A 57,671-nucleotide genomic window follows, 5' to 3' on the forward strand; every position below is an offset into this window, starting at 1 on the left:
ACCTGCTGCCAGCCGGGTGCATCCTTGAGTCCGTCCGAGATCCCCACGGGGACCCCGGCGGCCAGGGAACCGCCAGCGGAGAACGGCATGTCCTTTGCGGCCACCGCTTCTGCGTCATGGCCCGGGGTGATGGTAGGGGTGGCCAGGGCGGTGACGGTTGGCGCCACTTTCGGGGCGGCCGGATCGGGAACGTCTACACTGCAGCCTCCCATTGCTGTCACGCCGAGCAGCGCCCCCGCCACGAGTACAGCCGCCTGCGCCTTCACGTCCACCCCAATATGTTCGCCCGGACGGCCCGCCTGCCGTCATCCTCAAAGAGTCTAGACGCCGGGCCGCGGGAACCACTGAGGCGTGCGCAGACGTTGTGTGGGCAGGCCGTAAACTGGGGCCCACCGGGCTGCATGCCGTGGACTGGCCAGCGAAGAAAAGGGATGAGTGCTTGACCGAGAGCAGCAACTCCTACTACGAGGTGCTCCGTGTCGCCGTGACGGCCACCGACAAGGAGATCAAGGTGGCCTACCGCCGGGCCGCGCGGAAGGCCCATCCTGACCATGGCGGGGACGCCGCTGCTTTCCGGCGAGTGACGGCAGCATACGAAACCCTCATAGACCCCACGCGCCGGAAGGCCTACGACCGCTCGTACGCCGCGGGAACCGCCCGCAACACCGACGATTCCGCCGCAGGGCCGCACTTTGATGCGCCGGCGGCGGGCAGCCATGCCTCGGCCACAGTGCACAGAACCACCACGCCGCGGAACACCGCAGGCGACCCGCCCCTTTATGTCCCGCCCTACGATGCCGCGGCTTTCGAGGCGTCCGGCACGGTGCCGCTCATCCCGTTCGCCCAGGCCAGCCAGCAGGTCCACGGGATGCCGCGCAAACGGGGTATTTTTGGCGCCGAGGCCCGAATCCAGCGCGAACTGCGCACGGTGCAGCTCATCACCCGCCAGGTTCTGCCTGCGATTCCTGCGGCCCGGCTGGTCAACGGCCTGCAGTCCCCGGCCGATAACAGCCACATCGACCACGCACTCCTGTCCGGCTACCGGCTGGCGCTGATCGGGTCCATGCTGCTGCCAAAGGGCGCCTACGCCTGGGACGGGCAAACCCTGAGGCACGGCGGACGTTCCATCGCGCCGCCGCAACTGGCCCACGTTGTCCGGGCCATGCAGGACATCTTCCCGGAACTGAACGTCACCGGCTGGACAGTCATCCACAGCGCCGACGGCAACCTCCACGAACCCGTCATCGACCGCCACCGGCGAACAGCCGGCACCTCCGAAACCATCCAGGTGGTGAACGCGGCAGGCCTGGTCCGCGGCCTCAAGCACTTCCTCTCCTCCGGCCCCACACCCAACACCGTCAATGTGTCCGTGCTGGCCAGGCTGCTTCGCGGCATGCACTGAACCGTTGCATGCGCTGGGAAGCGGGCACTGAACCGTTGACCCGGATTGGTTGACTAGGATTGGACCGTGTTCCGAATCCTCTTCCATGCCCCCGAAATCCCCGGCAACACCGGCAATGCGATCAGGCTGGCAGCCATAACCGGCGCCCAACTGCACCTGGTGGAACCCCTCGGCTTTGATTTCTCCGATGCCAAGCTCCGGCGCGCCGGCCTGGACTACCACGACCTCGCCGTCGTCACCGTCCACAAAAGCATCGAGGACGCCTGGCGCGAACTGCAGCCGGAGCGTGTGTACGCCTTCACCTCGGACGGCACCGCCAGCTACGCGGACATCGCCTACCGCCCCGGCGATGTGCTGATGTTCGGCCAGGAATCGGTAGGCCTGCCTGAGCACCTTAAGAGCGATCCGCATGTCACGTCCACGGTGCGGCTCCCCATGCTTCCGTCCCTGCGTTCCCTGAACCTGGCCAACGCAGCGTCCATTGCCGTCTACGAGGCCTGGCGCCAACAGGGATTTTCCGGCGCCCAGATCTGAGCGCCCGCTGCCCATCCGGACGGCTGCCGGCACCGAATAACTCCTGACAGCAATTCCAGGGCGAGGAAGGAGCGGGCAGGTGACACGGCTAGCGACGAGGCGGGCGGCGCCGTCGGCTCTCCCCTTTCCCCGGGGCAGCACCGGCCGCGATGCTCAGGTTTCACCGCCGGGCGACTTATGCTGGGTAGTGATGGAAACTCCCAACGCGCCAAACTCCGAGGCCCCGGCCGCAGTTACAAACTCACCGGCGGATCTCGGCAAGCGCTTGGCCGGGCTGCTCGCCCGCATAGCCGGCGGCGACCAGGCCGCGTTTGCCGAGTTCTACCAACTGACATCGCGCAGGGTGTTCGGCATGGCGCGGCGGGTCCTCATCGATCCCGAACTCAGCGAAGACACCACGCAGGAGGTTTTCCTCCAGGTATGGCAGAACGCCGCAAAGTTCAACCCGGAAGCAGGAAGCCCGCTCTCGTGGCTGATGACCATTTCGCACCGCCGGGCCGTGGACAAGGTCCGTTCCTCGCAGTCGGCCACCGACCGTGAGGCCAAGTACGGCGCCAGCAGCCAGGACGTGGACCACGACTCCGTCTCCACCGAGGTGGACAGCAGGCTGGAGGCCGAGGCGGTGGTCCGGTGCCTGGAAACGCTGACCGATACACAACAGGAATCCGTGCGGCTGGCCTACTACGGCGGCCTCACGTACCGCGAAGTCGCGGAGAAGCTAAACGCAGCAGTACCCACTATCAAGTCCCGCATCCGCGACGGACTGATCCGCTTGAAGACCTGTCTGGGGGTGAGTTGAGATGACAGAAATGAATAGTCAGGGAGGCACCCGCCGTCCCGGCTCGTTCGGAACTGAGATCGCCGCCGACCTGGAATCCGGGCGGGCCGTGGATCTCGCCGAGCTCTATGCCCTGGACGCGATCAGCGATGCTGAACGCGCCACCATTGACCGCTACATCTCCGCCGCCCCCGACGCCGAGCGCAGCGCCTTCCTTGAGCGTGTCCGCCAGGACAGGGAGACCCTCGCGGCGTCCTTTACGGCTGAGGCGGAACCTCCCGCGGATCTTTTCGCACGAATCGTGTCCCAGTTGCCGTCCCTCGCGCAGCTGCCTGCCGATGGGCCAATAACAGTCGTGGCTCCCGCCACCACGGCCATGCCGGCCGAGCAGTCGTCTGCAGAAGCCCTGGATGAGCTCGCCGCCGCCAGGGTCCGCCGGGAAGAACGGCGCCGGCCTGCCGGCGCCCGCCGCTGGCTCACCGCGGTGGCAGCCGCCGCCGTGATCGCCCTCGGTGGAGTGGGCGTGGGTGCCTACATTGCTGACCAGAACGATCCCCTGAACCAGGTGGTCCGGGCTGGCGACGTGCGCGAAGCATCCGTACCTGTCTCCGCCGGCGGCACCGCCACGGTGCTGATTTCGTCGTCGAAGGATGCCGTGGTGGTCAAGATGAACGGTGTGCCCGCGCCGCCTGCCGGCAAGGTCTACCAGATGTGGCTGATCCCGAAGGACGGCTCGGCACCGGTTTCCCAGGGCCTGATGGACGAAGCAGCCCTGTCGAAGCCTGCTGTAGTGAAGGGCATTGCATCCGCCGCAGCGCTTGGCATCACCGTGGAGCCCGTGGGTGGTTCGGCCACGCCGACGTTCCCCACCGTGGCTGCCGCACCGCTGGGCGCCTGAGCCCGGGGGCGGCTGCGCCAGAGGCCGGCCGCCCCAGCCGCCGGCGGTCCTAGAAGCCGGCGATGGTCCCCGGGCCGTTGACGGCGACCACATGGAAGGCTTCGGCGCTGCGGCCCTCGGCAAACCCCGCACGCCGGGCAGTCACGTGCATGCCATTCCGCACCGCAGATTCCATGGCGCCGACGTCGGGATGCTGGCTCACATGCACGTGGATCGCCTCAAGCTTGGCGGCCACATGGTCGGTGACGTCCACAAAATGGTTATCCCGCTCGTCCGGCCCGGCGTAGAGCCACAGCCACGGCAGCTTGTACGCGGCGAGGCCTGCCTCAGCCAGTTCCGGATAGGCGAACGGGTTTTCGACTGCAGGGTAGACGGCCCGGGTCACGGCCTCACCCACGGCAAGGTGGTCCGGGTGGCTCTTCTGCAGGCGGCTCCAGTTCCGTTCCGGATGCATGGCAAGCACGACGTCGGGACGGATTTCCCGGATCAGCTTCACCACACCTTTCATCACCTCGTGCGTCGGTTCGAGGTAGCCGTCGCGCTCATGGAGGTAGCGGAGGTCAGTCACGCCCACGAGTTCGGCGGCCCGGCGCTGCTCGGCCGCCCTGAGGGCGATGATCTCCGCCCGGTGCGCCGGGTCGAAGCCGCCGGCGTCGCCGTCGGTCATGATGCAGTAGCTGACCTGGATGCCGGCGGCCGTCCAGGCGGCGATGGTGCCGGCCGCACCGAAGTCAATGTCGTCCGGGTGGGCGGCGAAACAGAGCACCCGCCCAACCCGGTGGATGTCCGGGTTGAACGGGCTCTGTGCTGAGGCAGCGGAGTGGGCCAAGGGTCAGCCTTTTCGCTTCTTGATTTCTTCGGTGGCCTGCGGAAGGACGTCGAAGAGGTCCCCGATGATGCCAAAATCGGCGATTTCGAAGATTGGTGACTCGGCGTCTTTGTTCACGGCCACGATGACCTTTGCTGTCTGCATCCCGGCTTTCTGCTGGATGGCACCGGAAATTCCTGCCGAGATGTAGAGCTGGGGCGACACGGTTTTGCCGGTCTGGCCTACCTGGGCGTCGTGGCTGATCCAGCCGGCGTCCGTGGCCGCACGGGAGGCGCCGACGGCAGCTCCGAGGGCGTCGGCAAGCTGCTCCACCGGGCCGAAGTCGCCGTCCACTCCGCGTCCGCCGGCCACCACGATGCGGGCGTCCGACAGATCCGGGCGTCCACTGGCCGCCTTCTGTTCGCGGGCGGTGATGCGGGCTGCCGTGGCCGTGCCGTCCGCCGGCACTTCGACGGTGGACGTCTCCGGGGCGGAAGCCACGGAGGCCGGCTCCGGCGTGACGTTGTTGGCCTTCACCGTCAGCACGGAAACCGCCGTGGTGGCCCTGGCAGAAGTGGTGTAGGACCCCGCGAGGACCGACTTGTGGGCTGTACCGTCGGCGTCGACCGCCACAACATCGGTGATGACGCCGGCGTTGAGCCGGATGCCGAGCCGCGCCGCGATCTCTTTGCCTTCGGGCGAGTTGTCCAGGAGGACCGTGCCGGCACTGGCGGCACCCGCGGCGGCCGCGAGATAGGCTGCCTTCGCCGAGACAAGGTAGTCATCCAGGTCCTGGGCGGAGGGCCGGAAAACGGCGGTGACGCCGTATTCGGCGAGCGTGGCCGAAACATCCTGGTGCAGATCGCCGTTCACGGCAACAGCGGTCTCTCCCAGGGAACGTCCCAGGGTGAGCAGTTCGAGGGTGCTCTTCTTCAGGGCATCGCCGGGGTTGTCAATGAATACGAGTACGTTTGCCATGTCTGTGATCCCTCTTAGAGCAGCTTCTGGGCGGCCAGGAAGTCGACGAGCTTGATGCCGGCGTCGCCTTCGTCGGTGATGATGGTTCCGGCGGTGCGCGGCGGGCGTTCCTCGGCAGCGGTCACTGTGGTCCACGATCCGGCGTGGCCCACGTGCGCGGGATCGACTCCGATGTCGGCCAGCGACAGCGTGGTGATGCTCTTGCGCTTGGCCGCGATGATGCCCTTGAAGTTGGGGTAGCGCGGCTCGTTGATCTGGTCCGTCACGGAGACCACTGCGGGCAGCGAAGCTTCGACGGTCTCCGAGTAGGTGTCGGCGTCGCGGCGCGCGGTGAGCCGGCCGCCGTCGACCGTCAGCGAGGACGCGAAGGTGACCTGCGGCAGACCGAGGCGCTCGGCGAGCTGGGCCGGGACCAGGGACGTTTCGCCGTCGGTGGACGCCATGCCCGTGAGGACAAGGTCCACCGGAGCGCCGGTGCCAATATGGCGGATGGCGGCCGCGAGCGCGAGCGAAGTGGCGGCGGCGTCTGAGCCCGCCAGGGCACTGTCCGTGAGGTGCACACCTTCGGTGGCGCCCATCTGGAGTGACTTCTTCACCGCGTTCACGGCACCGGACGCGCCCATGCTCAGCGCAATGACCTGGTTGCCGGCCTTGGCGCCACCGCGGGCCTCAGCCAGCTGCAAAGCCGCCTCCAGCGCGTATTCGTCCAGCTCGGAAAGGATGCTTTCGTTACGGTCCGTAGTGTAGCCCTCGCCGGTGAGGTGTCGGTCGAACTGTGCGTCCGGTACATGCTTGACCAGGACGATGATCTTCAATGTCTCTTCCACTGTATTTACAGCAGCCTTCCATGCTTGTGGACAGCCAGCCGGATGGGGTCATGGCCTCGGAACGCCCGGGGTACGGGTAGATCCTAGCTAACCATATAGCCGTCCCCCGTTGCCGTCCCGTTAACGCCTGTGTCACGGCCCTGCCCGGGCGCACGGGAACGCGGACGACGGCGGCGGCGGTCACCTTTGGTGACCTCCGCCGTCGTCGTGGATTGTTTGCCGTGCGCTCTGCTGTTCAGGCCCTACTGGTCCGCCGCGGTGCCGAGCGTGACGTCCAGCGTCTGCTCCTGGCCGTTGCGCAGGACGGTGAGCTTGACGGTGGAGCCGCCGGCCTGCTCACGGACGGCCGCTGTGAGCTGGTTAGGCTCGCTGATGACCAGGTCGTTGAACTTGATCACCACATCGCCCACCTTTATACCGGCCTTTGCGGCAGCTGAATTCGGCTCTACCGTTGCCACGTCGGCACCTACGGAGAAGCCCGAGGACGAGCTGCTGGACGACTTTTCCTTGACGCTGACACCCAACTGGCCGTGGGAGGCCTTGCCGGTATCAATGATCTCCTGTGCCACCCGTTTTGCGTGGTTGATGGGGATGCTGAAGCCCACTCCGATATTTCCGCCGGTGGTCGAAGAATCGGAGCCGGCGGACGCGATGGCGACGTTGACGCCGATGATCTCTCCCTTGCTGTTGACCAGCGCTCCGCCGGAGTTGCCGGGGTTGATGGCGGCATCAGTCTGGATCACGTTGATGGAGATGGAACCCTGGTTGGCGGTGCTTTGGCCTTGGCCACCGTTTGGCGGGGCGAACTGGAAGCCCTGATCGCCGCCCTGGGAAGTGTCGCCTTCCTTCGGTGCCGCCGAGGACGCAACACTGATGGTCCGGTTCAGGGTTGAGACGATGCCGTCAGTGACTGTTCCGGTCAGGCCAAGTGGGGAGCCGATGGCGATGGCCGTGTCGCCGACGTTGAGCTTGCCCGAGTCACCGAGCGTGGCTGCGGTCAGCCCGGACGCGTCGTCCACCTTGATGACGGCAAGGTCAGAGAGGGGGTCAGTGCCCACCAGTGTGGCCTTGAGGACCTTGCCCGCGCTGGTCCGGACCTCCAGGGCTGCGTTGGCGCTCTGGCCATCGAGCGTCACCACGTGGGTGTTGGTCAGGATGTGCCCTTCGTTGTCCATAACGATGCCGGAGCCTGTGCCGCCCGAACTGCCGCTCGTGGCACTGATGGTCACCACGCTGGGCGACGCCTTGAGCGCCGCGGCCGTGATGGCGTTGACGTCGTCCTTGTTGTTAACAATCACGGTCTCAGACTGGCTGCCGCTGCTCGCGGCCGACGGCGAGCCATTGTTGAATAGGTTGCCCGAACCGACCGTGGCCACGCCACCACCCACAAGGCCTGCGGCCAGGATGCTTGCCACCAGGGTCCCGACGCCGAAGGAGGCTTTCCTGCGGGGCGCGTCGGCCGGGTTCGGGGCAGCGTTGTACTGGCCCGGGGAGTACTGGCCTGTTCCGTACTGACCCGGGTTGTGCTGACCCGGGTTGTGCTGACCCGCAGAGCCGCCGGGCGCTGCCGAATGCGCCCCGTGCTGGGCGTACTCGTGGCCGGGAGCCTGCTGGCCCGGCGTTTGCTGGCCGTATAAGGGCTCGCGGGGAGGAAAAACCGGACGGGGTGCACCCGGCAGCGGCTGGGTGGGGTTGTCGGGTGCCCCGGATCGGTCCAGCTGCTCGGTCGTATTAGCCTGACCGACAGCGTCACTGCGGACCTCCGCAGGGTTCTGGTCCGCATTCCGGTTCTCATCCGGATTGCGGTTCTCCGGCGCTGCACCCTGGGTTGGGTTCTCAGTCATTGGACTTCCTTTCATCCTCGTCTGCATTAACTATGTACCGTCTGGCTGGAACTGGGACGAACGTTGGCTGGGAGGTTGCTGGGAGACCGAATTCCGCTGCCAACAGGCACTTCCAAGGGTTTCGCTGGTGGCATATTCGCCGCTGTGGACGCACCAAGAGGTGCACCATAGAATCAAAAGGAAATGCCACAGCGACCTGCGGCTTTACACCACGCGTGGGGGCGCTGCTGCATTCTGAGACGCTTATTCGTCCCGAATCGGTGTCAGGCGTGCTGAAGGGTTGCACATGCGGTCAAAGTTCAAACGTATCCTCGCCGTGATCGGCCTGACCGGGCTGCTAGCGGTTCCTGCCGGCGCGGCCTGGGCTGAAGACCCGGTGACCATCCCACCCGGAACCAACATTGTGGACAACGCCAAGGTTCTCGGCGGACGCAGTGGCGAGGTCCAGGAAGCCATCCAGAAGCTCCTGAAGGACCACAAGTACAACCTCTATGTGGTGACCGTGGACACGTTCACCAACCCAACCGTTCCAGCTGACTGGGCCGCGGCCGTTGCGACGAACAAGGGCATGGGCAGGTCCGACGCCGTCCTGGCGATAGCCAAGGATGACGGCAAATTCAGCTTCGTCCTGAACTCTGCCAGCCCTATCAAGTCCAAACAGGGAGCCATCAGCCAGAACGCCGTCACAGCCAACCTGGCTGGCGGCAAGAGGGACTTCGCCCAGGCTGCCATTGACACCGCTGGAGCCATCGGGGATGCGGCAGGCGGCGGCAGCGGCAATGTCCCCTCGGGTGATGGCGCCGGGGCTGCGGTCCTGGTAGGAACGGGTATTGCAGTTGCCGGTGGGGCCGGCGCGTACCTTTACTTCCGCAACAAGCGCAAAAAGGCAGCCTTGGCATCCAGCGCCAGCTACGGTCCCCAGGGTGCCGAGCTCGATCCGCTGGCTTCGCTCAGCATCGAGGAACTCCGGCGCAAGAGCGGTTCCCTCATCATCGAGGCCGACGACGCTATCAAGTCCAGCGAACAGGAACTCGGCTTCGCGGAGGCCCAGTATGGCGATGCCGCGGTGGGGAACTTCACCAAGGCCCTGGCCGAGGCCAAAGCCCACATGTCCGAATCCTTCAAGCTCCAGCAGCAGCTTGACGACCACATCCCGGACACCGAAGAACAGCAGCGCAGCTGGCTCGGCGAGATCATCCGCCGTTCAGAGGCAGCGCTCGGCTCGCTCCAGGAGCAGAAGGCCGACTTCGACTCGCTCCGGGAGCTCGAGAAGAACGCCCCGCAGGCACTGGCAGCCATCAGCGCCGGAGCCCACGAAGCCGATGCCAAGATCGCCAGCGCCGAACAGTCACTGACGGCCTTGCGCGCCAAGTACGCGGACAGCGCTCTGGTGCAGGTCGCTGACAACATCACCCAGGCCAAGGAACGGCTGGCTTTTGTGCAGAATGCCACGGCCACCGCCCAGGAGAAGCTCACCGCAGGCGAGGGTAGCCTCGCCGCGGTCGCCGTGCGGGCATCTGAAGAGAGCCTGCACCAGACCAACGTTCTGCTGGACGCCATCGCCAAGGTGTCCACCAGCCTGGACGAGGCCCGCAATGGGCTGGAGGCGGCCGTCGTTGAAACCTCCCAGGACCTCGCGCAGGCGAAGGCCATGATCCAGTCCGGCGAACACCCCGAACTGGCTGGCCCGGTTGCCGGTGTTGAAGCCGCTCTGGGCCAGGTCAAGGCCGAAATCCAGGGCGGAAAGATCGATCCCATCGCCACCCTGCAGCGCGTTGAAACAGCGCACCAGGCCCTGGACCAGTCCCTCACCGGCATCCGGAACCAGCAGGACCAGGCCCGCCGTGCCCAGGCGTCGCTGCAGCAGACCATCATGTCGGCGCAGGCGCAGATCAGTGCCACGTCGGACTACATCACCGCCCGCCGCGGCGGCGTAGGCACCGAGGCCCGCACGCGGCTCGCCGAGTCCCAGCGCAACCTCGACTACGCGCTGTCCATCTCCCGCAACGATCCGGTTACTGCCCTCACATACGCCCAGCAGGCCCACGCCCTCGCGGCCCAGGCAGCGCAGCTGGCCCAGGCAGACGTCGACAACTTTGGTGGCTACGCCAACCAGGGGTTCGGCGGCGGTGGCATGTTCGGCGGGCGCGGCGGAGGCGGTGGCGGCCTCGGTGGCGCCATCCTTGGCGGTATCCTCATCAACTCCATCCTCAACGGCGGCAGCGGCGGAGGCTGGGGCGGAGGCCACAGCGATGGTGGCGGCTGGGGCGGTGACTCCGGGGGAGGGGACTTCGGCGGAGGAGATTTCGGCGGCGGAGACTCGGGAAGTTTCTGATCCGACAAAGCTAGGCGCCAACAGGAACCAACCTGCAGGCGAAAAGAAGCGGTACAACAACTGTTCACTGATCTCAGTGGCCACCATTGAGCAGGACGAAAGGTAACACCATGGTTAAGCAGTCCATTTTCGGCCGGATCGCACAGCTGGCAAAGGCAAACATCAACACTTTGCTGGACAACGCTGAGGATCCGCAGAAGATGCTGGACCAGATGGTCCGGGACTACACCAACAACATTGCGGAGGCTGAATCCGCAGTCGCCCAGACCATCGGTAACCTCCGTATGCTCCAGGATGACTACCGCGAGGACATCAAGAATGCCCAGGACTGGGGCAACAAGGCCCTCGCCGCGTCTCGCAAGGCTGACGAATACCGCAGCGCCGGCGACAGCGTAGACGCCGAGAAGTTCGACAACCTCGCGAAGGTAGCGCTGCAGCGCCAGATGTCCGCGGAAAGCGAAGCCAAGGGTGCTGAGCCGAGCATCGCCTCGCAGACCGAGGTAGTGGACAAGCTCAAGTCGGGCCTGGACCAGATGAAGGGCAAGCTCAACGAACTCACCAGCAAGCGCAACGAGCTGGTTGCGCGCTCCAAGACGGCCGCGGCACAGTCCCAGGTGCATGATGCCATTAAGAGCATCGACTTCATGGATCCCACCAGCGAAGTTGGCCGCTTCGAAGAGAAAATCCGCCGCGAAGAGGCCAAGGTCCGCGGACAGCAGGAGCTTGCCGCGTCGAGCCTGGACGCCCAGTTCAACCAGCTGGAAGACCTCGGCGAGCAGGTGGAAATCGAAGCACGCCTGGCAGCCCTGAAGTCCGGCGGGGCCAAGCCGGCCATCGGCGCTTCCGGCACCCGGTCCGAGTCCACAGTCGACGAGGCCGACTTCGACAAGCTGTAGCCAGCCGCGTCCGCCGCTGAGCGGGCAGCAGGGGCCGGGGTTCATCACGAACCCCGGCCCCTGCCATGCCCGGACAGAAACCTGCAAACGACCGTGCGGCTCCTGACTCGGGTGTGTAGCGTGGAGGCCATGGTCTCCCCCGTTGCGTCCTCCATCGTCTGGCTCCGTGATGACCTTCGACTGGACGATAACCCCGCTCTTTCCCACGCCGTCGAACTCGGCCTGCCGCTTACAGTGGTCTACATTCTCGACGAGGAATCCCCCGGAATCCGTCCCCTGGGAGGCGCGGCCCGCTGGTGGCTGCACCACTCGCTGACTTCGTTGGCGGGGGCGCTTGCTGAGGCCGGTTCCGCACTCATCCTCAGGCGCGGACCTGCCAGCTGTGTGATCCGGGACCTGGCCGAGGAGACCGGCGCAAAGCACGTGCTGTGGAACCGCCGCTACGGCGGTCCCGAGCGGTCCCTGGACGCGGACATCAAGGCCTGGGCGGCGGAGAACGGCATCGAAGCGGCCAGCTTCCAGGCCAACCTGCTGTTCGAGCCGTGGACCATCACCACCGGCAGCGGCGGTCCCTACAAGGTGTTCACGCCCTACTGGCGGGCCTGCACAGCGTCCGGCGAGCCCCGTCCGCCGCTGGATGCGCCGGCCCGCCTGCCCTCCCCCGCCGTCGCCGGTTCGATGAAGCAGGCCTCCAGCGACGCGCTGACAGAGTGGTCGCTGCTGCCCGTGTCCCCGGACTGGAGCGGCGGACTGGCTGAGACCTGGCAGCCCGGGGAATCCGGAGCGCACAGCAGGCTTGAGGACTTCCTGGACGGGCCCGCACAGGACTACGGCACTGGGCGGGACATTCCCGGTGTGGAAGGCACTTCCAGGCTGTCCCCGCACCTCCGTTTTGGTGAAATCAGCCCGTTCCGGGTCTGGCACGAGCTCCGCCGCCACTTCCCCCGCGAGGCGACGCCCGACGTCGGGATCTTCCGGTCCGAGCTGGGCTGGCGGGAGTTCTGCTGGCAACTGCTTTACGCCAATCCCCAGCTGGCTACCCGAAACTACCGGCCCGACTTCGACCGCTTCGAATGGCAGCAGCCCACCGCCGCGGAACTGGAGGCGTGGGAACAGGGCCGGACCGGGTATCCGCTGGTGGATGCGGGGATGCGGCAGCTCTGGCAGACCGGTTGGATGCATAACCGGGTCCGGATGGCGGCGGCGTCATTCCTCGTCAAGAATCTCCTGGCCGACTGGCGTCTGGGCGAGGCATGGTTCTGGGACACCCTAGTGGATGCCGATGCAGCCAGCAACCCCGCCAACTGGCAATGGGTTGCAGGCTCGGGCGCCGACGCGTCCCCGTACTTCCGGATCTTCAATCCCGTCACGCAGAGCAAGAAGTTCGACGCCGACGGCCGGTACCTTCGCGAGTTCATTCCGGAACTCGCCCACATGGACCGCAGAGCCATCCACGAACCGTGGAAGCAGCCCGATGTCCAGGGCTACCCCGCGCCCGTGGTGGGACTCCCCGAGTCCAGGGAGCGTGCGCTGGCCACCTACCAGAGGCTTCGGGAGGACCGGCAAGGCCTGGACAACGTCACCGGCCCGGAAATTAGCGGCTGACTTTGCCCATCAGGGAGGCGATGGGGCGAAGGAAGAGGGGACGCGCCAGAAACCAGGCTGCCACCATGGCTGCCACCGAGGCGACGAAGACCCAGAAGCCGAACCAGCCGGCGTCGTCGCTGCCGCCGTACATGTGGTTCAGGTTCCGCAATGCACCGGTGGCGAGCACCAGGAAGACATGCACCACGATGAACGCCACGAAATAGATCATGACCGAGAAGTGGATGGCCCGCGCGAGCTCAATGGGGTAGGCCTTATTGAGAGCGGTGGCCTTCTTGGGCCAGGCGGAGGACGTCCGAATACCGGAGATGAAGGCAAGCGGTGCGGCGATGAAGACCGTGGCGAAATACGTCAGCAGCTGCAGCGCGTTGTAGTTGACCCAGCCGTTGTCGGTGGGCCAGTTCAACGAGGCGTACTGAAGCGCTGCGGAGAGGGCATTGGGGATAACGTCCCAGCTCGTGGGCACGATCCGCATCCATTGGCCGGTGGCGAACAGCAGGATGGCGAACACCAGGCCGTTGAGGATCCAGAGCGCGTCCAGCGTCAGGTGCAGCCAAAGCTCCAAGGTGATCTTGGTGGGCGCATTCCTGGTCTTGATCAGGCCCTTGTTGTTGCGCGTCCAGTGGCCGCTGGGCCGCGTGGTGGTCCGCACCTGCCAGCCGGTCCTGATGATGAGCAGCAGGAAGAAGCCGTTCAGGAAGTGCTGCCAGGCCAGCCACGCCGGGAATCCCACAGGCGCGCCGTCAGGCAGTTCCGAATGGCCCGGATAGTCAGCCAGGAACGAGGCCACCGCAGGAAGGCCGGTCATCCACTTGGCCAGCAGCACCACGAGCACCAGCACTACGAGCGCGGCAGGAACACCCCAGTAGAGTCTTGACCGCTTGCTCGTGGAGGAGCCGGGCTTCTTCGTGGGTGTGGACATCGAACAACATTCCTCTCGAGAATGACTGACCAGGTGCTCAAATCGCTTTGCGAACGAGAATACTAGGAACCAGCTGTAATCGGGCAAAAAAAGACCCCGGCCGGCGTTATGCCGGTCGGGGTCTTCTGCATGGTTGCGGGGACAGGATTTGAACCTGTGACCTCTGGGTTATGAGCCCAGCGAGCTACCGAACTGCTCCACCCCGCGTCGCAAGGTCAACACTACCGTACTTTGGAGTAGGTAAAAACCAATCGTGATTGAGGGTCCCCACGACGCCGAGGTTGCCTGCCTGGGACGGGTCCACTTAAACCAAAAAGTCCGGATTCTGTTTCCAGAATCCGGACTTTTCGCCAGTTGCGGGGACAGGATTTGAACCTGTGACCTCTGGGTTATGAGCCCAGCGAGCTACCGAACTGCTCCACCCCGCGTCGCAAGATCAACTCTACCGTCCGGTGAACGGGAGGCCAAATCCTGGTGGCGTGATGTGCGTCTCGCTGGGTCAAACCCCTTAGTTGCTGGCCGCCGGCGAGGGCGTCGCCGTCGGTGTGGCTTCCGGCGACGGTGTCGCCTCGGGCGATGGCGTGGCTTCAGGGGCCGGCGCCGGGATCTTGCCCTCGGCGTCAATAGCCTTCTGCAGGGCCGCCGCGAGCTTCTTCTGCTCTTCCCCATAGGCGGCAAAGTCGCCAGCCGCCAGGGCTGCCTGGCCCGCCTTGATGGCTGCGTTCGCCTCATCCAGCGCGGCCTTCAAGTCAGCTTGGGCACCCGCACTTACCGGCGGTGTGGTGCCAGGAGCAGGCGGGGTCTGGCCGGTGTTGTCGGAGTCGCCCGCGGCAGCGCCTGAGTCGCCTCCGAAGAGTTGCTTCAGGGCACCGTCCAGGGTCGGCGCAAAGCCGACCTTGTCACCGAAGGCCACCAGCACACGCTGCAGGGTGGGGTAGGACGTCTCGCCGGTCGACTTGAGGTAAACCGGCTGGACGTACAGGATGCCGCCGCCCACGGGCAGAGTCAGCAGGTTGCCGTTGAGCACCTCGGAAGCGCCCTGCCTCAGCAGGTTCAACGCCTGGGACACCGTGGGATCGGAGTTGAACTTGTTCTGGGCCTGGCCCGGCCCGGGAACCTGTGTTTCCGGCGGAATCTGCAGCAGCCTCAACTTGCCGTAGCTGTCCGCTTTGACGCCCTTCTCGTTTCCTGCGTCAGAGTCGGCCGCCAGGAATCCGTAGAGCACGTTCCGGGCAGTGCCGTTGACGATCTGCGGGATGAAGGACGACGTGAGCTGGAAGGCCGGCTTCTCCTGGTCCGGCATCTGCAGTGACATGTAGAACGGCGGCTGCTTGACTTCGGTATCCACGGTGGGATCGTTCGGCACGCTCCATACTTCGTCACTCTTGTAGAAGCTCACTGGTTCCGTGACGTGGTAGCGGCCCAGCAGTTCGCGCTGCACCTTGAACAGGTCTTCCGGGTAACGGACGTGGCTCATAACATCGCCGGACATCTCCGAGTACGGCTTCACGGACGCGGGGAAAACTTTCTGCCAGGCCTTCAGGACGGGGTCCTGATCGTCCCATGCATAGAGGGTCACCGAGCCGTCATAGGCGTCGACCGTGGCCTTGACCGAGTTCCTGATGTAGTTCACCGAGCTGTTCGGCAGGGCAACCGTCCGGCCTGAAGTGGTCTGGGAGTCCGCGGTGGCAGCCGAGAGCTGCTCCTGCTGCGAGTACGGGTAGTACTGGCTAGTGGTGTACCCGTCCACGATCCACTTGACGCGGCCGTCAACAACGGCCGGATAGGAGTTGCCGTCAACGGTGAGGTACGGGGCAACCTTCTCCACGCGGTCACGCGGACTGCGGTCGTACAGGATCTGGGATTCTGCGTTAACTCCGTCGGAGAGGAGGAGGTCCGAGGACTGGAACTTGATGGAGTAGAGGACCTTGTTGAAGAAGCTGCCCACGTTGGGCCCGCCGTTGCCGGTGAAGGTGTACTGGGTTTCCCCGTCCCCTTCCTTGCCGGAAGGCCTGTCCTGTTCGCGGTGCGGTGATCCCGAAGGCGCCCCGACAATGGAGTACTCCGGGGAGTCTTCGCCGAAGTAGATCCGCGGCTCGTAGGTGGAGTCATCGCCAAGTACACCGGTGGACGGGATACCCGACTGGAGGAACTCCGGCTTGCCGTCGACGGTGAACTTGTTTCCCTTGGCCGCCACCACGCCGTAGCCGTGGGTGTAGACGACGTGCTGGTTGAGCCAGCCCTGCTGGTTGGTGGCAACGTTCGCCGGGTTCAGCTCACGCACGGCGATGACCGTGTCCTGGATCTTGCCGTCCACCTCGTAGCGGTCGACGTTCAGTGCCTCCGGGAACTGGTAGTACGGGCGGTACTGCTCCAGCTGGGAGAACGCATCGGAGATCAGGTTGGGGTCCAGGAGCCGGATGTTGGCCGTGGTCTGGGCGTCCGGGGCCAGCGCCCCGGTGCTGGCAGTGTTCGTCGCGTCATAGCGGTCCACCTGAATCTGGTCCAGGCCGTAGGCCGCCCGAGTCATCTCGATGTTGCGCTGGATGAACTCCTTCTCCAACGTCTGCTCGGAAGGCCGCACCTGGAACTGCTGGATAACCCACGGGTAAACGCCGCCGGCCAGGATCGAGGTGATGATCAGCATGGCCGTGCCGATGACCGGCAGGCGCCAGCGGCCGATGACCGCCGCAACGATGAAGAGGATGGCCACCAAGCCTGCCGCCACGGCGAGGATCGCCTTGGTGGGGATCACGGCGTTCACGTCCGTATACAGCGCACCGGCCCAGCGCCCGCCGTTGCCCTGAAGGGCGGCATAGCGGTCCAGCCAGAAGTTTGCGCCGAGCAGGATCAGGAAGGCTGCGCCGGTTACCGCGAGGTGGATCTGTGCCGCGCGGCTGGTGAACACGCCGCGTTCCATCAGCCGGATGCTGCCGTAGAGGTAGTGGGTGAGGATTCCGGCGATGCCGGCCACCACAACCACGCTGATCAGGAAGCCTGTGACGAATCCCAGGAACGGAAGAGTCATGAGGTAGAAGCTGATGTCCAGGCCGAACTCAGGATCGCTCTGGCCGAACGGTTCCTGGTTGAAGAACAACAGCACTTTCTGCCATTGGCTGGCCGCGGCGCTGCCCGCGAACAGCCCGAACAGGATGGGCAGGCCCACCATAACGACGCGGCGGACCGGTTCAAGCTGGGCCTGGTAGCGGTTCAGGTTGTCGCGCATCTCCGAGTCCGGCGCGTACACGGGCCGTGCGTGGTAGGCAACCCGGATGGCAAAAAAGACGGCCAGGAACATAAGCGCGAAGCCGGCGAGGAAGATCCCGATCCGCGAGAGGTTTTCTGTCACAAACACTTCGAAGTAGCCGAGCTGCCGGTACCAGAGGACGTCAGTCCACACGTTGGCGAAGAGGATGAAGCCCACCACTGCGATGGCAACAACAATCAGCGTGGGCGTTAGGGCCCCGCGTCGCGAGGGGGGTCTTCCGGGCGGGATGGGGCTGGTAGGACGGGACAAACTCGGTACCTCATAGCTGGTCGTCAGGTTTACATAAGAAGCGTGCGTGCGGTTGACGTCCGGCACCGGTCAAGCGTGTGGCAACGTCCGTCATATCTGCCACGAGTGGCGGTAAAGCTTAGTTCCTGGCCTCAGTCTAGTTGCTGGCGCAGACCGGCAAAGCGCCCGTGTCCTGCCCGGATCCGGCGAGTTCGACGGCGCGACGCGCGTCTGCGATGTTCTCCACTTTGAGCACCTGCAGTCCCTCCGGCACATGGCCCACAACATCGTCGCAGTTTTCTGCCGGGGCAAGGAATACGGTGGCTCCCCCGGCACGCGCGCCCAGCATCTTCTGCCGGATGCCGCCGATGGGACCTACGGTGCCGTCGGGGGTGATGGTCCCCGTTCCGGCGACATGTTTGCCGCCAGTCAGGTCCCCCGGCGTCACGGTGTCGATAATGCCCAGCGAAAACATCAGCCCGGCACTGGGTCCGCCAACCTTGTCCAGTGAAATCTTCACGTCGAACGGAAACGTGAACAGGTACTTGAGCATGACTCCGAGAATGTAGCGGCCTGCACCGTTGTTCATGGGGGTGATGGTCTGTGTGACGGATTCCCCTGCGCGCTGCACCACCAGGGTGGCCGGCGCCCCCTGGCCGGCGGCCAGTTCCTCCTGCACCACGGCGAGCGATGTGATGGGTATGCCGTTGATCGATTCGAAGATGTCGCCGTTTTCAACCTTGCCGGCGGACGGCGAACCATCGGGCAGCCCCGCGGCCTGGAGCTGCTGGCCGAAGGGAATGTCGAGCTCCTTGAGTGCTGACGCCACCGCATTCTCCTGCGACGACGTCATGGCCACGGAGCTCTGCTCGTCAGCCTCCTCCTTTGTGGTGCCGCTGGGGTAAAGCATCTCCACCGGGTGAACGGACTTGGACCCGTCCAGCCAGGCGGTGAAGGCACCCAGGACGCTCACCGGGCCGTTGGGGCCGCCGTCGACATAAACGGTGGTTAGATCCAGATTGCCGTTCGCCGGGTAGGTTTCGTGGCCCGTGACGCTGATGACAGCGCTGCCCTGGCTCTGGCCCAGAGTGTTGAAGGTGGGTCCGGGTGATTCCACAACATAAGGCACCGGGACAGTGACGGCCGCGATCCCCAGACCCAGCGCCAGGACGCCGGAAAGCATCATCACGGACACCCGCCGGTCCCCCGGCGCGGAGTTGCGGGGGGCAAACTCCCCGGTTGGCAGGGCGCCGGCCGCACCCGTTCCGGGTGCTGGGGCACCCGCTGTAGCGCCGGCGTCGAACTCTGGAGCGTGGTCCTCATGCGGATGATCGCCGCGGGTTGTAGTCACTGAATCAACACTACGCGGTGCCGCCCCCGGCCAGCTCTTTGCCTACAGCGAACGTGACGCCTGTCCGGCAGACAGCCGCCCCTGCCCGGGGTACCGTGAAGTGAACAGTCACACCGACGATCGGCGGGATCATGACCTCCAACCCACTCAATCCGTCCAACGGCGACGATACGCCGAAGGATCCGTTGACCGAGATGCTGCAGAACCTGATGGGCGGCAAGGGCATGGAAAACTTCGACCCCGCCGAACTCGCAAAGGCAGCCGGCCTGCCGAACGACCCCAATCTCCTGGCCCAGATGTTCTCCCAGGTCCAGGCCATGATGAGCGCCCCTTCCGAAGGGCCCGTCAACTGGCAGCTCGCGCACGAGAACGCCCGCCGGGTTGCCGCCAGCAGCGCCGACCCGTCCGTCACGGCCCTGCAGACCCGCGAAGTCGACGAGGCCCTGCGGCTTGCCGAACTGTGGCTTGATCCCGTGACCGACCTTCCTGCCACCGGCCTGATCGGCCGTGCGTGGTCGCGTGCCGAGTGGGTGGAAGCCACCCTTGGAACATGGAAGCGGCTGACCGAGCCCGTAGCCAACAGCATCGCCAACGCGCTCTCCAGCGCCATGACCGAACAGATGCCCGAAGAGATGAAGTCCATGATGGGCGGGGCCTCTTCCATGCTGCAGAACATGGGCGGCGCGATCTTTGGGATGCAGCTGGGGCAGGCGATCGGTGCCCTGTCCGCCGAGGTTGTCAGCTCCACGGACATCGGTGTTCCCCTGGCTGACCTGGAAATGGCGCTCCTGCCGGCCAACGTGTCCAAGTTCGGCGAGGGCCTGGGCCTGCCGGAGAACGACATCCGGCTGTTCCTGGCCGTCCGCGAGGCAGCCCATGCGCGGCTGTTTGTCCAGGTACCCTGGCTGCGCGGCCACCTGCTCGGCGCCATCGAGGCCTACGCCCGCGGCATCCATATCGACACTTCCAGGATTGAAGAGCTGGCCCGCGACCTGGACCCCAGCAACCCTGAAGGCATCCAGGAAGCGCTGTCCCAGGGAGTCTTTATGCCGCAGCGGACCCCTGCCCAGGAGCAGGCGCTTGAAAAACTTGAGACGGCCCTGGCCCTCGTTGAAGGCTGGGTGGACGAGCTCACCGCTTCGGCCACGGAGAAACTGCTGCCCTCCGCCGGTGCGCTCCGGGAAACAGTCCGGCGACGCCGTGCCACCGGCGGTCCGGCGGAACACGCTTTCTCTTCCCTGGTGGGACTCGAACTGCGTCCCCGCCGCCTGCGCGAGGCTGCCACGCTGTGGGCCACGCTGAAGGACGAACGGGGCATTGCCGGACGCGATGCCATCTGGCAGCACCCGGACCTCCTCCCCACCGCCGAGGACCTCGATGACCCGCAGGGGTTCAGTGGCCGCCGCCAGCTGGCCGAGGCCAGCGACAGCGAAGTGGACGACGCCCTACAGAAGCTGCTGAGCGGCGGCTTCGACGACGCGCCGCAGGATGATTCCGACGCCGGCGACGGGGAACAGCCCACCGGCGACGGTGAGCAGCCCAAGGGTTAACCAGACTGCAAGGTACGGCGGCGGCCCTACCGCTTGTCGCCGCCGCTGGAGGTACTCGGATGCGCAAGGTCATCCTGCTGATGTCGGTGTCTTTGGACTGATTCTTCGAGACGATCAACCGGGACATCAGCTGGCACCTGGTGGATGACGAACTCCTCCGCCACTTGAACGGGCAGTTCCGGACGACCGGGGCCTTCATGTTCGGGCGCGTCACCCATGAGCTGATGGCCGGTTACTGGCCCACTGCCGATCAGGATCCGGACCTCTCGGCGCCCATGGTCGAGTTCGCCGGGGTCTGGCGCGAGATGCCCAAGTTCGTCTTTTCACGCACCCTCACGCAGGCCGACTGGAATACCACGGTGATTCACGATGTCGTGCCTGAACAGATCGCGGAACTGAAGGCGCAGCCCGGCGGCGACATCGTCCTGAGTGGCGCCAACTTGGCCTCCACCTTCATGCGGCACGGCCTGATCGACGAATTCCAAATCCTCGTCCATCCCGTGGTCCTCGGGCAGGGCCGGCCGCTGTTCGAGGCCCCTGACGTCCGGATGGACCTCAGGCTCGAAGGGACACGGACGTTCGGCAATGGCGTGGTACAGCTGAATTATTCGAGCGACGGCGCCTAGCGTGTGTTGCGGCGCAATGTCGTGGAATGCAGCTTCAGCCTAACCTTCCTGGTCGCTGGCAGACATATCGCCGACCCCAGGGGTGCCATCGGCGAGCGCGTAGCGCTGCAGCACTGCACCCTTCGGTGAGGCGACGACCGGCTCGATGAGTCTGAGGTTCGTCGGAACCACCCCGTCGGCGAAAACCTTCTTTCCACCGCCGAGGAGGATCGGATACACCCAGAGCGTGAGCCGGTCAAAGAGCCGCTCGGCGAACAGGGTCTGCACGAAGTCGAGACTGCCAATGACGTGGATGTTCGCGTGCCGGTCGCGCAGTTCGCGCACGGCAGCGACGACATCAGGACCCAGCAGTGTTGAGTCGGCCCACTCGAGGACCGGCGACTGGCGCGAGGCCACGTATTTCGGGAGGCGGTTGAACAGCCGCGCAATTCCCCCGTCCGCGTGCGGCCAGTACGCGGCGAAGATGTCGTAGGTCCGTCGCCCAAGCAGCAGCGCGTCCATCCCCACCATCCCGGAGTCGACCTGCTCGCCGACGACTTCATCTAGGAGGGGCGCCTGCCAGCCGCCAAACGCGAAGCCGCCGTCAGCATCCTCGTCCGGCCCGCCGGGCGCCTGCGCGACGCCGTCGAGCGTGGTGAACAGGTCGATATGGATGAGTCCCATGCCGTGCTCTTTTCCCTGTTGCCCGTCGTCGCCCCGGCGACGGGATCACTTTCGAGGCTGACACATGATCCCCCTGCGAAGCAACCATTCCCCGGCTCGACCCGAGCATTAGGCGACGGCTAGGAGAGACGCTCTAGTCGGCGTCGCCCGGCTCTGAATCAGTGCTGCCCGCGGTCAGGCCCCGGGACGTGGCGAACGAGACGCCTTCCAGGAACGCCTTGGCCCGCATCGTCTCGGGGTAAGCCTCCAACAGCTTCCAGAACGCGGCATTGTGCCCGGCCACCAGCAGGTGCGCGAGCTCATGCAGCAGGACATAGTCGATGACCCACGGCGGCATGGGCCGGAGCTTGTCGGAGAGCCGGATGGATCCTTCCGACGGTGTTGCGGAGCCCCAGCGCGAGTTCTGGTTGCTGACCCAGCGGACCGACGTCGGGACTGCCCTGCCGCCGAAGTACCGGGCCGAAAGGGCTGCGGCGTGGGCGGCCAGGGCAGTGTCAGTGGCCGGCTGTTTGCTTCCTTTGCGGGAGCGCCGCTCCCCCTGGCGGTGCAGCTTCTCCAGCATGCGGTGCACCCATTCAGACTCCTGCGCGGCGGTGAACCGGGCCGGAATGGCCACCACTGCCGTCCCGTTCTCCCAGAAGGCAGCCACTGTCCTGGTCCGGCGGGCCGACCGCCGCACCTCAACCGGTGATCCGTCCGCCGTGGTGACGGGGAGGGTGTCCTGTCCTGCCGGCCGGCGGGTCACAGGGTGGTGCTTTCGACGAGCACCCGCAGCACGTCTTCGCCGTAGCGTTCCAGCTTGGACGGACCCACGCCGGCCAGTGCCGCCAGTTCCTCCAGCGTGGACGGTTTGGCCTCTGCGATGGCCGTCAGCGTGGCATCTGTGAAGACGACAAATGCTGGCACTTCGGCCGCCAGCGCAATTTCCTTCCGCCATTGCCGAAGGGCATCAAATGTCTGTTCTTCGTAGCTGGGAGGACAGTCGTTGCAGCGGCCCACCTTGCGTTCGGCGCCGCTGGCCAGCATGCTCCCGCAGACCCTGCAGGTGGCGGGGGCCGCCGATTTCCGGCGCGGCGCCGGCCCTTTTCCGCGGGCGCTGGAGCTGGCCACCGAGTTGGGCCGGAGCCCGTCGAGGAAGCGTGAGGGTTTGCGGTTGGCCCGGCCGCCCGGTGTCCGTGCCGTGGACCAGGACAGAGACAGGTGCTCGCGGGCGCGGGTGATGCCCACGTAGAGCAGGCGGCGCTCCTCATCCACGGATTCGGGTGTGTCCGCGAAGGAAATGGGCATCAGGCCTTCGCAGAGTCCCACCAGGAACACGGCGTCCCATTCGAGGCCCTTCGCGGCGTGCAGCGATGCAAGCGTCACGCCCTGGACAGTGGGAGCGTGCTGCGCCAGCGACCGTTCCTGGAGTTCATTAACAAAGTCACTGAGACTGAACTGCTCGCCGCGGACGTGGACCAGCTCGTCCGCGAGCGCCACCAGCGCTGCCAGGGACTCCCAGCGTTCGCGCAGCGCGCCGCCGTTGTGGGGCGGGGCGTCCGTGTAGCCGAGCGAGGCCACGATATCGCGGACCAGCTGGCCGAGCGGTTCCGGCGTCGCCGTTTCAGCGACGGCCCTGGTTGCCGCGCGCAGCTGAAGAATGGCGTCGCGCACTTCCTTGCGGGCAAAGAACCGCTCACCACCGCGCAGCTGGTAACTGATGCCGGCCGCCGCGAGCGCCTGTTCGTAGGCCTGGGACTGCCCGTTGGTGCGGAAAAGGACAGCCACCTGGCTGGCGGGAGTGCCGGCGTCGAGCAATTCCTGGATCTTGATGGCGACCGTGGCGGCTTCGGCTTCATCGTCGGAGCACTCGGTGAACTGTGGGACAGGCCCCGCCGGCCGCTGCGCCACCAGCTGCAGCGGAGCCGCCCAGGCAGCATCGGCCACCGGCCCGCCGCCACGCCGCGCGGCCAGGAGATCGTTGGCCAGCTTGACCACCTGCGGCGTGGAACGGTAATCCCGGATCAGTTTCACCACATTGGCCTCAGGGTACTGGGCCTTGAATCCCAGCAGGTGTTTGGGCGAAGCGCCGGTAAACGAGTAGATCGTCTGGCTCGCATCGCCCACAACGCACAGCTCGTCCCGCCCGCCCAGCCACAGCTCCAGGAGGCGCTGCTGCAGCGGCGAAACGTCCTGGTACTCGTCCACCACAAAATGCCGGTACTGCTCACGAACGGTGGCCGCGACTTTCTGGTCCTCCTGCAGGATCCCCACCGTGATCAGGAGTACGTCCTCAAAATCAATGACGTTGCGGTCCGTCTTGACATCCTCATAGGACTGGAAGACCCGGGCGACGGCGGTGAGGTCGAACCCGCCGGGCGTTCCCCTGCCCTGTGCGTTCTCCAGGTAGTTGGCCGGGGTCAGCATGGAGACCTTGGCCCACTCAATTTCGGAGGCGAGGTCCCGGATGGACGCGCGGTCAGTGCTGAGCCGCAGGCGGCGGGACGCTTCGGCGATCATCTGGGCCTTGTGGTCCAGCAGGTTGGGCAGCGTGCCGCCGACCGCCTGCGGCCAGAAAAACTGCAGCTGCCGCAAGGCGGCGGCGTGGAAGGTGCGCGCCTGGACATTGCCCACGCCGAGATCCCGCAGCCTGCTGCGCATTTCCGCGGCGGCCCGGGCCGTGAACGTCACGGCGAGGAGCCGCTGGGGACTGTACACCCCTGAGTGCACGCCATACGCAATCCGGTGCGTAATGGCCCTGGTCTTGCCGGTGCCGGCACCGGCAAGGACGCACAGCGGCCCGTTCAGGGTGCTGGCGACCTCGCGCTGTTCAGCGTCAAGTCCCCCAAGGATTCGTTCCTCAAGGGACTCTGCACTGTCAAAATTCTCTGTGGTCACTTCTGCTGCTCTGTTGTCGCGACTGCCACGTGCTGGCGTCTGGCCAATGGTGATGCCTGTTCCGGGTGTCAGGTGTCCGTGCGGTCCATGATCCGGCCGCCATACCAGTGCTCAATCAGCGAGCGTGCAATGGACAGCCGGCTGGAGATGGTGATTTCGCCGGTGAGCACGGCATCCTGGAGTTCCTCCCGGCTGAACCAGCGCGCACGGGTTACCTCCACGCCGTCGGGCTTTGCCACGGCGTCTTCGGTGATGGCGGTAAATCCAAGCATAAGGGAGGCCGGGAAAGGCCATGACTGCGAGCCCAAGTACTGGCAGCCCGTGACCCGGACGCCCACTTCCTCGTGGATTTCCCTGACGACAGCCTGTTCCAGGGATTCGCCTGGTTCAACGAATCCGGCCAGCGTGGAGTAATTCTTCGCGTCAACCGGCCCGCCGCCACCGAGCAGCAGCCGTCCGTCCGGCCCCACCACCGTGACGATGATGGCCGGATCCGTCCGGGGGTAGTGTTCCGAGCTGTCCTGGGGGCAGCGGCGGACCCAGCCGCCGGCCTCCACGGCAGTGCGGGCCCCGCACCGGGGGCAATGCGTATGGCCGGCATGCCAGTTGGCGATGGCGCTGGCCTCGACGAACAACGCCGTATCAGTGGGGTTCAGGACGGCGGCGATGTCGCGGAAGCCGGCCCACTGCGCGCCGGCCGGGATTCCGGCAGTGCCGGGCTCGGCAGGTTCAGGAAGGACAACAAGGACCACTTCGGTGCCGGCGGCAAGATCCGAGCCGTCCAGCGCGGCGCCAAGATAGATGACCTGTTCCGGGGCTGAGCCACGGTCCCGCAGGTCAGCCAGCAACTGGGCGGCTGCGGGCAGCAGAAGCTGGTTGCCCTGCACCAGGGCCTGCCGCCCGGCAAGGACCACTGCCCGGGTGTGTTCGCTGTCCAGCAATTCCTCAACCATGCCTGGCCGGACCCGGTCTGCGGAGCCGCGGTCCACCGCGGCAGGGAGAACCGGCAGTACGGTATCGAACAGGTGGTTGGCCGGCAGCTGGGCTGCCTGCGGCTGGTAGGCCGGTATAGCGGACTCCGCATGACTCATGTGTCCACCGTACTGATTCGGACTGACAATTTACATTCGGCGGGGACATTCGGCAGGACAGGTGGTGTGGACGTCCGGACCGGGTGCGGAAGCCGACTTTTGCAGCATATCTGGAGACTCGCCGCCGCACATCGTTGTCTTGGACGCCACTCAATCTACCGTGGAACGGTGAGAAGAAAACCGATCGAACTGGCAGCCGTAGCAACCGCGGCAGTCCCCGGGCTGACCCCAACCGCCGTTAGCTCCGCTGCGGACGATCCCGCGGATTTTGACTCCGCGCTGCTGCTGGATTCCGAAGACAAACAGTGGCGGGTCAGGTCCCCGCGGCATGCGGAAGCAAGCGCCAGGCTCGAGACGGAGTTCCTCGTCCTCCGGGCATTCGTACCGGCCATCCGGGCCGAGCTGCCCTTCCTGATGCCCACGGTTGCCGGCAGCGTCCGGCTTGGTAACCTCAGCACCTTTGTGTACTCCCATCTGGCCGGGAGCACCCAAAGTGTGGAAGAACTCACCGCGGGTCCGGCCGCGCTCGCCCGGGAAATCGGGACAGCGCTCGCGGCCATCCATGATCTTCCGCACTCCCTGGTCAGCAATGCCGACCTGCCCAGCTACACGCCCAACGAATTCCGCCAGCGCCGGCTCAACGAGCTCGACCAGGCGGCCACAACCGGAAAAATCCCGGCGTCGCTGTTGCTCCGCTGGGAACATGCCCTTGAAGACGTCTCACTGTGGCGGTTCAACCCGTGCGTTGTCCACGGGGACCTCCATGAGGACAACCTGCTCGTGGAAAGCAGCCGCGTCACGGCCGTTACGGGCTGGACGGACCTGCGGATCGGGGATCCCGCCGACGACTTCGCCTGGCTGGTTGCCTCGAACGAACAGGATTTCGTGGACGCAGTTCTTGCCAGCTACACCGGCAGCCGCCGCGACTCCCCGGACCAGCACCTGCTCCGGCGAGCTGCCCTGTCTGCCGAGTTCGCGTTGGCGCAATACCTGGTCAAGGCCATCGCTGCCAGCGACGCGGGTATGGTTGCCGAAGCCGAAGGCATGCTGGAAACCCTCGCGGCCGACGTCGAAGAGCACGGCGGCCAGGCCATCAGTGTCGAGCCGCTGCCAGCCCCGGCTGCCCTGGCCGACGACGCCGCCCAGTCCCCCGCAGCCCAGTCCCACGCGGTGGGTGTGGCCGCTGCTCCGGCGGTGACCGTCGTCCCCGTGCCCGTCCCGTCGGTGGAGCCTGTTCCGGTGGTGCCCGCAGTGGAAGTCAGCCCTATCCCGGCTGAGCACCTCCCGGCCGACGAAGCACCGGCGGACGAAGACTCTGCAGACGAGTCACCGGCGGACAAGCCGTCAGTGCGCCCGTCCGCCGAGGACACGTCCACCGCGGCCATCAGCATCGTCGACGTCAGGAAGCACTGACACCCGGGAACGCTTCCTGAGGTCAGCCTGCGCTGACCTCAGGAAGCACTGACGTCGAGGGCGGTGGCCACGATCTGTTCAAGCTCCTCAGCGGAGCCCAGATCGTGCGGGCGCACGACTTGGTTGTCCGCAACGTAGAAGAAGGCGGCCCTGACGTCCTCCACTGCCACGCCCTTGAGCCGGGCCCAGGCCAGCCTGTACGCGGCGAGCTGCACCGATTTGGCCCGCAGCTGGGCGGCAGAGGGCCGGCGGCCGGTTTTCCAGTCCACGAGGTCCCACCTCCCGTCCGCGTCCTGGAAGACGGCGTCGATGCGCCCGCGCACCACGACGTCTCCCACCCGCGTTTCCACCGGAACTTCGACAAAAGCCGGTGACCTGTCGGCCCATTCCGAGGCTTTGAAGGTGGCCACCATGGTGTCGAGGTCGTAGGCGGCATCAATGTGGTCGTCGGATCCGGGGGCCTCGCCGAGATCCAGCATTCCGGCTGCGCCGAAGTACTCTTCAACCCAGGCGTGGAATGCCGTTCCCTTTCTCGCCAACATGCCGGGCTCACGCGGTACAGGCCTTCGCAGCCTGCCCACTACCCCCGCCGGGTCCTCTCCAAGATCCACCAGCGTGGACGCCGAGATGTGGCCGGGCAAATGAACGTCCTGCCCGGAGGCGCGCCTGGACCGCCGTTCCAGCAGCAAGGCAGCTTCCCTGGCCCAGCCCGCCGCAGTGCCCCGGATCCTTGGCCCGGACTCATTGGCGGATGCAGGCTCAAGGACCGGCACAGAGTCCTCGGGCTCCAACGCGGCCCGGACGCGTGCCGCGGCGCCCTCCATGGCCAGCCGCCTGCCGGGAACAACCCGCAGGCGCTCCCCGGTCCGCGCATCCACGGGACCTTCGAGGGGGTCATAGGGCCATCCGGCCACCTCCGTTTCGGTAGCCAACGGGCTCTTTTCAGGCAGGGAGGCTTCGTCCACTGACGCCGGGTGCACTATGGCGGGACAGATTTCCGCGGCGTCCACCGGGGCCGTGTTGGGGCCGGAGCCGACAAGCTGTTCCAGTTCAGCGAGGAAAGGTGACATCTCAGCACGGCCTGCCCTGGAGCCCACCCATGCCGCGCTGGAGACCCAGAGGACATGCTTTGCCCTGGTGTAGGCCACATATGCCAGGCGGCGTTCCTCGCCCTCACCATGGACCTGGACGGCTGATTTGAAGTCCTTCTCGGCGTCCAGCCAGCCCTTCTGGTCCGGCTGGTCGGTATCCCATTGGGGCAGGTCCGAACGGTCCCCCCGCAGCGGCCACGGCAGGGCCGCCGCGCCGCTGCTCCAGCGCGAGTCCTTGTTGCTGGGGAAGGCGCCGGCGTTGAGGCCCGGTACAAAGACGACGTCCCATTCCAGGCCCTTTGACGCATGGACGGTCAGCAGTTGCACAGCCTCGCGGTTGATATCCGACGGCGGAGCTTCGAGGCCGTTTTCCTCGGCCGCGGCAGCTTCCAGCCAGGCAAGGAAGGCGAGGATGTCCACTCGGTGCGAGGTCCGCAGGAAGCCGGCCGCCGCGTCCTGGAAGGCGTCCAGGTTTCGGCGGGCCTGGTGGATGCTGGTCCCCGGGCGTGCTGCCACTTCGATATCGAGCAACATGGCGCGTTCCACTTCGCCGAGCAGAGTGGTGAGGTCGTCCCCGAGGTAGCCGCGCAGCTGCCTGAGCTCCGCCGAAAGCCTGCCGAGGCGGTCGCGGGCCACTTCGGTCAGCGACCGACCGTGGGAAGAGGTCCAATCTTCGCGTGGCAGCCAGTCCAGCGCTTCAACCAGGCTGGCACCGTCCGTCAGGTCGCTTTCGATGACGGCCTCGTCGGACGCGTCAGCGGGCCCGTCCTCCGGCGTGGCCGCGCCTGCGGGGCGGCCACGCCGGCGTGCGAGGTGGCTGGACCAGTCTCGGAAGGCCATCAGGTCTGCCGGCCCGATCCGCCAACGGGCGCCGGCCAGGAGGCGCATCAGGGAGTCCGAGCGTCCGGGATCGGCAAGCACCCGGAGCGTGGCCACCAGATCAACGATTTCGGGAGTGTCGAGCAGTCCGCCGAGCCCCACGATTTCGTAGGCAATCCCCCGCGCCTCGAACTCCCGCCGGATGGTTTCCATCTGGGCCCGCCGCCGGCACAGGACAGCCAGTGCCGGCGGCACCGGTGTGCCGTCGGCCTCACGTTCAAAGTCCGTGACCCGGTACTTTATGACGTCCTCGGCAAGGGCGGCCGCTTCGTCGAGGTCTGTGCCGAAGCGGCCCAGTACCACCCGTCCCTCCACCGCGAAGGGACTGGGCTGCAGGGGCGGCACATTCGCCGCCGCCGTAGCCGTGCCCACCGGGATAGTGCCTTCCGCGGCGGTGCCCGCCGGGGTACTGCCTGCCGAGCTGCCCTCAGCGGCGCTGCCGGCAGTGGCCTTCTGCGCCTCGGCGCGCCCTAAGGCCTCTGACATGATGTTGGCGGCGGACAGGATGGCCCGGCCGTTGCGCCACGCCGTTGTGAGGTACGACGTAGGGGCCAGCGTGAAACGTCCCGGCCCGTCGTCCCCGTCCACGCGGACAGGGAATTCACGGACAAAGTGGAAGAGCTGACCTGCCGAAGCACCCCGGAAGCCGTATATCGACTGGTTGGGGTCCCCCACGGCGGTGACCGCGTGGCCCGCGCCGAAAAGCCGCGAAAACAGGACCAACTGCGCATACGACGTGTCCTGGAACTCGTCGAGGAGCACCACTTTGTAGCGCTGGCGTTCCATGTCCGCAGCAAGGGGGATTTCCGTGGCCACACGGGCCGCGAGTGCCACCAGGTCGCCGAAGTCCAATGCCCCGCGTGACTTCTTGGCGGCGGCGTAGCGGCCCACCATGTCAGCCACGCTTGCCCTGGTGCGCAGCATCGCGGCCAGTTCACCGGCTGCCTGGGGGGCGTTCTTGTTCGCCCCGGCCACGTAGGGACGTTCTTCAAACTCAGCGAGTCGCGCCAGAAGCCAGGCCTCGACGTCGGCCGGTTCCTGCAGGTGCTCTGCGCACTCCCCCGCCAGCTGCATGACTGCCTTGACCAGTGTGGACTTGGCTGCCTTGAAGTGGCTGTACTCGCCGTCGAACGCTTCCACTACTTCGCTGGCGAGCTGCCAGGCTTGGGCTCCGCCGAGCAGCACAACGTCGCGTTCCACGCCCAGCCGCAACCCGTAGTCAGAAACGATGCCACTCGCAAATGAGTGGTAGGTGGACACCTTGGGCTCCAGGGCGTCGCTGCTGAGTAGCCCCTCGGGGAACAGTTCGTGCTGAGTGTCCTGGGCAGCGACGCGCTGCAGTGCCGCCAGCTTGGACCGGATCCGCGTGGCCAGCTCGCCTGCTGCCTTCCTGGTGAAAGTTACGCCCAGGACTTCCTCAGGCCTGACCCAGCCGTTGGCAACGAGCCAGACGACGCGGTCGGCCATGGTGGCGGTCTTGCCGGAACCCGCCCCGGCGATCACCAGCCGGGGAGCCAAGGGTGAGGAAATGATGGCCGACTGTTCGGGGGTCGGCGTGTTCTTTTCACCCAACAGCATGGACAGCTGCTCCGGGCTGAACAGGGGCTCTGGAACCTGGGGCTGGCTCATTCGGTGACCTGCTTTCCGCGGACACAGAGTGGACAGACCTCAGGGAGCCTGCAGCCGTGCCCCCCATGGCTGCTCTTTGCCGGGTCATGCCTGGCTTCGAAGCTGCTGCCGGACATTACCGCGGCCGCATCGGTGACCATGTCCAGCGCCCAGTTATCCTGGGCCTCCAAGGGTTCCTGTTGCTGGACGCCGGGACTTTTGGTAGTTGTTCCGAGCTGCGCCAGTACTGCGCCGCCCGGCACGAGTGAGCCCGGCGCTGGTGAGTCCGGCACTGGTGCACCGGGTTCTGCTGCGCTGAATTCTGCTGCGCCAGGCAGTCCGTGTACGTCCGTGAAACCGCCGGCCAGGACCGCCGCCTGGTAGGCCCCCAGCTGCGGATGGCGGGACAGCTCTGCCTTGCCAGGCTGCCTTTTGCCCGTCTTGAGGTCCACAATGACCAGCCTTCCTTCGGCGTCGATCTCCAGCCGGTCAACCTGGCCGCGGAGCACGGCGGCGCGGGGAAGGTCGGTCCCGCCAGCCAAATCTCCGACGGACTCGGCATCGTCCTGCCCGGCGTCCGCCGGCGGAACATCGGGCAGCCGGACCTCAAAGTCCTGCTCGACGCCCAGCAGGCTCCGGCCCTCGCTCCGCATCACCAGGACGTACTGGGCGAGCTTGCGCACCATTGTTTCGGCACGCTGGAAGTCGAGTTTGCCTTCCCAGTTGTCCTTCATCCCCAGGGTTGGCCACCGGCGGATGAGTTCGGCGACGTATTCGCCCCCGGAGGCTTCCGGCAGGTCCTGCGCGATGGCGTGCACCAGGGTGCCCAGGCTCCGGGCGAAGTCCGTGGCGGCTTCTCCGCCGGCCGCCTGCATAAACCAGTCGAGCGGTGATTTCTGCACGGATTCCACCTTCGAGGGCGAGACGTAAACCGTCCCTCCGGGCGGGACAACCGGTTCCGATGTCGTCAAAGGGGGCAGGCCCCACCAGCTGTCCGGATGCGCTCCCGGGACCGCCGGTTCCGCGGCGGCAAGTCCGGCCAGGACCCTGGCGGCCTCGGCGGCTTCGGGCTCATACTTTCCATCCAGCTGCGCGTATTGCCGCAGCTCGGCCACCAGGGCACGCAGCGTCATGGGCCGTTCCACCGGCGTGAACCCCCTGCCCTCGGCGCCCGGCTCAAGCGGCGCCACATAGTCGAGGAAGGACGACGGCTGGTCGTCCTCAGACGAAACAGCGGTGCAGATCAGCATCTCGCAGGCCCTGGAAACGGCCGTGGAGAAGCTCCGGAGTTCGTCGTAGCGGATTTCCCGCAGCCGGCTCAGCGGGTCCAGCTGCAATGCATAGCTGACCCCATGCTCGACGGCGTCAGCGTACAGGCTGCTGCCCAGCAGCTCACCGCGGAGCCGGGTATTGGGCCAGACGCCTTCCTGCAGCCCCGCCACAATCACCACCGGCCACTCCCGCCCGGCAGCACTGGCCGGGGTCATCAGCTCGACGGCGTCGTCCACCTGGGCCCGCGCGGCCAGGGTATCCATCGGCAGCTCCTGGTTCAGGAGGTACTCGAGGAACTGCTCCGGCCCGGCGCCCGGCATCTGGTCCACGTAGCGCTCGGCTGTATGGAAGAGCGCCATCATGGCATCAAGGTCCCGGTCGGCGCGGGCTCCGTGGGAACCGCCGATGAGGGCGGATTCGGTCCACGCATTGGCCAGTCCGGTGGAATGCCACAGGGCCCAGAGCACGGTCTCGGCATTGGCGCCGGGCGCGGCGGCGGCGCTCCGCCCTGCCTGGATCATGCGTGCGGTCCGGCGCGCGGAACGGCCTTCCAGGCCCAGCGTCCCCAGGGCGCCGGATTCCGATAATGCTTCAACCAGCAGGGCGTCGCTGGTCCGTCCGCCGCCGCCCAGCAGCTCTTCCCGCCTGAGCGACTGGCGTAGCCGGCGCAGTTCAATGGACGTAGCGCCCCCGATGCGCGACGTCAGCAGGGCGACGGCGGCTTCCGGAGTCAGCAGTTCAGGATCCAGCGCAATGGCGTAGGCGTCCAACAGCGGGCGTACGGCCACTTCATCTCGGACCGCGGACTCGGCTACCGGAACGCGCACCGGGATCCCCTGGCCCGTGAGGTAGCGCTGCAGCTCACTGAGCTGTCCGCCGTTTCGTACAATCACGGCGATCTCTGCCAGGTCGCGGCCATGGTTGACGTGCTGGTCCAGGATGCGCTGCGCAACGTACCGCAGTTCGTGGACCGGGGACGGCACCAGGTGTGCTTCCACCGTGCCGGCGGGCTGAGTTTGGGGTTCGACGACGGCGTTGGGCCCGTGCGCGGTTCCGGCCAGGGGTTCGGGCTGCTCGAGCCGTCTGGCAAGCTGGCCGCCCGCACGCTGCGAGATCCTGCCCGCGACGCCGAGCCAGGCCGCCGCGATGGCGGGGGCGTGCCGATGGGTGTGCCACAGCGGCCGCTCGACGACCCCGGCGTCCGCAGAAAGCAGGCGCGGCAGCTCCGCGACCAAGTCGGGCCTGGCCCCGCGGAAGCCCTGCACAACGGTGTCCGGGGAGTAGGCGACATAGCAGTCCTTGCCGGCGGCGATATCGGCGAGCAGTTCGAACACGGCAGGGTTCGCCTCCTGCACATCGTCCACCAGCACCAGCTGGAGGCGGTCCCGTTCCGCGGCCAGGAAGTCAGGCGTGTCCTGGAAGATCTGCCGGGCCGTAGTGATGATGCCGGCGGGGTCGAAGGCCTCGGGCATTCGCATATCCAGGACATCCCGGTACTCGGTGTACAGCGCCGCGGCGGCGATCCAATCGGGCCGACCGCACTGGTGGCCCAGCTCCTCCAGGTCGCCGGCGGTCCGGCCGGATTCGATGATCCGGTCGAAGAGTTGGCGTACCTCGTGCCGAAAACCCCGCGTCTCCAGTGCCGCTTCCAGGTCGGCAGGCCACGGAAGTTCCAAGCCCGGCATCCGGTGGCCCTCCAGGAGTTCGCGGATGATGAGGTCCTGTTCCGGGCCTGACAGGAGGCGCGGCGCGCGGGGAAGCGGAAGGATTCCCTCAGCCTTGGCCCGGCGGATCAGGTCAAACGCATAGGCTGCCCAGGTCCGGGCCGGTGTGGTGCTCAGGCTCCTGTCCAGCCGTGCGGTGAAGCGGTCGCGGAGTGAGTCGGCGGCGAGGCGTCCGGGTGCCAGGATGAGGATCCGCTCGGGGTCCACGCCGTCCTGCAGGGCCCCACGGACGGCGGCTTCGATCAGGACCGTTGATTTTCCGGTTCCGGGTGCGCCGGGAACCAGGACAGGCCCCGAGCCGTGGGGCACGTCGACGGCGTCGCGCTGGTCCGCAGACAACGCCGGCACGTCCGCGTGCAGCTGCCGCGGCGGGAGAAGCCGGAGGCCCGTTCCGCCGGATCGTCCGGCCGCGGACGCGGGCCTCGCTGACGTGCGTGCGGACTCGGCGGTATCAACATCGGGGATTGTTACGGTCACACAGACATTTCATCATCAGCCACCGACAATCTATGCAGCCGCCGCTCCAGCTGCTCCGCAATAGCGTCAATCCGGTCGAAGTCATCCTCGCCCGGGGCCCAGCGTACTGCCATCAGGTCTACCCGCCATTTGCCTTCGCCGGTACGCAGGAAGGCATCGTGGTTGCCGAGCAGCGGCGTCCCCTCCTGCAGGTAGTGGCGGAGGGCTTCGGCCTCGTGGCCTTCCGGACCCTGGCCGCTTGCCTTCAGGATGCGCCACCACGCGACGTCGCTGCCGTAGTGGCTCATGGCGTGGCCCACCTGCCGCGGACCGCCGGATCCCAGCAGCTCGGCCACATCGCCGTAGGCCAGTGCGGTGCCGGGTGGAACCAGCTCGACCAGCGCGAGCACCGCCTCAATGTACTCAGTCCGCATACATCAAGGTTAGCGGCAGTGGCGCTGCACGATCCTGTCGGTGCTGGCCGGTAGCGTTGAAGCATGACCACCTGGAACACCCTTCCCCGCGCAGCCTTCGATCTCGAAACCACCGGACGGAATTCGCGTGCCGCGCGCATCGTCACGGCGTCGGTCACCGTGGTGGACCACAAGGGGGACGTGATCACCGAACACGAATGGCTGGCCGATCCCGGCGTCGAAATCCCTACCGAGGCCAGCGATATCCACGGCATCACCACGGAGCAGGCCCGGCGTGAGGGACGGCCTGTCCATGAAGTCACCGCGGAGCTCGCCACTGTCCTGCAGGACCTGTTCGACGCCGGCATTCCGGTCATTGCCTTCAATGCCAGCTACGATTTCACCGTCCTGGCCGCTGAGTCCGCCCGCTACGGCGTCCGGCAGTTGAGCCGGTTCCCTGTCCTGGACCCGTTCATCATGAACAAGCAGGTGGACCGGTACCGCAAGGGAAAGCGCACGTTGACGGCGTTGTGTGAGGAATACGGCATCACGCTGGACAACGCCCATACGTCGGCCGCGGATGCTTTGGCCACGCTCCGGATGCTGGATGCGATGGCCATCAAGTTTCCCAAGCTCAAGATGCCGGCCAGCCAGCTTCACGAACTGCAAAAGGACTGGGCTGTCAGCCAAGCTGCGGACTTCCAGAACTACCTGCGCAAGACCAAGCCCGCCGCCGTGATCGAAGGGGAATGGCCCGTCCTTCCACCGGAAGACGCCAGCGGTGACTTCTAGTTGAGAGCTAACTCACATTTAGCCCGGAACCGCTGACTGCGGCTGCCGGAACCCGTAGATTCGGCCGCGCGGGAAGCTTTCATTCATCAGATGTTCAGGAAGAGTCAACTGCAGCCACTAATTCGGCAAGAGGCGCATTGAAGCAAGGTCTTATTCGTCCGAAGGCGCTGAAAGCCGGAAATGAGATGATTAAGTTCAGCGGTAATCCCGCCCCGGCCGGCCGGCATTTGGGAGCAAGGCGCCAGGCGCCTGACGCGCAGCCTTCGGCCCGGTTGATCTTATGACTCTGATGAAAGTGACTTTCTCATGAAGACCAAAGCCATGAAGTGGCTGACCAGCGTTCCGGTCGCGGTTGCGCTGGCTGTCTCGCTGGCCGCCTGCGGTAGCGGGACTGCCCAGCCGAGCGGCACGCCCACCGATGCCCTCGCCGGCAGTGACCAGCAGACGCTGGACAAGTACACCACCGCCGACGTCACGCCGTTGGACCAGATCGACAAGACCAAGCTGGGCCTCAACACCGAAGGCAAGCTTGAAGTTGGCACGCTCTCCGACGCCCCGCCGAATATCTTCATCGACCCCGCCGGCAAGTTCACCGGCTACGACAACGAGCTCCTGCGCGCCGTTGCCGGCAAGCTTGGCCTCGAGGTCGAGTTCGTAGCCACCGACTTCTCGGCGCTGCTCTCCCAGGTACAGACTAAGCAGTTCGATGTGGGATCGTCCTCGATTTCCACCACAGACGCCCGCCGCGCCAACGTGGGCTTCACCAACGGCTACGACTTCGGCTTTATGGCTGTCGTTGCCAAGACCGACAGCGACGTCAAGGGCTTCGCAGACCTGGATGCCAATGTCCGCATCGGCGTTGTCCAGGGCACGGTCCAGGACGACTACGCCACCAACACCCTGAAGCTCGAGCCGGTCCGTTTCCCGGACTACGCCACCGTGTACGCCAACGTGCGCAACGGCCAGATCGATGCCTGGGTGGCACCCTCGCAGCAGGCCACCGGCCAGGTGAAGGACGGCGACGGAACTGTCATCGCCGAGTCTGTTGTGAACACCCAGAACTTCACCGCTTACGCCGTGAACAAGGACAACAAGGCCCTGATCGACGCTTTGAACTCCGGCCTTGATGCCGTAATTGCTGACGGCACCTGGTCCAAGCTGACCAAGGAATGGTACCCGGACCGCGAGACCCCCGCCGACTGGAAGCCGGGAAGCAAAGCTGCTCCGGCTCCCCAGAGCTGATCTGGACTTAACCGCTTATGGATCTCCTGGACCAGCTGGGTGAAACCTTCCTCAACTGGGAGGAAATGGCGAAAGTCGTTCCTTCCTTTCTCACGGTGGGCTTGCCCAACACCCTGATCCTGGCCTTGGCCTCGGGCATCCTCGGCTCCTTGCTGGGGCTACTGCTCGCGCTGATGGGCATTTCCCGGAATCCCGTCGCCCGCTGGGCAGCTCGGATCTACACCGACCTGTTCCGCGGCCTGCCCGCCATTTTGGTCATCCTGGTGATCGGTATTGGGCTCAGCCCCATCGCTCGGGAACTCACCGGTAACCGGAACCCCTATCCGCTCGGGATCCTGGCTCTGACGTTGATCGCCGGCGCCTACATCGGCGAGATCTTCCGTTCCGGAATCCAGAGCGTGGAGAAGGGCCAGTTGGAGGCCTCGCGCGCTTTGGGGTTCAGCTACGGCAAGTCCATGCGCCTGGTGGTGGTGCCACAGGGCATCCGCCGCGTGCTGCCTGCCTTGGTGAACCAGTTCATCTCGCTGCTGAAGGATTCCTCCCTGGTGTTTGTGCTGGGCCTGGCAGCCTCCGACCGCGAGATTTTCCGGATCGGTAACGATGCCATGGCCAACACTGGGAACCTTTCGCCGCTGGTGGCCGCCGGCGTTCTGTATCTGATCCTGACCGTGCCGCTGACACACTTCGTGAACTTCATCGACAACCGGCTCCGTACTGGCCGGCCGGAGAAGAAGGAACCGGACGAGCTGGCGGCACCTATCGGCAAGGGGGCACAGGCATGACGGAGTTTACTTCCGGCACCCTGACCGGCAAGAACCTGCACCTTTCGTTCGGGCATAACCATGTGCTCCGCGGCATCGCCCTCCACGTGGAGAAGGGCACTACGGCTTCGGTCATCGGCCCGTCTGGCTCTGGAAAGTCGACGCTCCTGCGCGTCATGAACCGGCTGATCGAACCGGACCAGGGCGACATCCTGCTGGATGGTCGGTCGGTCCTGAAGGACAACCCGGACGAGCTGCGCCAGCGGATCGGCATGGTGTTCCAGCAGTTCAACCTGTTCCCGCACAAGACGGTGTTGGACAACGTCTCGCTCGCGCTGCGAAAGCTCCGGAAGCTCTCCAAGGACGAGGCGCGCGCCGAGGCCCTGGAGCAGCTGGACCTGGTGGGCCTCAAGCACAAAGCCGATGCCCGCCCGGCCAACCTCTCCGGCGGCCAGCAGCAGCGCGTTGCAATCGCCCGTGCGTTGGCCATGAAGCCTGAGGTGATGTTCTTTGACGAGGCCACCTCCGCCCTCGACCCCGAGCTCGTTAAGGGCGTCCTGGCGCTGATGACCGACCTCGCCAAGGGCGGCATGACCATGGTGGTGGTGACCCACGAGATGGGCTTCTCCCGCAACGTCTCGGACACTGTCACGTTTATGGACGCCGGCGTGGTGGTCGAATCGGGTCCGCCCGAGCAGATCTTCACGGCGCCCGCAACTGACCGCCTGAAGGGCTTCCTTTCGGACGTGCTGTAGACGCGCCAACAGGAAATCCCCGTCTCCCGGACATTTCCCCCACGCTTTGTGCGGGGATTTGTCCGGGAGACGGGGATTTTCTTGCTTCAGCCGTTGCGGGCGCCGGTCAACGGCCGACGGCGGCGCTAGGCCTTCGCGGCAGCTGCAGCCTTCGCGGCGGCCGGGAGGGCGTCAAAGATTCGGTTCATCGCGGCGTCGTCGTGGGCGGCCGAGAGGAACCAGGCCTCGAAGACCGACGGCGGCAGGTAAACGCCGGTTTCCAGCATGGAGTGGAAGAACGGCGCGTACCGGAAGGTTTCCTGGGCCTGGGCGTCAGCGTAGTTGTGGACGCCGTTGGCGGACGTGCCGAATGCCACGGAGAAGAGGTTTCCGGCGAACTGGACGGAGTGGTCCACACCGGCACTGTCCAGGGCAGCGGACAGCGCCGAGGAGAGTTCCAGCGAGCGGGCGTCCACAAAGGAGTACACGTCGCGGGTGGCGTGCGTCAGCGTGGCTACGCCGGCTGCCATGGCCACGGGGTTCCCGGAGAGTGTCCCTGCCTGGTACACCGGGCCGAGGGGTGCAAGGTAGTCCATAACGTCCGCACGCCCGCCGAGGGCCGCCGTCGGCATTCCGCCGCCGATGACCTTGCCGAACGTGAGCAGGTCGGGGGTCCACGGCTCCGTCGCGTCAGCAGCACCGCCGGTGAGTCCCCAGTAGCCGGAGTAGCCGGTGCGGAAGCCGGTGAGCACTTCGTCCAGGATCAGCAGGGCGCCGTGCTCGCGGGTGATGCGGGACAGGCCCAGGTTGAAGCCCTCCCTCGGAGTCACCACGCCCATGTTGGCGGGGGCGGCTTCGGTGATGACGGCGGCGATGTTCGGCCCGTGCGCAGCAAAGGCGGCTTCGACGGCGGCGAGGTCGTTGTAGGGCAGGACCAGCGTTTCGGCGGCAGTGGCTGCGGTGACGCCGGCCGAGCCCGGCAGCGCCAGGGTTGCAACACCCGATCCTGCAGCGGCGAGCAGCCCGTCCAGGTGGCCGTGGTAGCAGCCAGCGAACTTGATGATGAGGTTCCGGCCGGTGAAGCCGCGGGCCAGCCGGACGGCCGTCATGGTGGCCTCGGTGCCGGTGGAGACCATACGCACGCGTTCGGCGGCCGGCACGCGCTCCTGGACGATGGCGGCCAGGTTGGCCTCGTCCGGGGTGGACGCGCCGAAGGACAGGCCTCGGTCCACCGCCGCGTGGACCGCCTCCAGTACGGCCGGATGGGCGTGCCCCAGAAGGGCCGGGCCCCAGGAGCAGACCAGGTCGACGTACTCTTTGCCGTCGGCATCGGTCAGGTATGGGCCCTGGGCCGACACCATAAACCGCGGGGTACCGCCCACCGAGCCGAAGGCACGGACGGGTGAGTTGACGCCACCGGGCATCAGGGTCTGGGCACGGGCGAAGAGGTCTTCGGAACGAGTCATGCCCCTATTCTTCCATCACGTGCGGTGGCATCCGGCGCCACGCCATGGTGCGGGCGCCGGATACAGTAGCTGCCGGATCAAGAGGCCGCCTGACTCAGCGGTCCGCGAGCATGTCCGCAAGCTTGTCCGCAACGCGTGGCGCCACCTTGGAACCGAACAGTTCGATGGAGCGCAGCATCTGCTCGTGGGGCAGCGTGCCGCTGCTGTACTTCATCTCGAAGCGGTCCGCACCGAGGGTGCCCTTGAGCCGGGCGATCTTCGCCGCCACGGTCTCCGGGGAACCAACGAACAGGGCGCCGTCCTCGTCGGCCGCGGCTTCGTATTCGCCGCGCCCGGCCGGTCCCCAGCCGCGTTCCGCGCCGATCTTGTTCCGCGTGGCGAGCCAGTGCGGGTAGTACTCCTCGAGGGCCTGCTCGTCAGTTTCGGCCACGTAGCCGGGCGAATGCACGGAGAGTGCCTGCGGTTCCTTACCGGCTTCGGCCAGCGTGCGCCGGTACAGATCGGCATACGGGCGGAAACGCTCGGGCTCGCCGCCGATGATCGCCAGGACCATGGGGTACCCGTAGGTGGCCGTGCGGACTACGGACTGGGGTGAGCCGCCCACTCCGATCCAGGTGGGAAGCAGGCGGCCTTCCACGTGCGGATAGACCATCTGGCCCCGAAGCGACGCCCGGGTGCGGCCGTCCCAGTTCACCGGGTTCTGGGAGCGGACGCGGTCATAGATGTCCAGCTTCTCCTCGAACAGCGCGTCGTAGTCGCCCAGGTCGTAGCCAAAGAGCGGGAAGGACTCGGTGAACGAACCCCTGCCCAGGATCACTTCGGCGCGGCCGTTGGAGACGGCGTCGAGTGTGGCGAAGCGCTGGAAGACGCGGATGGGATCGTCCGAGCTCAGGACCGTGACGGCACTGCCGAGCCGGATGTTTTCCGTGGCCGTGGCGATGGCTGCGAGCACCACGTCCGGCGCACTGACGGCGAAGTCCCTGCGGTGGTGCTCCCCCACGCCGAAGGAGTGCAGTCCGACGGCGTCGGCCACCTTGGCCTGTTCCACCACCTGGCGCAGCACCTCCGCGTGGTGCTTGGGTGCGCCGTCGGCAGCCAGGTCGACGTCGCCGAAGGTACTGACGCCCAATAGGATGGTGTCCGCGGGGACAGGGGCAGTGGGGTTGCCCGGGGTGGACGGAGTGGTTACGGAAGGCTCGCTGTTTTCATGCATACGCATACAAACCACCGAGCATCCGGAAACATTCCCTGCCGCGTCAGGATTCCTTGAGCCAGCCTGCTACTTCGGAGGCCCAGTAAGTCAGCACGGTGTTGGCGCCGGCCCGCTTGATGCCGAGGATGGATTCCGTGATGGCACCCCGCCGGTCAATCCAGCCGTTGGCGGCGGCGGCCTCGATCATCGCGTATTCACCCGAGATCTGGTAGGCCGAGACGGGCACGGGACTCATGGCGGCGACGTCGGCCAGGATATCCAGGTAGCTCATGGCCGGCTTCACCATCACCATGTCTGCGCCTTCCTCAAGATCCAGCTCCACCTCAAGGAGGGCTTCGCGGCGGTTGGCGGCGTCCATCTGATAGGTGCGGCGGTCGCCCTTGAGCTGCGAATCCACGGCTTCCCGGAAGGGACCGTAGAAGGCGGAGGCGTACTTGGCAGCGTAGGCCAGGATGACGGTGTTTTTGTGGCCGGATTCCTCAAGGGCCTGGCGGATCACGGCGATCTGGCCGTCCATCATGCCGGAGGGCCCCAGCACATGGGCGCCCGCGTCAGCCTGGGCCACGGCCATCTGGCCGTAGATCTCCAGCGTGGCGTCGTTGTCCACATAGCCATCGGCGTCCAGGACGCCGCAGTGGCCGTGGTCGGTGAATTCGTCCAGGCAGACATCGCCCATGATGACCAGGTCGTCGCCCACCTCGGCGCGGACGTCGCGGATGGCTTTATTGAGCACGCCGTCCGGGTCCAGGGAGGCGGTGCCGCGGGCATCGCGCACGGCGGGCACGCCAAAGAGCATGATGCCGCCGACGCCCAGTTCCACGGCTTCCGCGGCGGCGCGCTTTAGCGAGTCGGTGGTGTGCTGGACGACGCCGGGCATGGAGGTGATGGGCGACGGTTCGCTGAGGCCTTCGCGGATGAACGCGGGCAGGATCAGGTCGGCAGGCGCCAGGCGGTATTCGGCGGTGAGCCGGCGCATGGCGGGCGTGGTGCGGAGGCGGCGCGGGCGGTGGTTCGGAAAGCTCATCGGGTGTTCCCTTCGTTGGCAAATACGGTGCCCAGCGCGGCCACTATGCCGTCCGGGGTGGGGACTTGGGCGGTGGCGGCCACCGGGATGCCAAGGGCGGCAGCTTCTGCCGCCGTCGGGCGTCCGATGGCGATGAAACGGCAGCGGCCCAGCGGCAGGAGGGTCGCTGCAATGCGCCGCGCGGCGCTTGGCGAGGCGGCCACGACGGCGTCGAGCGTCCCGGCGTCGAGCTCCCTGCGGGTCTGCGACTGACTGAGCTCACGGGGAGCGAAAGCGTGGGAGATTCCGACGGCGGACGGCAGTTCCGCCTCCAGGCGGAGTTCTTGCCGGGCCGGGTAGTCCACGGTGTGGTAGGCCACAACTGCGGTGACGTCGGCACCCTTGGCTGCCAGGCCATCGCGCAGTTCAGGGGCCGCGATGTCGGCCTGTGGCAGCAGCACGCGCGCCGGCGCGGCGGTCCACAGTTCCACGAGCCCTTCGGCGGACTGGATATCCACCGGGGCCAGCGCCACAGGAATGCCCGCGGCCTCGAGGATCCGCCGGGAGGACGGTCCGATGGTGGCCACCCTCGTTCCCGCCGGCACCAGTCCGGCCGGCGTGGTGCCGCGCTCAACCGCTTTTTCCACGAGCACACGCACCGCGGTGATGCTGCTGACCACCAGCCAGTCGAAGCCCCCGGCCACCAGATCATCCAGCGCGGCATCGAGAGCCGACAGGTCCGCGGCCCGTTCAAAGTCGATGAGCGGCAAAAGCAACGGTTCGGCCCCCAGACCGCCGAGCAGCGCGGCCAGCGGCCCGGCACGGTCGGCGCTACGGGTGATCAGGACGCGACGGCCACCCAGAGCGCCCGCCAGGTCATCAGGAGGCTGCAAGGTCCGCGATCTCCGCGGCGCCGGCAGCCAGCAGGAGCTCGGCCACCTCGATGCCGAGCAGCGTGGCACCAACCTCGGTGAGACCGTCGGTTGCCTTCTTTTCGCGCACAGTCTTGGTGCCGTCCACGGCGCACACCGCCGCCTCGAGGTACAGCATGCTGCCCTTGCGGTACGCGAAGGCACCCACGGGGGCGGCGCAGCCGGCCTCGAGGCGGGCCAGCACGGCACGCTCGGCGGTCACGGCGAGGCGGGTGTCCTCATCGTTGAGCGCGGCCAGGGCCTGCGCCAAAACACTCTGCGACCCCTCGGTGGAACCTGCCTTGCGCGGGGCGTCAGCCGTCCGGCATTCGATGGCCAGCGAACCCTGTCCGGGCGCCGGCAGCATCACGTCCATCTCGAAAAATTCGCTGACGGCGTCCAGGCGGCCGATGCGTTCCAGGCCTGCGGCGGCCAGTACGACGGCGTCCAGGTCACCCGGTGCGCCGGCGGCGTTTCCGGGCAGGCCGGGCACGCGGCCCAGACGGGTATCCACATTGCCGCGGATGTCCTGCACTTCCAGGTCAGGGCGGGCGGCACGCAACTGGGCAGCTCGGCGCGGAGAGCCGGTGCCCACCTTGGCGCCTTGAGGCAGATCAGCCAGCTTTAGGCCGTCGCGGGCGCACAGGACGTCCCGCACGTCCGCACGCTTGGGCGTTGCGGCGATGGTGAGGCCCGGCGCGGCGCCCGTGGGAAGGTCCTTGAGTGAGTGCACAGCGACATCGCAGGTGTCCTGCAGGAGGGCATCGCGCAGGGCGGCGACAAACACCCCGGTGCCGCCCATCTGGGACAGGGACCCTGTCCTGACGTCGCCCTCGGTGGTGATGTGCACCAGCTCCACGGGGAAGCCTCCGACGGCGGCCAGCTGGTCCGCCGTCTGCTGGGTCTGGGTCAGGGCGAGCTTGCTGGCCCTGGTTCCGATCCGTACGGTCACGGGGTTCCTTCTCTCCCGGGAGCGCCCGCAGATGCGCCCGGGTATGCGTCGTGTCCGGTGCCGACGGTGGTGTCGGCTCCGGCGATGGTGGGCTTTTCGCCGCGGAAGTTCGCGCAGCATCCCGGCCGGCAGACGTCGTACCAGGGGCCCAGTCCGGTCACGGCGGGCCGGTCGCTGATGTTGTTGGCGAGCGTCCGTTCGGAGATGAGGTCCACCAGGCCGTTCACAAACTTCCGGTGGTTGCCGGGGGTGGGTACACGCGTGGCAGCCAGGCCGAGGTTACGGCTGGTTTCCAGAGCTTCGGTGTCCAGGTCCCAGACAACTTCCATGTGGTCGCTGACAAAGCCCAGCGGGACGATGACGACGCCTTTGATGCCCTGGCCAGCCAGGTCGGCGATGGCGTCGTTGATGTCCGGTTCCAGCCAGGGCACGTGCGGCGCGCCCGAGCGGGATTGGTAGACGAGCGACCAGGGTGCGGTCAGGCCTGACTCGGCCTGCACTCGGCTGATGACTGCGGCGCCGGTGGCCAGGTGCTGGGCCACGTAGGCGGAACCTTCGTCGAACTCGCGCGGTTCGTCCGCAGACCGTCCGGCGGCCTCGGCATCCCGGGTGGGGATGGAGTGGGTGGCAAAAAGGATGTGCACGGGGGCGTCCGGTGTTCCCGCGGCCGCAAGCTGCGCCCGCACGTCCGCCAGCCCGGCTGCGGTGCCTTCGATGAAGGGCTCCACAAAGCCGGGGTGGTCGAAGTACTGGCGGACCTTGTCCACCTCAAGCCGGCCGTCCAGTCCTGTCTCCGTCAGGGCGATGCCGATGTCCTCGCGGTACTGGCGGCAACTGGAGTAACAGGAGTAGGCACTTGTGGTGACCATCAGCAGTTTGCGGTGGCCGGCGTCGTACGCGTCCTGCAGGGTCTGCGGAATGTAGGGGTCCCAGTTGCGGTTGCCCCACAGCACGGGAAGCTCAATGCCGCGGGCGCTGAGCTCCGCTTCCAGGGCTGCCTTGAGCTCGCGGTTTTGCTGGTTGATGGGGCTGATGCCGCCATTTGCCCGGTAGTGCCGGGAAACCTCTTCCAGCCGCTCGTCCGGGATGCCGCGGCCGCGGGTGACATTGCGTAGGAACGGGATGACGTCGTCCTGGCCTTCGGGCCCGCCAAAGGAGGCCAGCAGGACGCCGTCATAGTTTTTGGGCGCCATCCGGCCGGCTTCGGTGACCGGGTTGATTCCGGTGAGCACGGCGCCCGCCGCAGGATCGGGCTGGGTCATGCGAGGACCTCAGCGACCTCGGCTGCGGTGATGCGGCGGCCGGTGTAGAACGGGATTTCCTCCCGTACGTGGTTGCGTGCTTCGGTGGCGCGGAGGTGGCGCATGAGGTCCACGAGGTCCACCAGTTCTGGGGCTTCCAGTCCCAGGATCCATTCCCAGTCTCCCAGGGCGAAGGAGGATACCGTGTTGGAGATGACCTGCGGGAACTCCCGGCCCAGCATACCGTGGTCGCGCAGCATCTTGCCGCGTTCTTCCTCGGGCAGGATGTACCACTCATAGGAGCGCACGAACGGGTAGACGCAGAGCCATTCGGCCGGGGCCACACCGCGTGAGTAAGCGGGGGTGTGGTTCTTGGCGAACTCGGCTTCCCGGTGCACGCCCATGGCGGACCAGACAATCTCGGTTCCGGCGAAAAGCGTGCTGCGGCGGATGTCGCGGATGGCCTGCTGCAGCGCTTCGGGCTTCGGGCCGTGGAGCCACACCATGATGTCGGCGTCGGCGCGCATCGCGGAGACGTCGTAGCTGCCGCGGTGCGTCACGCCGGCCTCGGCCAGGCGGACCAACAGGGCATCGAAATCGGCGGCAGCATCAGCGCTGCGCACCAGTTCCTCGGACCGCTTGAAAACAGTCCAGAGAGTGAAGAACTGCTCGGCTGATTCTTCGGTTTTAGTGACAGATTCGGCAGAAGTGTGGCTCATGGTTACCAGTTTGCCCCTTCCCTACCGCCAAGTCGAAACCAGCGACTTCTACAAGACGTAGAAGTGCTCAATGTCACACGTTCGGCGAAGCGTGGGTTGTGAGCCAATCCGGCACTGAGGTCAGATCTGGCGGATCCGGGCAAAAAGGAGGCCAGCGGCTCCGGCGGACCCCACCAGTCCCACACCAAGCCAGACCTTCGCGGGTTCGGCGGCCGCGGCTGCTGCCGTGGCGGACGCCATGTTGTCCCGGCTGGCAGGCGCGTTTCCGTGGCGCCCCGGTCCCGAAACAGGCGTGGCGTTGGTGCTGTGGGTGTCCGTGGGCTGGTCCGCAGCAGGATCGGCTTCCTGTCCGGCATCCTGCGTCGCGTCTGAGGGGGCACCTGGCTGGCCGTTCGGCTGCGTGCCTGCCGCTGAACCTGCGGTATCCGGGGACGTGCTGAGCGGCGCCGGGGCGCTCGACGGCGGGACGGCACCTTGGGGAGCTGTGCCCTGCGGAGTGGTGCCCTGCGGCGCTGGGCTGGCAGATGTCGACGGAGCGGACGACGTCGGCGCCGTGGACGTGGGGGCCGTGGACGTGGGGGCCGGAGACGGTGTGACCGTCGGAGTGGAAGAGCCTGAAGGCGCGGGAGTCGGTTCGGGCGAGGCTTTGGTCTGTCCGCCGGAACCGCCCAGGAGGCCATTCAGCAGGCCGCTGACCCCGGCGAGGTCCCCGTCGGCCGCAACCGCGGCCGACTCTGTGGGTTCGGCGCTGCCGTCAGCCGCCTGCGACGCTGGAACGCCGGCGGACAGGACCAGTACCGCTCCGACGGCAGCCGCTGCAGCGCCACGCCGGAGTCCCCCATGGATACTGGTCCGGGAAAGGGAAGATTCGGACCTGTAAATAACCATAGTTATCGACCCTAGCCACATGAGGGCCTGGATTGAAAACCGGAAACTGCACCCCGGAGTGGTCCTTTCAAGGCCCATATTCCACTGAGCAGGAGCGATGGTCAGCTGAGCAGGCTTCGAATTTCTTTTCGGGTATCGGCCACCACGGCGGCGAGTCCGTTGCCGGCCACCCATCCGCCCACAATGCCGAGGCCGGCCTCTGCCGCGCAGAGCTTCCTTACCTCGGCCACCCGGGCTTTGTGTCCCACGGCCGCGAACGGCAGGGCCCCTTGCCACCTGACAACATCCCAGCCGACGACGTCCGTCCCCTGCACCGGGACGTCCAGCAGCGCCGAAGCGTCGCGCAAGGCAGCAGCCAGTAATTCCGCGTCGAGGGCAGGGGCGGAGCCGCCGCTTTCTGGGGTCGCGGGTTCCGCGGCTTCCAGGCGGCCGTAGGAGAGCCGCAGCACGTGGGTCCCTGGACCTGCCGCAGCGGCCAGCCAATCCCACTTCGCGGTGGCATGCGTGAGGGCTTTTGCCTGGATACCCGGCGTCTGGGGGGCCACCAGGATCCCGGTGCCCCGCGGCCTGCGGTCCAGTTCGGGCAGGTCCACTACTACGGTGACGAGCCGGACATCCGGACCGCTTTCGGGGCTCCTGCCGGCCAGGGCGGGCACGGCCGCCTGAAGCAGCCCCACTGCGGCCGGGCCGGGCAGCGCCACCACCAGCAGGCCGCCGTCGTACGCTGCGTCACCGGCGGTGACGCGCCACCCGTCCGGCGTCCGTTCGACGGCGTCCGCGGCTGTTCCACTCATCAGGGTGACACCGCGGCCGCGGAGATCGCTGAGCAGGGCCGAAACCAGGGTGTGCATCCCGCCGTCGAGGCCGGCGACGGCGGAACCCGCCTTCGCGAGGAACGGCTGGGTGGAGCCGCGCCGCTGGGCGGCCACCGCGGCCGCGAGGGAACCGTGCTCTCGGATTCCGGCCCGGAGGCCGGGGGCCACCATGTCCACGTCCAGGAGTCCGGGGTCCGCGGAGTGCACGCCGCCAACCACCGGGGCTACGAGGCGCTCCAACACGCGGCGGCCCATCCGGGCACGCACCAGCGCCGCGACGCTGGTGACGTCCGCCGACGCACCGAGTGAGGCTGGCAGGTATTTATCAAAGGACGCCCGCAGGGAGCCTACAAACCCCAACGACCGCCTGACCTCCGGGTCCCAGGGGTTGGCGGGAATTCCCAGGACTCCGGTCTTAGGCAGTTCGCGCGGGCCGTCCGGAAGCTGCACCCAGGCACCGCCCGGGCGGGGCGCCACAACCTTGCTACCGAGTCCAAGTTCATCCGCAAGGTCAGCCACGGCTGGGGAGCGTGTGGCGAAGGACTCTGCTCCGCTGTCCAGGGTGAGGCCGGCCACCACGTGGCTGCCCACGCAGCCGCCCCAGGATGCTGTGGCTTCCAGAACGGTGACGGTGTGTCCGGCAGCTGCCAGCTCGCGTGCGGCCAGCAGGCCGGAGATGCCGCCGCCAAGGACGACGGCGGTCTGGGCCGGTGTCTCGGAACTGCCCACGGTCCTACTCCGGGGAAATGGAGTGGATGAGTTCTACAACGCGGGTCAGGACCGTGGGGTCGGTTTCCGGCGGCACCCCGTGTCCAAGGTTGAGCACATGGCCGGGCGCAGAAGCGCCGGCCGCAATGACCGCACGGACATGGGCTTCCAGCACGTCCCACGGCGCGGAAAGCAACGCGGGGTCGATGTTGCCCTGCAGCGGCACCGTTCCACCCAGGCGCCGGTTGGCCTCATCCAGCGGAAGGCGGTAATCCACGCCCACCACGTCCACGCCGACGTCGCGCATGGCAACAAGCAGTTCGGAGGTTCCGGTACCAAAGTGGATCAGCGGCGCGCCGAGGTGGCGGACATGGTCCAGCGCACGGGCCGAGGCAGGTGCCACGAACTTGGTGTAGTCGGCCAGGCCCAGCGACCCTGCCCAGGAATCAAACAGCTGCGCGGCGGAGGCGCCGGCTTCCAGCTGGGCGCGGAGGAACATCCCCGAGGCGTCGGCGGCCCAGTTGGCCAGCGCCGTCCAGGCTTCCGGGTCCGCGTGCATCATGGTGCGCGGGCCCAGGTGGTCACGGGAGGGTTTGCCCTCCACCATGTAGGCGGCGAGGGTGAACGGGGCACCGGCAAAGCCGATCAGCGGGGTTTTGCCCAGCTCGGCGACGGTCAGCCGCACGGCTTCGCGGATCGGTTCCAGCGCTTCCCAGGTCAGCTGGGGCAGGGCGGCAACGTCTGCAGCCGTGCGCACCGGTTTGTCCAGCACGGGGCCCACGCCCGGCACAATGTCCACGCCGACGCCGGCGAGCTTGAGCGGAATGACGATGTCGGAGAAGAAAATGCCAGCGTCCACGTCATGGCGACGGACGGGCTGCAGCGTGATTTCGGCCGCGAGCTCGGGCCGCAGGCAGGAATCCAGCATGGCCACGCCTTCGCGCACCTTCAGGTATTCCGGCAGGGAGCGCCCGGCCTGCCGCATGAACCACACCGGCCGCCGCGACGGCTTGCCGCCACGGTAAGCGGTGATGAGCGGCGAATCTGAGGTGCGGCCGTCCATCAGCGGATGGCCGGCAGCGAGGGCTCTGCCGTTAGACGGGACACTAGGCACGGCATTGGACACGGCGGAGCTGGAAGTCATGCCTTTGATTGTGCCCAAAATCGGCCCTAAAAGATAACGACAGCCTGTCACGGAGAGCCGCCCGGGACGCGCCGTGACAGGAATCATGGCCCTCCACCGCCCGTTGCCGGTTGGCCGGTTGTTCTACCGGGCTACGAAAAAGCTATGATTGGTCTGCTGTGGTTCTTTTTTCATTGGTGGCTACACACGCCGACATCGACCTTGAGACCGTTGCTCAACTGAGCAACGGTGCCTCCGGTATCGCAACATCCGCACTCTCCGGATCGCCGGCAGTGACGGGTGCGATTGTGCTTGCCACCTGCAACCGCTACGAAATCTACGGCGAAGCGCCCCACGCTGACGATGTTGAGGCCGCACGTGCGGCTCTCGTGTCCGAGATCAGCGGACTCAGCGGCCTCAACGAACAGCTCGTGTCCCGCTCCTTCAGCACACGCACCGGCCCCGAAGTCAGCCAGCACCTGTTCGCCGTCAGCGCCGGACTGGACTCCGCCGTGGTGGGTGAACGTGAAATCGCCGGCCAGGTCCGCCGCGCACTCATCACTGCCCAGCACGAGGGCACGGCCAGCTCCGGCCTGGTCCGCCTCTTCCAGGCCGCCTCCAAGACGGCCAAGGACGTCGGAGCGCAGACCGCCCTCGGTTCCAGGGGCCTGTCCATCGTTTCAGTTGCACTGGATCTGGCCACCGATCTTTCCGAAAGCCCCGACTGGTCAGCGAAGAAGGTGGTGGTGTTCGGCACCGGCGCCTACGCCGGCGCCACCATGGCTCTGCTCCGCGAACGGGGCTGCACCGACATCTCCGTGTTCTCCTCGTCGGGACGCGCCGAAGCGTTCGTCGCCACGCGCGGCGGAACAGCGCTGGACAGCGAATCCCTGCCGGTAGCCGTAGCTGCGGCAGACGTTATGATCGGCTGCAGCGGCTCCGACACCCGGGTCGAGGCTGGCGAACTTGCCGAGATCCGCGCGGGCTCTCCCCAGCCGCTGATCGCGATCGACCTCGCCCTCACCCATGACTTTGACCCCGAAGTCGGCCAGCTCGACGGCGTTGAGCTGCTCACGCTGGAATCCGTGCGTTTGGCGGCACCCCAGGAACAGGCCGAGTCCCTCACCCAGGCCAGCGGCATCGTGTCCGGCGCGGCCCAGGCCTTCGAACAGGAACGGGAAGCCCGCTCGGTGGATTCCGCCATCGTGGCGCTCCGCCGGCACACCATGAACGTCCTGGATGCGGAAATGGAACGCGTCCGTGCCCGCCACGGCTGCACCGCCGCCGCCGAGGAAGTGGAGTTCGCCCTCCGCCGGATGGTCAAGCAGCTGCTGCACGTGCCCACTGTCCGTGCCCGTGAGCTCGCCGCCAACGGCCAACAGGACGACTACGTGTCCGCGCTCGAAACTCTCTACGGCATCACCGTGGAGCAGCCGGCCACCGCAGCGCAGGCGGAGTGCCCCGTGGACCACCGGGGCCTCGAAACCGCCTGACCCGCCCGGTCAGTAGACCGGCTTCTGCGGTTCCACATCGCGCACCCAGGCCAGGATGCCGCCGTCGAGATGGCTGACCCGCTGGTAGCCTGCCTTCCGCGCAGCCTCCAGCACGTTCCCTGACCGCGTGCCGGCCTTGCAGTGGAACACAATGTCCTTGTCCTGCGGAAGTTCCGCCCAGGCCTCCCCCGCCAGGATCCTGCCCTGCGGGATCAGCACCGAGCCGTCGATGCTCACGATGTCGTGTTCGCCGGTTTCCCTGACGTCCACCAGCTCGAAGTCCTTCAGGCCTGCCTTCCGGGACGCCAGCATGGTGGCCAGCTGGGTCGCCGTCACCGTGTGCTCCGTGTCGGCGAGGGCGGCGGGGGTAATGCCGCAGAAGGCTTCGTAGTCCGTCAGTTCCGTAATGGGCTCGGCCGCCGGGTCCTTGGACACCCGGATCTCGCGCCAGCTGCCGCCCAGCGCATCAAACAGTGCCACCCTGCCCAGGAGTGAACGTCCGACGCCGGTGATCAGCTTCACTGCCTCGGTCACCATAAGTGAACCCACAGCAGCACAGAGCATGCCGAAGACGCCACCCTCGCCGCAGGAGGGCACGGATCCGGCCGGCGGGGCCTCGGGGTATAGGTCCCGGTAGGTGGGTCCGTGCTTTTCCCAAAACACGCTGACCTGACCGTCGAAACGGAAGATCGATCCCCACACATAAGGCTTGCCGAGGATGGCGGCGGAGTCGTTGACCAGGTAGCGGGTGGCGAAGTTGTCCGCCCCGTCCAGGATCAGATCGTAGTCCGCGAACAGCTCCAGTGCGTTGGAGGCATCCAGCCTGACGTTGTGCAGCCGGACCTCCACAAGCGGGTTCAGTGCGGCAATCGCGTCCCGCGCGGATTCGATCTTGGGCCGTCCTACGTCGGCGACGCCGTGGATCACCTGGCGTTGCAGGTTGCTGAGGTCAACGGCGTCGTCGTCGATGATTCCCAGGGTCCCCACGCCCGCTGCCGCCAAGTAGAGCAGGGCGGGCGAGCCCAGTCCCCCGGCTCCGATAACAAGTACCCTGGCGTTCTTCAGCCGCCGCTGCCCCACCGCTCCGATTTCGGGAATGATGAGGTGCCGCGAGTAGCGTTCCACCTCGGCCGGCGTCAATTCACCGGCGGGCTCCACGAGCGGGTTCAGCGAGACAGAGGAATCATTTGCGGTCAAAGTCGAAGCCATACTTCAATGTATGCCCCGAGATACCGCCCGGTCATATTACCGCGCAGTATTGTGTAGGTAACGGCAAGGGAAAGTAGGGCAACTGTGGTCCATGAAGCACGGGCTGACCCGGCGTCCGGCGGCGAACCCGCCGCACCTCAACGGACGGCGGGCCAGAGGTCCGCCCGGCTTCCCCGGGATGAGCGCCGGGCGCAGCTCCTCGCTGCGGCGCAGGAGGTTTTTGTCGCCAACGGCTACCATGGCGCCGCCATGGATGAAATCGCCGAAACGGCCCATGTCAGCAAACCGGTGCTGTACCAGCACTTCCCGTCCAAACGGGAGCTGTATCTTGCCCTGCTGGACAGCCATCTAGCGTCGCTGACGGACCTGATGCTTGGTGCGTTGAGCTCCACCACCGACAATGACGAACGTGTCCAGGCGGTGATGCGCGCCTACTACCGCTTCATCGCAAGCGACGACCAAGCACACCGCCTGGTCTTCGAATCGGACCTCATTAACGATCCCGATGTCAGTTCACGCCTCGAGACATTCAACAAGACATTCGCGGACGCCGTTGCCCGCGTGATTGCCGAGGACACCAAGCTGCCCCCCCTGGAGGCGCAGCTTCTGGGCCGTGGCCTGGCCGGAATGGCCCAGGTCAGCGCGCGTTACTGGCTGGAAACGGACGGGAACCTGGACCTCGATGTGGCCAGCGACCTCATTTACCGTTTAGCTTGGCGCGGAATCTCTCGCTTCCCCAAAGAGTCCTAGACTACAAATAAGAGAACCCAAGAAACTTTGATTGGCTGGGAGGCCCCCTTTTGGAAATTAAGATCGGCATTCAGAACATTGGCCGCGAAATCATATTGGAATCGGCTCAGGATGCTGACGCTGTAGCCACGGTCGTTGAAGAAGCCATCACCAAGGGCACCGAACTCCGCCTCAAGGACGACAAGGGACGCATCATCATCGTTCCCGGCAACGCCCTGGGCTACGTGGAAATCGGCGCCGAAGAGGCCCGCAAGGTCGGTTTCGGCCAGTTCTAGCACGTCCGCGGCCAGCCCCCTTTGGCGGCTGGCCGCTGCTTTCCGAGGAGATTCCATGCTTTCGCTGACCATCGTTGTCCTGGTCACAGCGGCCGCAGGCTTTGTTGTCTGGGCCAATGACAAGCGCCATACGCGGTACGGCACAGGGTTGCCCGCAGGGGTTGCCGTGGTGGTGGGCGCGGTCAGCTGGATCATTTTCATCGCGGCAGGTTTTGGCTACCAGCCGGGCCTGACGTGGATTCCCTGGGTCCTGCCCATGGCGCTCGGCACCGTCGCTGCCATCGGGACGGTCATCTACCTGGGCCGGACGCGCGAAAGCCACGATACGCGGCGGCTGACGCAGGCGCTCAAGCTTTAGGCCGCGCCCTTTTTCCTTAAGTACCCGTGACCACCACCCCAGCAGGGTGCGTGGTCACGGGTCCTTTAACCCGGCGGCTTAACCCACCGGCTGGGCTGTGGCGCCGAGCCGTGCCGCAGCCGCACTCACTGCCGCTGCAGCAGCGGCATCCCGCTCAGTGACCTCGCCGCCGGCGTCGTGGGACGTGTAGCGGAGATGGACCTTGTTGTAGCGCCACTCAAGGTCCGGATGGTGGTTCTGCTGTTCCGCGAGACGTCCGACGGCGGCAATCAGCTCCAGTGCGGCGGCCGCCGTCGGCGTCTTATAGACAGTGACCAGCCCGCCCAGCCGGTACCGCCAGTCGGGCAGCGCCTCGAGGACGGCGTCGATCCGCTCCCTGGTGAGTTTGTGTTCCTTGCCGGCCACAGCGGCCTCCTTGGCTCGTCCGGTGAGCCGCCCCGGCGTTTGGTTGAGGGCGCCAGGCCTAGAGAAAACGGCCTAGAGAAACTCTGCCCGGCCTTCCATGGCCGATGACGCCAGGGCGTGCTCGCGGCGCGGAATCCTGCCGGCCGCTTTCGCCAGCCTACCGGCGATGACGGCGTGTTTGAAGGCCTCCCCCATGAGTGCCGGGTTCTGCGCACGGGTGACGGCAGTGGCCAGCAGTACCGCATCACAGCCAAGCTCCATGGCCAGGGCGGCGTCGGATGCCGTGCCGATGCCGGCGTCCAGCACCACGGGCACCGAGGCGCGCGAGACGATCAGTTCGATGTTGTGTGGATTCAGGATTCCCAGGCCGGTGCCGATGGGCGCTCCGAGCGGCATAACCGCGGTGGCACCCAGGTTTTCCAGCCGCAGGGCCAGGACCGGGTCATCGTTGGTGTAGGCGAACACTTTGAAGCCCCGGTTAACAAGCCGTTCCGTAGCATCCACCAATTCCACGGCGTCCGGCAGCAGGGTCTGTTCGTCGGCGATGACTTCCAGCTTGATCCAGTCGGTTTCCAGCGCTTCGCGGGCCAGTTCCGCTGTCATGACCGCGTCCCGGGCGGTGAAGCAGCCGGCGGTGTTGGGCAGGATCCGGATCCCGTGGTCCACCAGGAGCTGGAAAAGGGACCCCGATTCAGCCGGCGAATAGCGCCGCATGGCCACTGTGGTCAGCTCGGTTCCGGACGCCAGGAGGGCTGCCCCCAGCCCGTCGAGGCTGGGGGCGCCACCGGTGCCCATGATGAGGCGGGAGCCGAGCTCGACGCCGTCGATGACCAGCCTGTCTGCGGCCTCGGGACGGTTATGTGTGCTGATGTTGCTGGTTACTGTCATGGTGTCAGCCTCCCTGGACTGCTGTGACCAGTTCGACGTCGTCACCTTCGGCGAGCGCCGTAACGAACCACTGGCTGCGGGGTACTACTTCGGAGTTATGGGCGACGGCGACGCCGAGTTTCTGCCCGTCTGTTGCCTGGCCGTTGGCCGCGAGGGGACGGCCAGTGATCTGGCTGATGAGGGTGGTGATGGAGGCGTCGTCCGTCACGGAATGGCGCGAGCCGTTGAGGGTGATGTTCATGCTGATTCCTTTTGTGGGTCGAGGTCCTTCGTGCTGCTGATGTCCTTGCGTGGGGCCTGTGTGCCGGCTACGTGGTGCTCTCCTGAAAAGCGGGCCGGGCTGAGGGCCCCCCATCGCGGGTCCTTCCGGCCATCCAGCAGTTCCCGGCAGGTGGCCGCCGCCGCCGGAGCAAGCAGCACTCCGTGTCGGAAGAATCCGGTGGCAATCATCAGCCCGGCAATGTCCGCTGTGTTCCCCGTCCGTGGCGCGGAAACCGGTACGCGGCCGAGGAGAGGCGCGTTGTCGGGGGTCGCTGGCCTTGCCCGCGCTGTGCATTCCAGGAGTTCAAGCTCCGAGACGGCCGGCACCAGGACCTGGGCGTCCCGCAGCAACTGGTAGACGCCGCCCGCCGAGACAGCGGCGTCGCCCGTCCCGGCGAGCGCGTCTTCTCGCTGCGTAGCCCCGATCACCACCGTGCCGTCCTGCCGGGGAACGATGTAGACCGGCACACCATGGACCATTCCGCGGACAGTGGAGGTGAGGAGCGGGCGCAGGTGCCGCGGAACAGCCAGCCGCAGGATGTCACCGTAGACGGGCCGCAGGGGCAGGTGCAGCCCACCCGGCAGGCCAGCCAGCGACCCCGCCTGCAATCCGTTGGCCACGATGGTCTCCCGGGCCTGGACAGTTCCGCCGTGGGCGAGCTTCACGCCGATGACGCGGCCGTCCTCCCAGAGCAGGGCAGCGGCACGTTGGTCAACGGCGAATCCCGCGCGGGCCCCTGCCACGGCTGTTCCTTCTCCCGGTTCGTGGATGGCCAGGACTTCCTGGAGGCACGCCACGAGTTTCCGCGGATCCACCTGGTGGTCGGCGGGGATGTCCAGGGCGCAGGATATGGCCGGGCTGAGCAGGGATTCCCTGGTCCTGGCCTCACGGACAGTCAGGGGTTCCACCACCAGGCCGCTGGCCTGCTGCACGGCCCGGAGGTCCATCAGTGCCCGGCGGTCCGCAGCGTCCGCGCCGATGGCGAGGGTCGGCGTCGTCAGATATCCCGTATCACCAGCCCCGGCCAGGGCGAGGTCCGCCGCAAAGGCAGGCCACAGGCCGGAGGATGCCAGCATCAGCTCAAGGAGGTCTTCCTCCTGGTAGTGCAGTTCGCTCACAGGGGCCAGCATGCCGGCGGCTGCCCAGCTGGCGCCGTTGCCGGGCGCGTCATCGATCAGCACGACGGAACGGCCGGACCGCCGGACTTCCCAGGCTATGGCGTGGCCGATGACTCCGCCGCCGATGACGGCCACGTCCGCGTGCAGGGCGGTGGCCGGGCTGGCTGGTGCAGGCTCAGGTGGGCTGCTTATTGCGGGGGGCATATGTTCCTTCCCTACGCCGGTACTAGCCGGATCAGGTCAAGCGGTCGGCTCTGACGCCCTCTCAGCCCGGCCGCTTTGTGACGGCTGCAACGGGCTCCCGCAGTACCCGCCCAGTTTAGGGGACTTAGGCTGGATTCCATGAACGCGCAATCCTTCGCCGCTGCAGGCACGCCCTCCGCCCCCTCCGCCGCTCCCGAATCCTTGACCGGAACAGACCCCGCCGGCGGCACAAACACCGGCCTCCCGCACAGCGTCAAGCTGTACCTGTGCACCGACGCGCGCCGGGACCGCGGGGACTTTGGCGAGTTTGTGGACGCGGCGTTTGCCGGCGGCGTGGACATCATCCAGCTCCGGGACAAGGCCATCGAGGCAGCCGAGGAGCTGGAGCTGCTGGCCGTGCTTCAGGCCGCGGCCGAACGCCACGGAAAGCTGTGGGCAGTCAATGACCGTGCCGATATCGCGCTGCTGTCCGGCGCCCCCGTCTTCCACATCGGGCAGAAGGATCTGCCGGTCGCTTCCGCCCGCACGCTGCTCGGGGCACCAGCCGCGATCGGCCTTTCCACGCACACCGCCGAGCAGATCGAAGGGGCCATCCGGCTGTCCGGTGGGCTGACTGACCAAGGCGGCCTGGACTACTTCTGCGTAGGACCGGTCTGGGCCACGCCGACGAAACCGGGCCGGGCCGCCGTCGGCCTTGACCTGGTGCGGTACGCGGCCGAAGCCGTCCGCGCTGCCGGTGGCACCCAGGCCACGCTGCCCTGGTTTGCCATCGGAGGCATCGATCTCGGCAACGTGGAGCAGGTGGTGGAGGCCGGCGCCGGCAGGATTGTTGTGGTGCGTGCCATCACCGAAGCCTCGGACCCCGCAGCGGCGGCCGTGGCACTTCTGGCGGCCCTGGACGCCGGCGCATCCTGACAATCCACCGCGTGGCGGGCGGCGGGCGTGCACGATCCGTGGAAATCGAGCTAACCTGATTTTCGTGTCACATCATAGGTTGGCCCCCAATGTCCACGAGCAGACGAACGACCTCGCGGCGGCGCTGAGCGCCCTGCGGACCGAGCTGGAACTGCCGGGGCCCTACCCGGCGGAGGCGGTCCGGGACGCGGAAGCGGCAGTGGCCGCGCACGAGTTGCCGGGTGCTGACCTGACGGAAGTGGCGTTCCTCACTATCGATCCGGCGTCGTCCACTGACCTGGACCAGGCGCTGTTCATCGAGCGTGCGGGCACTGGCTACCGGGTGCTTTACGCCATCGCTGACGTGCCGTCCTTTGTCCGCCCCGGAGGCGGACTGGACGCAGAGACCCGGCGCCGCGGCCAGACGTTCTACGCCCCTGACGGCCGTATCCCGCTGCACCCGGAAGTCATCAGCGAAGGGGCAGGCAGCCTTCTGGCCGGCCAGCTGTGTTCCGCCTACGTCTGGGAGTTCGGGCTGAACGACGCCGCGCAGGTCTCCACTGTGAGCGTCCAGAGGGCCACCATCCGGAGCCGGGCCAAGCTGAGCTACAAGGGAGTCCAGGCCGAATTCGACGCCGGGACGGCCGGCCCTGTCCTGCAGCTCCTGAAGGAAGTGGGCCTCAAGCGCGTTGAACTGGAGCGGCAGCGTGGCGGCGCCAGCCTGAACATGCCCGAGCAGGAAATCGTGCAGCTGCCCGACGGCGGCTACCGGATTGCCGCGGCGCCGCAGCTTCCGGTGGAGGACTGGAACGCCCAGATCTCCCTGATGACGGGGATGGCGGCGGCAGACCTGATGCTGGCGGGAGAAGTGGGCATCCTGCGCACCATGCCCGCCCCGGACGAGCGCTCC

Annotated in this window: 50 protein-coding genes, 2 tRNA genes and 1 riboswitch (2 of these 53 cut by a window edge); of the genes, 20 read left to right on the top strand and 32 right to left on the bottom strand. The window is 66.6% G+C overall.

Annotated features, from left to right (window positions below; translation table 11 throughout):
• On the bottom strand, positions 1-272 hold the 5' portion of the coding sequence (locus tag ACX80X_RS01875) for a hypothetical protein (RefSeq protein WP_308216143.1). It extends 400 nt beyond the left edge of the window; 272 of the gene's 672 nt are visible here — the first part of the coding sequence; its start codon is at positions 270-272; its stop codon lies beyond the left edge, outside the window.
• 167 nt (positions 273-439) lie between these two features.
• On the opposite strand from ACX80X_RS01875, the gene ACX80X_RS01880 reads away from it, so the two are divergent.
• The 4 genes from ACX80X_RS01880 to ACX80X_RS01895 all read left to right on the top strand — a co-directional run bounded on the left by ACX80X_RS01880 (position 440) and on the right by ACX80X_RS01895 (position 3,612).
• Positions 440-1,402 (top strand): J domain-containing protein, encoded by a 963-nt coding sequence (locus ACX80X_RS01880; RefSeq protein ID WP_252614446.1) that lies wholly within the window; start codon positions 440-442, stop codon positions 1,400-1,402.
• A 66-nt stretch (positions 1,403-1,468) separates the two neighbouring features.
• Positions 1,469-1,936 (top strand): tRNA (cytidine(34)-2'-O)-methyltransferase, encoded by a 468-nt coding sequence (locus ACX80X_RS01885; protein WP_252598250.1) that lies wholly within the window; start codon positions 1,469-1,471, stop codon positions 1,934-1,936.
• Positions 1,937-2,126: 190 nt separating this feature from the next.
• The gene (locus tag ACX80X_RS01890; RefSeq protein ID WP_252598251.1) at positions 2,127-2,735 is read left to right on the top strand and encodes a sigma-70 family RNA polymerase sigma factor; all 609 of its coding nucleotides are present in this window, start codon (positions 2,127-2,129) and stop codon (positions 2,733-2,735) included.
• Position 2,736: 1 nt separating this feature from the next.
• Entirely contained in the window at positions 2,737-3,612 is an 876-nt protein-coding gene (locus ACX80X_RS01895) for an anti-sigma factor (RefSeq protein WP_252598252.1), read from the top strand.
• 49 nt (positions 3,613-3,661) lie between these two features.
• On the opposite strand, the gene ACX80X_RS01900 is transcribed toward ACX80X_RS01895, so the two are convergent.
• The 4 genes from ACX80X_RS01900 to ACX80X_RS01915 all read right to left on the bottom strand — a co-directional run bounded on the left by ACX80X_RS01900 (position 3,662) and on the right by ACX80X_RS01915 (position 8,069).
• Positions 3,662-4,441: a PIG-L deacetylase family protein gene (locus ACX80X_RS01900; protein ID WP_252609040.1), complete on the bottom strand. Its 780-nt coding sequence runs from the start codon at positions 4,439-4,441 to the stop codon at positions 3,662-3,664.
• 3 nt (positions 4,442-4,444) lie between these two features.
• Entirely contained in the window at positions 4,445-5,398 is a 954-nt protein-coding gene (locus ACX80X_RS01905; protein ID WP_252598254.1) for an electron transfer flavoprotein subunit alpha/FixB family protein, read from the bottom strand.
• A gap of 14 nt (positions 5,399-5,412) precedes the next feature.
• Entirely contained in the window at positions 5,413-6,213 is an 801-nt protein-coding gene (locus tag ACX80X_RS01910) for an electron transfer flavoprotein subunit beta/FixA family protein (RefSeq protein WP_252609093.1), read from the bottom strand.
• Between the two features lie 254 nt (positions 6,214-6,467).
• Positions 6,468-8,069, bottom strand: coding sequence for a trypsin-like peptidase domain-containing protein (locus ACX80X_RS01915; RefSeq protein ID WP_252598255.1), 1,602 nt, complete (start codon positions 8,067-8,069; stop codon positions 6,468-6,470).
• A gap of 286 nt (positions 8,070-8,355) precedes the next feature.
• Between ACX80X_RS01915 and ACX80X_RS01920 the strand changes: the two genes are divergently transcribed.
• The 3 genes from ACX80X_RS01920 (at position 8,356) to ACX80X_RS01930 (ending at position 12,905) form a co-directional block, all read left to right on the top strand.
• A complete protein-coding gene (locus ACX80X_RS01920; protein WP_252598256.1) occupies positions 8,356-10,404 on the top strand; it encodes a TPM domain-containing protein in 2,049 nt (682 codons plus the stop codon).
• Positions 10,405-10,514: 110 nt separating this feature from the next.
• Positions 10,515-11,300: a PspA/IM30 family protein gene (locus tag ACX80X_RS01925; RefSeq protein ID WP_056343844.1), complete on the top strand. Its 786-nt coding sequence runs from the start codon at positions 10,515-10,517 to the stop codon at positions 11,298-11,300.
• A 129-nt stretch (positions 11,301-11,429) separates the two neighbouring features.
• On the top strand, positions 11,430-12,905 hold the full coding sequence (locus ACX80X_RS01930) for a cryptochrome/photolyase family protein (RefSeq protein ID WP_252614442.1): 1,476 nt from the start codon (positions 11,430-11,432) through the stop codon (positions 12,903-12,905).
• Here the strand turns inward: ACX80X_RS01930 and ACX80X_RS01935 are convergent.
• From ACX80X_RS01935 to ACX80X_RS01955, 5 genes are all read right to left on the bottom strand, one after another.
• Positions 12,895-13,827, bottom strand: coding sequence for a cytochrome b/b6 domain-containing protein (locus ACX80X_RS01935; protein WP_459311069.1), 933 nt, complete (start codon positions 13,825-13,827; stop codon positions 12,895-12,897). The genes ACX80X_RS01930 and ACX80X_RS01935 overlap by 11 nt on opposite strands.
• A gap of 130 nt (positions 13,828-13,957) precedes the next feature.
• Positions 13,958-14,034: transfer RNA gene (locus ACX80X_RS01940), tRNA-Met, on the bottom strand.
• Positions 14,035-14,181: 147 nt separating this feature from the next.
• Positions 14,182-14,255: transfer RNA gene (locus tag ACX80X_RS01945), tRNA-Met, on the bottom strand.
• Between the two features lie 80 nt (positions 14,256-14,335).
• Positions 14,336-17,344: a UPF0182 family membrane protein gene (locus ACX80X_RS01950; protein ID WP_252598259.1), complete on the bottom strand. Its 3,009-nt coding sequence runs from the start codon at positions 17,342-17,344 to the stop codon at positions 14,336-14,338.
• A 136-nt stretch (positions 17,345-17,480) separates the two neighbouring features.
• On the bottom strand, positions 17,481-18,674 hold the full coding sequence (locus ACX80X_RS01955) for a YlbL family protein (protein ID WP_459309397.1): 1,194 nt from the start codon (positions 18,672-18,674) through the stop codon (positions 17,481-17,483).
• A 131-nt stretch (positions 18,675-18,805) separates the two neighbouring features.
• Between ACX80X_RS01955 and ACX80X_RS01960 the strand changes: the two genes are divergently transcribed.
• A complete protein-coding gene (locus tag ACX80X_RS01960; RefSeq protein WP_252598260.1) occupies positions 18,806-20,224 on the top strand; it encodes a zinc-dependent metalloprotease in 1,419 nt (472 codons plus the stop codon).
• A gap of 125 nt (positions 20,225-20,349) precedes the next feature.
• Positions 20,350-20,850, top strand: coding sequence for a dihydrofolate reductase family protein (locus tag ACX80X_RS01965; protein WP_308216153.1), 501 nt, complete (start codon positions 20,350-20,352; stop codon positions 20,848-20,850).
• A 39-nt stretch (positions 20,851-20,889) separates the two neighbouring features.
• Here the strand turns inward: ACX80X_RS01965 and ACX80X_RS01970 are convergent, their stop codons facing one another.
• The 4 genes from ACX80X_RS01970 to nudC all read right to left on the bottom strand — a co-directional run bounded on the left by ACX80X_RS01970 (position 20,890) and on the right by nudC (position 25,481).
• Complete coding sequence (locus ACX80X_RS01970) at positions 20,890-21,513, bottom strand: dihydrofolate reductase family protein (RefSeq protein WP_252609031.1); 624 nt, start codon at positions 21,511-21,513, stop codon at positions 20,890-20,892.
• Positions 21,514-21,646: 133 nt separating this feature from the next.
• Positions 21,647-22,258, bottom strand: a complete 612-nt coding sequence (locus tag ACX80X_RS01975) for a M48 metallopeptidase family protein (RefSeq protein WP_252598262.1) — start codon at positions 22,256-22,258, stop codon at positions 21,647-21,649.
• The gene (locus ACX80X_RS01980; protein ID WP_056343866.1) at positions 22,255-24,390 is read right to left on the bottom strand and encodes an ATP-dependent DNA helicase UvrD2; all 2,136 of its coding nucleotides are present in this window, start codon (positions 24,388-24,390) and stop codon (positions 22,255-22,257) included. Before ACX80X_RS01980 ends, ACX80X_RS01975 begins: the two co-directional genes overlap by 4 nt.
• Before the next feature lie 68 nt (positions 24,391-24,458).
• Entirely contained in the window at positions 24,459-25,481 is a 1,023-nt protein-coding gene (gene nudC, locus ACX80X_RS01985; protein ID WP_252598263.1) for an NAD(+) diphosphatase, read from the bottom strand.
• Positions 25,482-25,649: 168 nt separating this feature from the next.
• On the opposite strand from nudC, the gene ACX80X_RS01990 reads away from it, so the two are divergent.
• A complete protein-coding gene (locus ACX80X_RS01990; protein ID WP_252609027.1) occupies positions 25,650-26,894 on the top strand; it encodes a macrolide 2'-phosphotransferase in 1,245 nt (414 codons plus the stop codon).
• Positions 26,895-26,932: 38 nt separating this feature from the next.
• Here the strand turns inward: ACX80X_RS01990 and ACX80X_RS01995 are convergent, their stop codons facing one another.
• The 3 genes from ACX80X_RS01995 to ACX80X_RS02005 are packed head-to-tail and all read right to left on the bottom strand — an operon-like array spanning position 26,933 to position 34,358.
• On the bottom strand, positions 26,933-30,493 hold the full coding sequence (locus ACX80X_RS01995) for an ATP-dependent helicase (RefSeq protein ID WP_459311071.1): 3,561 nt from the start codon (positions 30,491-30,493) through the stop codon (positions 26,933-26,935).
• Positions 30,490-33,945 (bottom strand): ATP-dependent helicase, encoded by a 3,456-nt coding sequence (locus tag ACX80X_RS02000; RefSeq protein WP_459311073.1) that lies wholly within the window; start codon positions 33,943-33,945, stop codon positions 30,490-30,492. The genes ACX80X_RS01995 and ACX80X_RS02000 overlap by 4 nt, the downstream gene beginning before the upstream one ends.
• Positions 33,942-34,358: an MGMT family protein gene (locus tag ACX80X_RS02005; RefSeq protein ID WP_252598266.1), complete on the bottom strand. Its 417-nt coding sequence runs from the start codon at positions 34,356-34,358 to the stop codon at positions 33,942-33,944. The genes ACX80X_RS02000 and ACX80X_RS02005 overlap by 4 nt, the downstream gene beginning before the upstream one ends.
• A gap of 63 nt (positions 34,359-34,421) precedes the next feature.
• Between ACX80X_RS02005 and ACX80X_RS02010 the strand changes: the two genes are divergently transcribed.
• The 4 genes from ACX80X_RS02010 (at position 34,422) to ACX80X_RS02025 (ending at position 37,887) form a co-directional block, all read left to right on the top strand.
• Positions 34,422-35,129 carry a 3'-5' exonuclease gene (locus ACX80X_RS02010; RefSeq protein WP_252598267.1) on the top strand — a complete coding sequence of 236 codons (708 nt, stop codon included), beginning with the start codon at positions 34,422-34,424 and terminating at the stop codon, positions 35,127-35,129.
• Between the two features lie 306 nt (positions 35,130-35,435).
• The gene (locus ACX80X_RS02015) at positions 35,436-36,371 is read left to right on the top strand and encodes an ABC transporter substrate-binding protein (RefSeq protein ID WP_252598268.1); all 936 of its coding nucleotides are present in this window, start codon (positions 35,436-35,438) and stop codon (positions 36,369-36,371) included.
• Positions 36,372-36,388: 17 nt separating this feature from the next.
• Positions 36,389-37,153: an amino acid ABC transporter permease gene (locus ACX80X_RS02020; RefSeq protein ID WP_459311075.1), complete on the top strand. Its 765-nt coding sequence runs from the start codon at positions 36,389-36,391 to the stop codon at positions 37,151-37,153.
• Positions 37,150-37,887, top strand: a complete 738-nt coding sequence (locus ACX80X_RS02025; RefSeq protein ID WP_459311077.1) for an amino acid ABC transporter ATP-binding protein — start codon at positions 37,150-37,152, stop codon at positions 37,885-37,887. The genes ACX80X_RS02020 and ACX80X_RS02025 overlap by 4 nt, the downstream gene beginning before the upstream one ends.
• A 125-nt stretch (positions 37,888-38,012) precedes the next feature.
• Here ACX80X_RS02025 and hemL read toward each other — a convergent pair whose 3' ends face one another.
• From hemL to hemE, 10 genes are all read right to left on the bottom strand, one after another.
• On the bottom strand, positions 38,013-39,332 hold the full coding sequence (gene hemL, locus ACX80X_RS02030; RefSeq protein WP_252598270.1) for a glutamate-1-semialdehyde 2,1-aminomutase: 1,320 nt from the start codon (positions 39,330-39,332) through the stop codon (positions 38,013-38,015).
• A 94-nt stretch (positions 39,333-39,426) separates the two neighbouring features.
• Positions 39,427-40,545 carry an LLM class flavin-dependent oxidoreductase gene (locus ACX80X_RS02035; RefSeq protein ID WP_252609023.1) on the bottom strand — a complete coding sequence of 373 codons (1,119 nt, stop codon included), beginning with the start codon at positions 40,543-40,545 and terminating at the stop codon, positions 39,427-39,429.
• Between the two features lie 43 nt (positions 40,546-40,588).
• Entirely contained in the window at positions 40,589-41,569 is a 981-nt protein-coding gene (gene hemB, locus ACX80X_RS02040) for a porphobilinogen synthase (protein WP_058931884.1), read from the bottom strand.
• Positions 41,566-42,441 carry a uroporphyrinogen-III synthase gene (locus ACX80X_RS02045; protein ID WP_459311079.1) on the bottom strand — a complete coding sequence of 292 codons (876 nt, stop codon included), beginning with the start codon at positions 42,439-42,441 and terminating at the stop codon, positions 41,566-41,568. The genes hemB and ACX80X_RS02045 overlap by 4 nt, the downstream gene beginning before the upstream one ends.
• Positions 42,428-43,411 (bottom strand): hydroxymethylbilane synthase, encoded by a 984-nt coding sequence (hemC, locus tag ACX80X_RS02050; protein ID WP_252598273.1) that lies wholly within the window; start codon positions 43,409-43,411, stop codon positions 42,428-42,430. The genes ACX80X_RS02045 and hemC overlap by 14 nt, the downstream gene beginning before the upstream one ends.
• Positions 43,408-44,673: a ferrochelatase gene (locus tag ACX80X_RS02055; RefSeq protein ID WP_252598274.1), complete on the bottom strand. Its 1,266-nt coding sequence runs from the start codon at positions 44,671-44,673 to the stop codon at positions 43,408-43,410. The genes hemC and ACX80X_RS02055 overlap by 4 nt, the downstream gene beginning before the upstream one ends.
• Positions 44,670-45,371: a hydrogen peroxide-dependent heme synthase gene (hemQ, locus tag ACX80X_RS02060; RefSeq protein WP_252598275.1), complete on the bottom strand. Its 702-nt coding sequence runs from the start codon at positions 45,369-45,371 to the stop codon at positions 44,670-44,672. The genes ACX80X_RS02055 and hemQ overlap by 4 nt, the downstream gene beginning before the upstream one ends.
• A 120-nt stretch (positions 45,372-45,491) precedes the next feature.
• On the bottom strand, positions 45,492-46,259 hold the full coding sequence (locus ACX80X_RS02065) for a hypothetical protein (RefSeq protein WP_459311081.1): 768 nt from the start codon (positions 46,257-46,259) through the stop codon (positions 45,492-45,494).
• Positions 46,260-46,360: 101 nt separating this feature from the next.
• Positions 46,361-47,803, bottom strand: coding sequence for a protoporphyrinogen oxidase (gene hemG, locus ACX80X_RS02070; RefSeq protein WP_459311083.1), 1,443 nt, complete (start codon positions 47,801-47,803; stop codon positions 46,361-46,363).
• A 4-nt stretch (positions 47,804-47,807) separates the two neighbouring features.
• A complete protein-coding gene (gene hemE / locus ACX80X_RS02075) occupies positions 47,808-48,926 on the bottom strand; it encodes a uroporphyrinogen decarboxylase (protein ID WP_252598278.1) in 1,119 nt (372 codons plus the stop codon).
• Between the two features lie 158 nt (positions 48,927-49,084).
• Here hemE and ACX80X_RS02080 point away from each other — a divergent pair, with 158 nt between their 5' ends.
• Positions 49,085-50,398 (top strand): glutamyl-tRNA reductase, encoded by a 1,314-nt coding sequence (locus tag ACX80X_RS02080; RefSeq protein ID WP_252598279.1) that lies wholly within the window; start codon positions 49,085-49,087, stop codon positions 50,396-50,398.
• Between the two features lie 9 nt (positions 50,399-50,407).
• On the opposite strand, the gene moeB is transcribed toward ACX80X_RS02080, so the two are convergent.
• Complete coding sequence (moeB, locus tag ACX80X_RS02085) at positions 50,408-51,607, bottom strand: molybdopterin-synthase adenylyltransferase MoeB (RefSeq protein WP_252609011.1); 1,200 nt, start codon at positions 51,605-51,607, stop codon at positions 50,408-50,410.
• An 84-nt stretch (positions 51,608-51,691) separates the two neighbouring features.
• On the opposite strand from moeB, the gene ACX80X_RS02090 reads away from it, so the two are divergent.
• Genes ACX80X_RS02090 through ACX80X_RS02100 form a run of 3 tightly spaced genes read left to right on the top strand, consistent with a single transcriptional unit; the run spans position 51,692 to position 52,990 of the window.
• Positions 51,692-52,357 (top strand): TetR/AcrR family transcriptional regulator, encoded by a 666-nt coding sequence (locus tag ACX80X_RS02090; protein ID WP_252598281.1) that lies wholly within the window; start codon positions 51,692-51,694, stop codon positions 52,355-52,357.
• Positions 52,358-52,407: 50 nt separating this feature from the next.
• Positions 52,408-52,632 (top strand): DUF3107 domain-containing protein, encoded by a 225-nt coding sequence (locus ACX80X_RS02095; RefSeq protein WP_252609009.1) that lies wholly within the window; start codon positions 52,408-52,410, stop codon positions 52,630-52,632.
• A gap of 55 nt (positions 52,633-52,687) precedes the next feature.
• Positions 52,688-52,990: a hypothetical protein gene (locus ACX80X_RS02100; protein WP_104062155.1), complete on the top strand. Its 303-nt coding sequence runs from the start codon at positions 52,688-52,690 to the stop codon at positions 52,988-52,990.
• Positions 52,991-53,068: 78 nt separating this feature from the next.
• On the opposite strand, the gene ACX80X_RS02105 is transcribed toward ACX80X_RS02100, so the two are convergent.
• From ACX80X_RS02105 to thiO, 4 genes are all read right to left on the bottom strand, one after another.
• Entirely contained in the window at positions 53,069-53,395 is a 327-nt protein-coding gene (locus ACX80X_RS02105; RefSeq protein ID WP_252609007.1) for a 4a-hydroxytetrahydrobiopterin dehydratase, read from the bottom strand.
• A 72-nt stretch (positions 53,396-53,467) separates the two neighbouring features.
• Positions 53,468-54,283, bottom strand: coding sequence for a thiazole synthase (locus ACX80X_RS02110; protein ID WP_459311087.1), 816 nt, complete (start codon positions 54,281-54,283; stop codon positions 53,468-53,470).
• A gap of 4 nt (positions 54,284-54,287) precedes the next feature.
• Positions 54,288-54,524: a sulfur carrier protein ThiS gene (gene thiS, locus ACX80X_RS02115; RefSeq protein WP_252609005.1), complete on the bottom strand. Its 237-nt coding sequence runs from the start codon at positions 54,522-54,524 to the stop codon at positions 54,288-54,290.
• On the bottom strand, positions 54,521-55,867 hold the full coding sequence (gene thiO, locus ACX80X_RS02120) for a glycine oxidase ThiO (protein ID WP_459311089.1): 1,347 nt from the start codon (positions 55,865-55,867) through the stop codon (positions 54,521-54,523). Before thiO ends, thiS begins: the two co-directional genes overlap by 4 nt.
• Positions 55,858-55,978, bottom strand: a riboswitch (TPP riboswitch). (Overlaps the previous gene by 10 nt.)
• A 27-nt stretch (positions 55,979-56,005) precedes the next feature.
• Between thiO and thiE the strand changes: the two genes are divergently transcribed.
• Together thiE and ACX80X_RS02130 are read left to right on the top strand one after the other, a co-directional pair.
• Positions 56,006-56,782, top strand: a complete 777-nt coding sequence (gene thiE / locus ACX80X_RS02125) for a thiamine phosphate synthase (RefSeq protein ID WP_252598286.1) — start codon at positions 56,006-56,008, stop codon at positions 56,780-56,782.
• Positions 56,783-56,846: 64 nt separating this feature from the next.
• Positions 56,847-57,671: the 5' portion of an RNB domain-containing ribonuclease gene (locus ACX80X_RS02130; RefSeq protein WP_459311091.1), read on the top strand. 675 nt of this gene lie beyond the right edge of the window; the window shows 825 of its 1,500 coding nt (coding positions 1-825); its start codon is at positions 56,847-56,849; the stop codon falls past the right edge of the window.

It is taken from the genome of Pseudarthrobacter sp. MDT3-1 (assembly GCF_054510755.1).

Coding starts and splice junctions, on each gene's coding strand:
- ACX80X_RS01890 (WP_252598251.1), top strand. CDS start 2,127: ATGGAAACTCCCAACGCGCCAAACTCCGAGGCCCCGGCCGCAGTTACA.
- ACX80X_RS01895 (WP_252598252.1), top strand. CDS start 2,737: ATGACAGAAATGAATAGTCAGGGAGGCACCCGCCGTCCCGGCTCGTTC.
- ACX80X_RS01905 (WP_252598254.1), bottom strand. CDS start 5,398: ATGGCAAACGTACTCGTATTCATTGACAACCCCGGCGATGCCCTGAAG.
- ACX80X_RS01915 (WP_252598255.1), bottom strand. CDS start 8,069: ATGACTGAGAACCCAACCCAGGGTGCAGCGCCGGAGAACCGCAATCCG.
- ACX80X_RS01920 (WP_252598256.1), top strand. CDS start 8,356: ATGCGGTCAAAGTTCAAACGTATCCTCGCCGTGATCGGCCTGACCGGG.
- ACX80X_RS01925 (WP_056343844.1), top strand. CDS start 10,515: ATGGTTAAGCAGTCCATTTTCGGCCGGATCGCACAGCTGGCAAAGGCA.
- ACX80X_RS01930 (WP_252614442.1), top strand. CDS start 11,430: ATGGTCTCCCCCGTTGCGTCCTCCATCGTCTGGCTCCGTGATGACCTT.
- ACX80X_RS01935 (WP_459311069.1), bottom strand. CDS start 13,827: ATGTCCACACCCACGAAGAAGCCCGGCTCCTCCACGAGCAAGCGGTCA.
- ACX80X_RS01960 (WP_252598260.1), top strand. CDS start 18,806: ATGACCTCCAACCCACTCAATCCGTCCAACGGCGACGATACGCCGAAG.
- ACX80X_RS01970 (WP_252609031.1), bottom strand. CDS start 21,513: ATGGGACTCATCCATATCGACCTGTTCACCACGCTCGACGGCGTCGCG.
- nudC (WP_252598263.1), bottom strand. CDS start 25,481: ATGAGTCATGCGGAGTCCGCTATACCGGCCTACCAGCCGCAGGCAGCC.
- ACX80X_RS01995 (WP_459311071.1), bottom strand. CDS start 30,493: ATGAGCCAGCCCCAGGTTCCAGAGCCCCTGTTCAGCCCGGAGCAGCTG.
- ACX80X_RS02005 (WP_252598266.1), bottom strand. CDS start 34,358: ATGCGGACTGAGTACATTGAGGCGGTGCTCGCGCTGGTCGAGCTGGTT.
- ACX80X_RS02010 (WP_252598267.1), top strand. CDS start 34,422: ATGACCACCTGGAACACCCTTCCCCGCGCAGCCTTCGATCTCGAAACC.
- ACX80X_RS02015 (WP_252598268.1), top strand. CDS start 35,436: ATGAAGACCAAAGCCATGAAGTGGCTGACCAGCGTTCCGGTCGCGGTT.
- ACX80X_RS02020 (WP_459311075.1), top strand. CDS start 36,389: ATGGATCTCCTGGACCAGCTGGGTGAAACCTTCCTCAACTGGGAGGAA.
- ACX80X_RS02025 (WP_459311077.1), top strand. CDS start 37,150: ATGACGGAGTTTACTTCCGGCACCCTGACCGGCAAGAACCTGCACCTT.
- hemL (WP_252598270.1), bottom strand. CDS start 39,332: ATGACTCGTTCCGAAGACCTCTTCGCCCGTGCCCAGACCCTGATGCCC.
- ACX80X_RS02035 (WP_252609023.1), bottom strand. CDS start 40,545: ATGCATGAAAACAGCGAGCCTTCCGTAACCACTCCGTCCACCCCGGGC.
- hemB (WP_058931884.1), bottom strand. CDS start 41,569: ATGAGCTTTCCGAACCACCGCCCGCGCCGCCTCCGCACCACGCCCGCC.
- ACX80X_RS02055 (WP_252598274.1), bottom strand. CDS start 44,673: ATGACCCAGCCCGATCCTGCGGCGGGCGCCGTGCTCACCGGAATCAAC.
- hemQ (WP_252598275.1), bottom strand. CDS start 45,371: ATGAGCCACACTTCTGCCGAATCTGTCACTAAAACCGAAGAATCAGCC.
- ACX80X_RS02065 (WP_459311081.1), bottom strand. CDS start 46,259: ATGGTTATTTACAGGTCCGAATCTTCCCTTTCCCGGACCAGTATCCAT.
- hemE (WP_252598278.1), bottom strand. CDS start 48,926: ATGACTTCCAGCTCCGCCGTGTCCAATGCCGTGCCTAGTGTCCCGTCT.
- moeB (WP_252609011.1), bottom strand. CDS start 51,607: ATGGCTTCGACTTTGACCGCAAATGATTCCTCTGTCTCGCTGAACCCG.
- ACX80X_RS02100 (WP_104062155.1), top strand. CDS start 52,688: ATGCTTTCGCTGACCATCGTTGTCCTGGTCACAGCGGCCGCAGGCTTT.
- ACX80X_RS02110 (WP_459311087.1), bottom strand. CDS start 54,283: ATGACAGTAACCAGCAACATCAGCACACATAACCGTCCCGAGGCCGCA.
- thiS (WP_252609005.1), bottom strand. CDS start 54,524: ATGAACATCACCCTCAACGGCTCGCGCCATTCCGTGACGGACGACGCC.
- thiO (WP_459311089.1), bottom strand. CDS start 55,867: ATGCCCCCCGCAATAAGCAGCCCACCTGAGCCTGCACCAGCCAGCCCG.
- thiE (WP_252598286.1), top strand. CDS start 56,006: ATGAACGCGCAATCCTTCGCCGCTGCAGGCACGCCCTCCGCCCCCTCC.